General features: G+C 36.4%; 50 protein-coding genes, 2 rRNA genes and 5 pseudogenes (2 of these 57 only partly in view). 49 read left to right on the top strand and 8 right to left on the bottom strand.

Translation table 11 applies throughout. The features are described 5' to 3' along the window. From IGK91_RS11165 to IGK91_RS11135, 7 genes are all read left to right on the top strand, one after another. Window positions 1-28, top strand: partial view of a hypothetical protein gene (locus IGK91_RS11165; protein ID WP_010727923.1) — the end only. Its footprint begins 233 nt before the window's first position; 28 of the gene's 261 nt are visible here — the last part of the coding sequence; the start codon falls outside the window, past its left edge; its stop codon occupies window positions 26-28. Window positions 29-475: 447 nt separating this feature from the next. Next, window positions 476-682 (top strand): hypothetical protein, encoded by a 207-nt coding sequence (locus tag IGK91_RS11160; RefSeq protein WP_002296239.1) that lies wholly within the window; start codon window positions 476-478, stop codon window positions 680-682. Beyond that, window positions 682-933 carry a hypothetical protein gene (locus tag IGK91_RS11155; RefSeq protein WP_002321890.1) on the top strand — a complete coding sequence of 84 codons (252 nt, stop codon included), beginning with the start codon at window positions 682-684 and terminating at the stop codon, window positions 931-933. The genes IGK91_RS11160 and IGK91_RS11155 overlap by 1 nt, the downstream gene beginning before the upstream one ends. A gap of 14 nt (window positions 934-947) precedes the next feature. After that, window positions 948-1,385, top strand: a complete 438-nt coding sequence (locus tag IGK91_RS11150; RefSeq protein WP_081123822.1) for a hypothetical protein — start codon at window positions 948-950, stop codon at window positions 1,383-1,385. Beyond that, window positions 1,378-2,085, top strand: coding sequence for a hypothetical protein (locus IGK91_RS11145; RefSeq protein ID WP_128479194.1), 708 nt, complete (start codon window positions 1,378-1,380; stop codon window positions 2,083-2,085). Before IGK91_RS11150 ends, IGK91_RS11145 begins: the two co-directional genes overlap by 8 nt. A 164-nt stretch (window positions 2,086-2,249) precedes the next feature. Then, window positions 2,250-2,450, top strand: a complete 201-nt coding sequence (locus IGK91_RS11140) for a hypothetical protein (protein ID WP_081123833.1) — start codon at window positions 2,250-2,252, stop codon at window positions 2,448-2,450. A 15-nt stretch (window positions 2,451-2,465) separates the two neighbouring features. Further along, complete coding sequence (locus IGK91_RS11135) at window positions 2,466-2,645, top strand: hypothetical protein (protein ID WP_081123834.1); 180 nt, start codon at window positions 2,466-2,468, stop codon at window positions 2,643-2,645. A 158-nt stretch (window positions 2,646-2,803) separates the two neighbouring features. Here the strand turns inward: IGK91_RS11135 and IGK91_RS11130 are convergent. Further along, window positions 2,804-3,046: pseudogene (locus IGK91_RS11130) on the bottom strand (AAA family ATPase); the annotation flags it as partial. A 1-nt stretch (window position 3,047) separates the two neighbouring features. Between IGK91_RS11130 and IGK91_RS11125 the strand changes: the two are divergent. The 12 genes and pseudogenes from IGK91_RS11125 to IGK91_RS11070 all read left to right on the top strand — a co-directional run. Further along, window positions 3,048-3,557 (top strand): annotated as a pseudogene (locus tag IGK91_RS11125) (transposase); the annotation flags it as partial. Between the two features lie 398 nt (window positions 3,558-3,955). Further along, window positions 3,956-4,735, top strand: coding sequence for a hypothetical protein (locus tag IGK91_RS11120; protein WP_113803781.1), 780 nt, complete (start codon window positions 3,956-3,958; stop codon window positions 4,733-4,735). Window positions 4,736-4,780: 45 nt separating this feature from the next. Continuing rightward, window positions 4,781-5,725: an LCP family protein gene (locus IGK91_RS11115; protein WP_002294932.1), complete on the top strand. Its 945-nt coding sequence runs from the start codon at window positions 4,781-4,783 to the stop codon at window positions 5,723-5,725. Window positions 5,726-5,740: 15 nt separating this feature from the next. Beyond that, a complete protein-coding gene (locus IGK91_RS11110; RefSeq protein ID WP_002326287.1) occupies window positions 5,741-6,520 on the top strand; it encodes a YveK family protein in 780 nt (259 codons plus the stop codon). A gap of 11 nt (window positions 6,521-6,531) precedes the next feature. Then, window positions 6,532-7,230, top strand: a complete 699-nt coding sequence (locus IGK91_RS11105) for a CpsD/CapB family tyrosine-protein kinase (RefSeq protein WP_113803780.1) — start codon at window positions 6,532-6,534, stop codon at window positions 7,228-7,230. 27 nt (window positions 7,231-7,257) lie between these two features. Then, window positions 7,258-8,022 (top strand): tyrosine-protein phosphatase, encoded by a 765-nt coding sequence (locus IGK91_RS11100; protein WP_430605300.1) that lies wholly within the window; start codon window positions 7,258-7,260, stop codon window positions 8,020-8,022. Window positions 8,023-8,085: 63 nt separating this feature from the next. Further along, complete coding sequence (locus IGK91_RS11095; RefSeq protein ID WP_025478625.1) at window positions 8,086-8,775, top strand: sugar transferase; 690 nt, start codon at window positions 8,086-8,088, stop codon at window positions 8,773-8,775. A gap of 15 nt (window positions 8,776-8,790) precedes the next feature. Then, the gene (gene cps2T / locus IGK91_RS11090; RefSeq protein WP_113803778.1) at window positions 8,791-9,996 is read left to right on the top strand and encodes a beta 1-4 rhamnosyltransferase Cps2T; all 1,206 of its coding nucleotides are present in this window, start codon (window positions 8,791-8,793) and stop codon (window positions 9,994-9,996) included. A gap of 2 nt (window positions 9,997-9,998) precedes the next feature. Further along, entirely contained in the window at window positions 9,999-11,180 is a 1,182-nt protein-coding gene (locus tag IGK91_RS11085; RefSeq protein WP_113803777.1) for a hypothetical protein, read from the top strand. 16 nt (window positions 11,181-11,196) lie between these two features. Then, on the top strand, window positions 11,197-12,390 hold the full coding sequence (locus tag IGK91_RS11080) for a hypothetical protein (RefSeq protein ID WP_279280932.1): 1,194 nt from the start codon (window positions 11,197-11,199) through the stop codon (window positions 12,388-12,390). Further along, complete coding sequence (locus IGK91_RS11075) at window positions 12,380-13,216, top strand: glycosyltransferase (protein ID WP_430605299.1); 837 nt, start codon at window positions 12,380-12,382, stop codon at window positions 13,214-13,216. The genes IGK91_RS11080 and IGK91_RS11075 overlap by 11 nt, the downstream gene beginning before the upstream one ends. Window position 13,217: 1 nt before the next feature. After that, window positions 13,218-14,531, top strand: a complete 1,314-nt coding sequence (locus IGK91_RS11070) for a nucleotide sugar dehydrogenase (RefSeq protein ID WP_113803773.1) — start codon at window positions 13,218-13,220, stop codon at window positions 14,529-14,531. Window positions 14,532-14,897: 366 nt separating this feature from the next. Here IGK91_RS11070 and IGK91_RS11065 read toward each other — a convergent pair whose 3' ends face one another. From IGK91_RS11065 to IGK91_RS11050, 4 genes and pseudogenes are all read right to left on the bottom strand, one after another. Beyond that, window positions 14,898-15,602 (bottom strand): MurR/RpiR family transcriptional regulator, encoded by a 705-nt coding sequence (locus IGK91_RS11065; protein ID WP_240187627.1) that lies wholly within the window; start codon window positions 15,600-15,602, stop codon window positions 14,898-14,900. 164 nt (window positions 15,603-15,766) lie between these two features. Then, window positions 15,767-16,225 (bottom strand): annotated as a pseudogene (locus IGK91_RS11060) (transposase); the annotation flags it as partial. A 74-nt stretch (window positions 16,226-16,299) separates the two neighbouring features. Next, window positions 16,300-17,103, bottom strand: coding sequence for an AAA family ATPase (locus tag IGK91_RS11055; RefSeq protein ID WP_081123835.1), 804 nt, complete (start codon window positions 17,101-17,103; stop codon window positions 16,300-16,302). After that, on the bottom strand, window positions 17,096-18,157 hold the full coding sequence (locus IGK91_RS11050) for a Mu transposase C-terminal domain-containing protein (protein WP_374220198.1): 1,062 nt from the start codon (window positions 18,155-18,157) through the stop codon (window positions 17,096-17,098). Before IGK91_RS11050 ends, IGK91_RS11055 begins: the two co-directional genes overlap by 8 nt. Window positions 18,158-18,301: 144 nt before the next feature. Here IGK91_RS11050 and IGK91_RS11045 point away from each other — a divergent pair, with 144 nt between their 5' ends. From IGK91_RS11045 to IGK91_RS10940, 22 genes and pseudogenes are all read left to right on the top strand, one after another. Continuing rightward, window positions 18,302-18,982, top strand: coding sequence for an IS6-like element IS1216 family transposase (locus IGK91_RS11045; protein ID WP_193792016.1), 681 nt, complete (start codon window positions 18,302-18,304; stop codon window positions 18,980-18,982). Between the two features lie 24 nt (window positions 18,983-19,006). Next, window positions 19,007-19,516, top strand: coding sequence for a DUF1456 family protein (locus tag IGK91_RS11040; protein ID WP_081123635.1), 510 nt, complete (start codon window positions 19,007-19,009; stop codon window positions 19,514-19,516). 99 nt (window positions 19,517-19,615) lie between these two features. Beyond that, on the top strand, window positions 19,616-20,266 hold the full coding sequence (locus IGK91_RS11035; RefSeq protein WP_002312640.1) for a hypothetical protein: 651 nt from the start codon (window positions 19,616-19,618) through the stop codon (window positions 20,264-20,266). Window positions 20,267-20,716: 450 nt separating this feature from the next. Beyond that, the gene (locus IGK91_RS11030) at window positions 20,717-21,655 is read left to right on the top strand and encodes a 2-dehydropantoate 2-reductase (protein ID WP_002291914.1); all 939 of its coding nucleotides are present in this window, start codon (window positions 20,717-20,719) and stop codon (window positions 21,653-21,655) included. 12 nt (window positions 21,656-21,667) lie between these two features. Next, the gene (locus tag IGK91_RS11025; protein WP_002291912.1) at window positions 21,668-22,720 is read left to right on the top strand and encodes a PTS sugar transporter subunit IIC; all 1,053 of its coding nucleotides are present in this window, start codon (window positions 21,668-21,670) and stop codon (window positions 22,718-22,720) included. A gap of 265 nt (window positions 22,721-22,985) precedes the next feature. Then, a complete protein-coding gene (locus IGK91_RS11020) occupies window positions 22,986-23,621 on the top strand; it encodes a DUF998 domain-containing protein (protein ID WP_002330002.1) in 636 nt (211 codons plus the stop codon). A 232-nt stretch (window positions 23,622-23,853) separates the two neighbouring features. Further along, complete coding sequence (locus IGK91_RS11015; RefSeq protein ID WP_081123633.1) at window positions 23,854-24,258, top strand: organic hydroperoxide resistance protein; 405 nt, start codon at window positions 23,854-23,856, stop codon at window positions 24,256-24,258. Between the two features lie 132 nt (window positions 24,259-24,390). Beyond that, the gene (locus IGK91_RS11010; protein WP_002292292.1) at window positions 24,391-25,434 is read left to right on the top strand and encodes a hypothetical protein; all 1,044 of its coding nucleotides are present in this window, start codon (window positions 24,391-24,393) and stop codon (window positions 25,432-25,434) included. Between the two features lie 14 nt (window positions 25,435-25,448). Further along, window positions 25,449-26,012 (top strand): restriction endonuclease subunit S, encoded by a 564-nt coding sequence (locus IGK91_RS11005; RefSeq protein WP_002330004.1) that lies wholly within the window; start codon window positions 25,449-25,451, stop codon window positions 26,010-26,012. Between the two features lie 281 nt (window positions 26,013-26,293). Further along, window positions 26,294-27,142, top strand: coding sequence for an LEM-3-like GIY-YIG domain-containing protein (locus IGK91_RS11000; RefSeq protein WP_010737046.1), 849 nt, complete (start codon window positions 26,294-26,296; stop codon window positions 27,140-27,142). An 893-nt stretch (window positions 27,143-28,035) separates the two neighbouring features. Next, window positions 28,036-29,469, top strand: a complete 1,434-nt coding sequence (locus IGK91_RS10995) for a hypothetical protein (protein WP_309597271.1) — start codon at window positions 28,036-28,038, stop codon at window positions 29,467-29,469. A 313-nt stretch (window positions 29,470-29,782) separates the two neighbouring features. After that, window positions 29,783-31,423: a membrane protein gene (locus IGK91_RS10990; protein ID WP_010737049.1), complete on the top strand. Its 1,641-nt coding sequence runs from the start codon at window positions 29,783-29,785 to the stop codon at window positions 31,421-31,423. Between the two features lie 457 nt (window positions 31,424-31,880). Continuing rightward, window positions 31,881-32,624 (top strand): annotated as a pseudogene (locus IGK91_RS10985) (hypothetical protein). Between the two features lie 361 nt (window positions 32,625-32,985). Beyond that, on the top strand, window positions 32,986-33,303 hold the full coding sequence (locus tag IGK91_RS10980) for a PTS sugar transporter subunit IIB (protein WP_196763502.1): 318 nt from the start codon (window positions 32,986-32,988) through the stop codon (window positions 33,301-33,303). A 6-nt stretch (window positions 33,304-33,309) separates the two neighbouring features. After that, window positions 33,310-34,593, top strand: a pseudogene (locus tag IGK91_RS10975) (PTS sugar transporter subunit IIC). 14 nt (window positions 34,594-34,607) lie between these two features. Continuing rightward, the gene (locus IGK91_RS10970; protein ID WP_010720932.1) at window positions 34,608-34,955 is read left to right on the top strand and encodes a PTS lactose/cellobiose transporter subunit IIA; all 348 of its coding nucleotides are present in this window, start codon (window positions 34,608-34,610) and stop codon (window positions 34,953-34,955) included. Window positions 34,956-34,965: 10 nt separating this feature from the next. Then, window positions 34,966-36,411, top strand: a complete 1,446-nt coding sequence (locus tag IGK91_RS10965) for a glycoside hydrolase family 1 protein (RefSeq protein WP_181934402.1) — start codon at window positions 34,966-34,968, stop codon at window positions 36,409-36,411. 113 nt (window positions 36,412-36,524) lie between these two features. Continuing rightward, a complete protein-coding gene (locus IGK91_RS10960) occupies window positions 36,525-38,423 on the top strand; it encodes a BglG family transcription antiterminator (RefSeq protein ID WP_181934401.1) in 1,899 nt (632 codons plus the stop codon). Between the two features lie 337 nt (window positions 38,424-38,760). Next, the gene (locus IGK91_RS10955; RefSeq protein WP_010720928.1) at window positions 38,761-39,699 is read left to right on the top strand and encodes a 2-dehydropantoate 2-reductase; all 939 of its coding nucleotides are present in this window, start codon (window positions 38,761-38,763) and stop codon (window positions 39,697-39,699) included. Window positions 39,700-39,712: 13 nt separating this feature from the next. Beyond that, entirely contained in the window at window positions 39,713-40,765 is a 1,053-nt protein-coding gene (locus IGK91_RS10950; RefSeq protein WP_010720927.1) for a PTS sugar transporter subunit IIC, read from the top strand. A 262-nt stretch (window positions 40,766-41,027) separates the two neighbouring features. Beyond that, window positions 41,028-41,945 carry a hypothetical protein gene (locus IGK91_RS10945; protein WP_181934400.1) on the top strand — a complete coding sequence of 306 codons (918 nt, stop codon included), beginning with the start codon at window positions 41,028-41,030 and terminating at the stop codon, window positions 41,943-41,945. 13 nt (window positions 41,946-41,958) lie between these two features. Next, window positions 41,959-42,282 (top strand): hypothetical protein, encoded by a 324-nt coding sequence (locus tag IGK91_RS10940; protein WP_010737055.1) that lies wholly within the window; start codon window positions 41,959-41,961, stop codon window positions 42,280-42,282. A 105-nt stretch (window positions 42,283-42,387) separates the two neighbouring features. On the opposite strand, the gene IGK91_RS10935 is transcribed toward IGK91_RS10940, so the two are convergent. Together IGK91_RS10935 and IGK91_RS10930 are read right to left on the bottom strand one after the other, a co-directional pair. Next, window positions 42,388-44,592, bottom strand: coding sequence for a GH92 family glycosyl hydrolase (locus IGK91_RS10935; RefSeq protein ID WP_071859334.1), 2,205 nt, complete (start codon window positions 44,590-44,592; stop codon window positions 42,388-42,390). Next, a complete protein-coding gene (locus IGK91_RS10930) occupies window positions 44,540-45,586 on the bottom strand; it encodes a GntR family transcriptional regulator (protein WP_010737057.1) in 1,047 nt (348 codons plus the stop codon). Before IGK91_RS10930 ends, IGK91_RS10935 begins: the two co-directional genes overlap by 53 nt. Window positions 45,587-45,740: 154 nt before the next feature. Here IGK91_RS10930 and IGK91_RS10925 point away from each other — a divergent pair, with 154 nt between their 5' ends. Genes IGK91_RS10925 through IGK91_RS10915 form a run of 3 tightly spaced genes read left to right on the top strand, consistent with a single transcriptional unit; the run spans window position 45,741 to window position 50,598 of the window. Further along, complete coding sequence (locus IGK91_RS10925; protein ID WP_010737058.1) at window positions 45,741-47,042, top strand: glycoside hydrolase family 125 protein; 1,302 nt, start codon at window positions 45,741-45,743, stop codon at window positions 47,040-47,042. 10 nt (window positions 47,043-47,052) lie between these two features. Beyond that, a complete protein-coding gene (locus IGK91_RS10920; protein ID WP_010737059.1) occupies window positions 47,053-49,734 on the top strand; it encodes an alpha-mannosidase in 2,682 nt (893 codons plus the stop codon). Between the two features lie 3 nt (window positions 49,735-49,737). Further along, on the top strand, window positions 49,738-50,598 hold the full coding sequence (locus tag IGK91_RS10915; RefSeq protein ID WP_034700407.1) for an ROK family protein: 861 nt from the start codon (window positions 49,738-49,740) through the stop codon (window positions 50,596-50,598). Window positions 50,599-50,700: 102 nt separating this feature from the next. Here IGK91_RS10915 and IGK91_RS10910 read toward each other — a convergent pair whose 3' ends face one another. Next, entirely contained in the window at window positions 50,701-51,555 is an 855-nt protein-coding gene (locus IGK91_RS10910; RefSeq protein ID WP_010737061.1) for an RluA family pseudouridine synthase, read from the bottom strand. Between the two features lie 207 nt (window positions 51,556-51,762). Here IGK91_RS10910 and IGK91_RS10905 point away from each other — a divergent pair, with 207 nt between their 5' ends. The 5 genes from IGK91_RS10905 to IGK91_RS10885 form a co-directional block, all read left to right on the top strand. Further along, window positions 51,763-53,934, top strand: a complete 2,172-nt coding sequence (locus IGK91_RS10905; RefSeq protein ID WP_081123626.1) for a PBP1A family penicillin-binding protein — start codon at window positions 51,763-51,765, stop codon at window positions 53,932-53,934. Window positions 53,935-53,999: 65 nt separating this feature from the next. Further along, window positions 54,000-54,341 (top strand): YlbF family regulator, encoded by a 342-nt coding sequence (locus IGK91_RS10900; protein ID WP_010720913.1) that lies wholly within the window; start codon window positions 54,000-54,002, stop codon window positions 54,339-54,341. A gap of 246 nt (window positions 54,342-54,587) precedes the next feature. Further along, entirely contained in the window at window positions 54,588-54,800 is a 213-nt protein-coding gene (locus IGK91_RS10895; protein WP_010720912.1) for a hypothetical protein, read from the top strand. A gap of 638 nt (window positions 54,801-55,438) precedes the next feature. After that, window positions 55,439-56,998, top strand: a 16S ribosomal RNA gene (locus IGK91_RS10890). Between the two features lie 232 nt (window positions 56,999-57,230). Further along, window positions 57,231-57,671, top strand: a 23S ribosomal RNA gene (locus tag IGK91_RS10885) (it continues 2,473 nt past the right edge of the window). The 16S and 23S rRNA genes sit together here, the layout of an rRNA operon.

Genomic DNA, 57,671 nt, shown 5'->3' with positions numbered 1-57,671 from the left:
TCATTTTACGAGATTAATGGGCATATAAATAAAAGAAGAGCTGCAGTCCTAAATGAGGATTGCAGCTCTTTTTGTTTTACATAGAAACAAGAAAAATGAAAAGGCCTTTTTAGGAAGGCGCAAGCGCCTTCTCAATTGAAAAACCTCTCTCTAACTCCAACCGCCACCGCCGTTCGAGAAGAAAGGAAGTGAACGTTGCACGTTCACTAAGATAAGGGGTCTTGCAAAGCAAGACAAAATAGAAAAAACTTCCTCTCACCAACAGGTTCGTTCCTGTTCGCTATCTCTTTATTGATTTGCCAGACCGGCAACAAGTTGCCTTTTATCACCAAAAAGCGACAAGGACAAGGGTAAATGGCACGCTGCGCGCCCTTGTCCTTGTCGCTTTTTGGTGATTCATTCTGGCCAACAAATCAATAAAGAAAGAACTAACGAAAGGAAGTAAAACCTTTCCTAAGAGGAGGCAGAATCTAACATGCGAAAGAAATTTGATTATTGGGGTGTTCCCTTCAGCGAATTATTCCCAAACTATCATGCACCACATACTGTCGAATGCGATTGTGGAGAAAGAGCGAAATGTATCAAAAGCTATCGTTTGTATCAATGTCCAACATGCGGGAAAAAATATACCTTGTCTTATGGCGATTATATTTTGATTGATGAGAAAGGAAAGAAACGCTGATGAAAACACAGCACAAATTATTGACTGTAAAAGAAGTCGTTCAAATTTTGGTGGACAAAGAAGTCATTTCTGAAAAAGTAGCAGAAGCTTTACTTATTCCGCGGTACTGGACGATAGAAACCCCTTTAGTAGAGGATGCACCGACTATGCTATTTGAAGACCTAGTGAAGATTGCAGGATATGAACTGCATTATCAAGAAAACTTGGAAACTTATGAAAACGAATATTGGTTAACCGAATTAGAGAACTAAAAAGGAGAAAAAATATGGCTCAAAATTACTATGACGAATTTGTCAAATTACCTTTGGATAAAATGGCACAAAAAATGGAGGATATGACATTCCTATACAATGAGACACGTGTTCCAAAAAAACATTATAAGGAAAGATTGTCGGTAGCTGTGGAAGAAATAATTGAATCAGGTGTCGAAATGAATCTCATTGCGACGTACTATCGAACACTGGAAGAACTGAAAAAGCAAAATGCAAAATGGTTTTTCCAAGCCTTACTATGCTTGGAAGTAGGCGTCAAACCAAGCACAATCAAACCTTCTGAATACCAAGCTTTAGAACTAACGTATGCGAAATTTATCGAAACGAAAAAAGCTAAGACTGTTTCAAGTGAATGGTTAGATTATTTTGAAAATATCAATAAGTATGGCGCCTATTACACCATGAAAAAGGAGGACAACGAAAATGAATAAGGTGATTTATCAACTAACAATGGAAGATGTGTCACACTTTTTAACAAACAAAGAACATTTGAATGAAGTAATCAGACGGATTCAAAAAGACTTTAGTTGTATGGAAGAAATGAAGTACTTTATTCAAAGAGTGGAAGAACAATTGTATTTGGAAAGTGAAACGAGTCAAACGAAGGTTACAGTCAGCCATAATCGTTTAGACATGTATAAACGTCGTCCTGACACATTAAAAAAAGGAGCGGAGCTTCTACGACTAGAAACAGAAAAATATATCATGAATGTTTACCTAGAAAGGAGTGAACTGGTCGAAAACTTTGTCAGCTACACGATTTGCAGGAAACACTATTACTCAGAATCAGAATATTATTCAATTTTTGAGAGCATGGAATTAATGGAAGAAGAAATGGAAGAGCTAAACAGCAAAGATGCGACGGTAGACGATTATTACCTTGTATTTACTAGATTTTTGACGTGTGGGACGGAATCTATCGTGTTAATGGGAATGGATTATGAACTCGCTGTACCCGAAGCATTTTTGAGGGAATATGTAGAAGAAGTAGATAACCCAGGCGACGACTGGTACACGACTTTAACTGATTTTTTAGACACCTACACTTACGACGATACAGAAGAAATCCAAAATGAACTTGACCATAAACGAATGCCATATCAACGATTTGAAAGGAAAAAAGGTCAATAACCATTTATACCGAAAAGTGAGGATGTGTGAAATAAGACCAAAAAACCTTGAAATTAAGGGAATGGTTCTTATTTCGCACCAATCGCTCCAACCGCCCCCGCCGCTTAGGTGGTGCGAAATAAGCGGGCAAAGCCCGATAACCTAAGAGAAAGAAGGAGATCCATATGAATAAAATCATTCCTCTATTGTTCGTACTGTTTGTTGGCGAGATACTTATGCGTCATGGGGCAGCTCTACATTTAAACTTCGTAGTATTCTTAGGAATACTGGTATTTTGTTTGATCTTTTGGCGCTTTGTGTTAACCCTTTTGAGTCTAATATTCAAGTTGATTGCAGCCGTATTCTTCATAAGATTATTTCGATGAAAGGAGAGGGTACCAATGCCAATTGCAGTAGGGAATAAACGGTTACCCGTTACATTGGATGAAAAGAGACAAAAAGAATTGCAGCAACTAAAGCAGAAGTACGGGAAAAGTGAATCTAAGATTATGTGTATTGCGTTAGATCTACTGATCGCGCAAGAAAAAGCAGGATTTGATGTACCAGCACTAAAAAAGTGACGTCACTTTTTAATTTGATTTATATAAGTGATATCACTTTTAGCAAGGAGGGAAATAAGTGGCGAGTAGTTCACAAAAACAGAATTGTCACTTTTCTATTTAAATGGCAAAAATTTTTAGTAATAAATGACAAAAGCTACCAATTTTTTGGTAGCTTTTTATATACCTACCACTAAACTATCTCTTGCTGCTTCGACAACTTCTACAGTAATCTTATCCATTTGATTGATTCTTAAAATACGATCAATCTGTGCAAATAAACGATGAATAAGCCTAAAATTTCCTTTTGTAATTTTAATGATAGTTGTGATAGCCTCATAATCAGAAAAATCTTCTAACTTAATATCAATTCCTAAGTCTGACCATTTGTATTCCAAAATATGATGTGTTTCATCCTTACTAGTGAAGGAAACCAATGCACGACTTAAAAGTACTTCTCAATACCAACGTGGGCTTGGTAAAAAAATGAAACGTTATTGGAAACTCCTACAAAAAGAAGAAGCAAAGTTGAACGATGAAAAACGGGTTTGGCGTGCCAGTTTCAGAGATTACTTAACTGAAAGTGAGATTGTCGACCGATTGTTAGCTACTTGTCCCAATCTACGACAAGGCTATCAGTTATACCAAGATGTTCTTTATGCAGTAAAGAAAAGAGATCATTCTCTATTTGAGGACTGTTTATCCAGAGAAGTCAGCCAGTTACCTGAAACTTATGCGACAACTTTGCTAACATTTAAAAAGTTTCTGCCACAGATCCTAAATGACCTCCGCTACAGTTATTCAAATGGACCACTAGAATGTTTAAACAACCATATTAAAGTATTAAAACGCAATGCTTATGGGTTTCGAAATTTTTATCATTTCAAACGACGGATCATGATTCGACACGGTAAAACTATTTTAACCAAATAAAAAGAACAGAAAGAAGTTTTTCTTCTTTCTGCCCAAATTATTCTAAGATTTCTCTTTACCAACATCATTTGACAAAGAGCCGGCTTCGACTTAGACTTATTACAAATATTATTAAATTAATACTATTTTACGTTATTTTATTTTTTGTGTAACTTTTAAAAATACCTATGAAAATGAAAACGATTAATTATTATCTTAATTTATGTTTTATTTACTTTTGAATTGTGAATTACCCTAGTCAAGAAAACAATTTATGATATGATTATGTAGGGGAAACTTGTTTACAAATATTTCTGTGAATATATTAGTCTAATTATGTTTTTTTGTAAAGAGCTGTCATTTTTATGTAAGTGAATTATATCTTAATTTATCTATCATCCATACTTAGGAGTGAATCTATGGAAAAGCCATTCATCAAGTCATTGACTACTGTGGTGGTAGGTGCAGGTGCTATTGCGATCTGTTTGTTTGGATACCATATCAATAATCAGCGGCAACATCAGCAACGGATCAATTATGCAGAATCTGCCATCACCAATCAAAAAGACACCTTGACTTCTTTATCAAAAGAAGTAGACAAGCTGTATAGTACAAAAGAAAAAAATTTTCTAAACCCTGAAATAACAGAAGAAACAATCACAAGTTTGTCAAATAAGCTATCCTCTGTCAAACTTTCAGCAGATGATTACGACATCAAAGAATCAGAATTGCCTAAAGAAGCTGTTGCAATCCAAGATGAGAAGAAAGCAATCGTGACACAGTTAGATAGTGCAGAATCAAAACTGAAGATCCAGACAGCTGTCAACGATTTATTTACTAAAAATGTATCAAACTGGCAGCAAGCTGTAGACGATGTCGTCATCAAAGAAAAGGTGACAAGTGCAGATGTCGCTCGTGTACGTGAAAATATGAGCTTTTTTAAAGATAGTCCTTGGAAAACGGTTGTTATGCAATATCTAGGATTCGCTGATACCCAGATCGCGCAAGTCACGCAACTAGATCAGTTATTCGATACGATGTTAAAGGATGGTCAAGTGACTGCCACCGCTACTTACGATCAATATTTGACGGCGCTCAGTCAAATAGAGCAGATCCGGAATGAAAAAATAAGCGTAGCATACGCAACAAAAGCACAAACTGTTGCTCAGCAAATGGGCTATAGCAATATAAGCTATTGACAGTTAAAGCGTTGATTCAAGCAAGGTTAGCAAACGGAGGAAACTATGGCAAGACGAAGAAGAAAATCAAGAGGGAAAAAAATATTTCTGATTATTTTAGCAGTTCTTATCGTATTAGTATTAGCAATTGTAGGAGTAGGAGCAAAATTATATCTGGATCTCTCACATTCTATTGAGAAAACTTACGAATCAGTGGAACGAACCCAAGGAGAACGAACGAAACCAGTTGATCTGGACAAACAAGAATCTTTCTCTGTTCTATTGATGGGGATTGATACTGGAGATTTAGGTCGGGTCGATCAAGGAAGATCAGATACGATGATGGTTGCCACAGTCAGTCCTGAAGACAAACAGACAACGATCGTCAGCATTCCTCGAGATACGTATGTCGACATCGTAGGTCGTGACACAAAAGACAAGATCAACCACGCTTACGCATTCGGCGGAGCTGCCATGGCGATGGATACCGTACAAAAATATGTAGACATCCCAATCGATCACTATGTCTCTATCAATATGAAAGGGCTAAAAGAACTTGTTGATGCAGTTGGTGGTATCGAAGTCAATAATGACCTCACTTTCTCACAAGATGGCTATGACTTTACAATCGGTAAAATCACATTGAACGGAGATCAGGCATTATCTTATTCTCGTATGCGTTATGAAGATCCAAATGGTGACTATGGTAGACAAGAGCGTCAAAGAAAGATCGTAGAAGGTGTAGCGAAAAAAGTATTGAGTTTAAACGGTGTCAGCAACTATCAATCCGTTTTGAATGCTCTAGAGTCGAATATGAAAACAGACATGAGCTTTGATGAAATGAAAAAAATCGCTTTAGATTATCGGGAGGCATTTGGTACGATCAAGCAAGATCAGCTGCAAGGAGAAGGCTTCATGCAAGATAACATCTCCTATCAAAAAGTCAGCGATCAAGAACTTGATCGTGTGAAAAAAGAATTAAAAGATCAAATGAATCTAGAGAATAAATAGGAAAGTGGAGAAAAAATGGAAGAGACAATCAGCTTGAAAGAAATTTTTGAAACATTACGCAAACACTTGGTAACAATCATCATCTCAATGTTTGCTGGCTTGGCCATCTCAGGAATCGTAACATTTTTCATCTTGACCCCAAAATACAGTTCACAAGCACAATTGATCGTGACACTGCCACAATCAGACACTGCAAATGTCAATGATGTCAATACGAACCTGCAAATGATCAATACGTATAAAGATATGATCGTCAGTGATTTAGTACTAAATGAAGTCAAAGATCGTTTAGAAACAGAAGACAATGTGAAAATGACTGCTGGACAAATCAAAGATGCGATCTCCGTCAATCAGTCACAAAATTCACAAATGTTCTCGATCCAGGCAATAAGCACGAATGCAGTGACTGCTCAACAGATCGCTAATACAACTTCACAAGTTTTCCAAGAAAACGCCAAAGACGTGATGAATGTCGATAAAATCTCGATTATTTCAGGTGCAGTTGCCAATACGACACCTGTTTCGCCAAATAATAAATTGAATCTAGTGATTGGCTTAGTGTTAGGAATGATGGTAGGCGTAGGTCTGGCATTCTTATTCGAATTACTTGATCGGACAGTGAAAGATGAAAAATATGTGACGGATACATTAGGATTCCCAATCTTAGGAACAGTTCCAGAAATGTCAGCGAAAGAATTGAATGCTGGTATCCGTAAAAAAGGAACAGCTCCTGCACGACCAAAAGCTACAAACGATAAAACAGCCCCATCACGCAGAAGCCGCTCAAGAGTCTAGGAGGAAGAAAAATGGCACGAACACAGAAACAAAAAGCAACACAAACTCATGCAGTCAGTTTGATCACATTAACAAACCCATCTTCACCAATCGCCGAACAATATCGTACGATTCGGACGAATATCCAGTTTGCCTCCGCAGCTGGTCAGCAAATTAAGACGATTGTCGTGACTTCATCAGGTCCTGGAGAAGGAAAATCTACCACTGCAGCAAATATTGCAGTCGTTTTTGCTAAATCTGGTCAACGAGTACTGCTAGTAGATGCAGATTTACGTAAGCCAGTTATCCATAAAACATTTCAACTTGATAATGCAAGCGGACTAAGTACAGTCCTTAGTTCATCAGAAAGTTTAGCAGAATCGATCCAACGAACGCCAGTCGAGAACTTGTCGATTTTGCCTAGTGGGCCTAAGCCACCCAACCCATCCGAATTGTTAAGCTCGCCAAGAATGGATCAGATCCTAGCCGAAGCAAGACAGTTATTTGACGTGGTGATATTCGATATGCCACCAGTAGTAGCCGTAACAGATGCACAGATCATGTCTTCAAAAACGGATGGCACTTTATTGGTTGTACGTGAAAATACGTCACGTAAAGAATCCTTGACTAAAGCAAAAGAACTGCTGGAGATGGTACAAGCACGAGTTTTAGGTGTTGTATACAACGGAGCAGAACATAGCAAAGATGCTGGTTATTACTACGGAAATTAAGGACTAAGAAGAGAGGAGACAAGAGAAATGATCGATCTACATTGCCATATCCTACCAGGAATCGATGACGGGGCAGAAAACTTAGAAGCAAGTATTGCAATGGCTGAAAAAGCGATTCAGCAAGGCATTACGCATATTTTATGCACACCACACCACAATAATGGAAAATACAGCAATGAAAAATCACAAGTCATTTCTCTAGTCGCTTCGTTACAAGCCGAATTAGAGAAAAGACAGTTGCCTTTGACGTTATTGGAAGGACAAGAAGTACGTATTACCGGAACGCTCATCGAAGACATCCACCGAGATGAAATTTTATTTACAGATTTAGATGATACATATCTTCTGATCGAATTTCCGACACTGGAAGTGCCGTTATATGCAGAACGGATTTTTTTTGAGTTATTAGAACTAGGAAAGACACCAGTGATCGTCCATCCAGAACGCAACGCGCATTTTCGCAAAGACCCAAATCATTTGCTTCCGTTCCTAGATATGGGATGTTTGGCCCAACTCACTGCGCCAAGTTATGTTGGGGTATTTGGCAAAGACATCCAGAAAACAGCCAAAACGATGGTCAAACATAATCTCGTGCAGATGGCTGCTTCTGATGCCCATGGGGTCTCTAAGCGCACCTTTTACTTAAAAGAGTGCTATGAGCAGATTGCCAAGGACTTTGGTAAGGAAAAAGTAGTACAGATGAAACAAGTCGCAAAGGATCTGATCAACGGGGATGAAATCAGTTATCCAATCTATGAAGAGGTAAAAAAGAAGAAGTTTGGTTTATTTTAGTTCTTTATTCGTAGATAAAAAGGAAATGAGGAGAGAGTGAAAATAGTGAAAGGGACTGAAAGTATGGAAAGTGAAGATTTATTATCTCGTATTAGTGAAGTACATCCTAATCAAGTTTGGTTGGATAAAGAAAAAGTTGAAAAACGATATATCTATTTATTTTTTAAAAGAATGATTGATATTGTAGGAAGCATTATTGGTTTGATTTTAGCTTCTCCTTTGATGTTCTATGTAGCTTATCGAATCAGAAAAGAAGAGCCAGGAAGTCCGATATTTTTTAGCCATACACGTGTTGGTAAAAATGGAAAAACATTCAAAATGCATAAATTCCGTTCGATGTGTTTAGATGCTGAAGAAAAATTGGAAGAGTTACTGGATCAAAATGAAATAGAAGGCGCAATGTTCAAGATGAAAGAAGATCCACGTGTTACCAAAATAGGTAAATTTATCCGTGCTAAAAGTATTGATGAATTGCCACAGCTATGGAATGTTTTAAAAGGAGATATGAGTCTAATTGGCCCACGTCCACCTTTGGAAAGGGAAGTAGCTGAGTACACGAGATATGATCTTCAACGCTTGTATGTAAAACCTGGATGTTCAGGTTTGTGGCAAGTTAGTGGTAGAAATGATGTTAGTTTTCATGCAATGGTTGATTTAGATTTAGAATATATAACTAATCAAAGCCTATTGAATGATTTTAAACTAATTATCAAGACAATTTGGGTTGTTATAAAACCGAATGGGGCATATTAGTAAGGGGAATATAAGTTGGAAAAAACAAAGATTAAACATGTATATATAATAGGTTCAAAGGGTATTCCTGCAAAGTATGGTGGATTTGAATCATTTGTAGAAAATCTAACTAAAAGACAGACTGATAAAACGATTCAGTACCATATTGCGTGTATGGCTGAAAATTCTTTGAAATCGGATATTAAAGAAAAAGAGTTTATTTATAATGGAGCTAAATGTTTTAATGTAGATGTGCCAAACATTGGTCCTGCAAGAGCTATTTATTATGATTTAAAAGCTTTAGAAATGTCTATTAAAAAGGCAGAAAAAAATAAAGATATAGATCCTATTTTTTATGTTTTGGCTTGTCGTATCGGTCCCTTTATCAGTCGTTTTAAAAATAGAATAAATAAAATAAACGGAAAACTTTTTGTTAACCCTGATGGACACGAGTGGTTAAGAGCAAAATGGAGTTACCCAGTAAGAAAATATTGGAAACTTTCAGAAAGGCTTATGGTTAAACATGCAGATCTATTGATATGTGATAGCCAAAACATTGAGAAATATATTCATAAACAGTATAGCAAATACAAACCAAAAACAACATATATAGCTTATGGAACAGATTTAGAAAAATCAAAGTTGACAGATAATAGTCCAGAAGTAATCGAATGGTATAAGGATAAAATGATTCAAATAGATCAATATTATCTTGTAGTAGGTAGATTTGTCCCAGAAAATAATTATGAAACAATGATTCGTGAATTCATGAAATCTGATACAAAAAAAGATTTTGTTTTGATTACAAATGTTGAAAAAAATAAATTCTATGAAAAACTGAAAGAAAAAACAAAGTTTGACAAAGATCGAAGAATAAAATTTGTTGGGACAGTTTATGATCAGGAGTTGTTAAAGTATATAAGGGAACATGCTTTTGCTTATATACATGGACACGAAGTTGGTGGAACAAACCCGTCGTTGTTAGAAGCACTAGCTACAACTAAATTAAATCTTCTTTTAGACGTTGGATTTAATAGAGAAGTTGGATTAAAAGGGGCAAAATATTGGAAAAAAGAAAAAAATGATTTGAAGAATGTTATTGATGAAGTTGAATTATTTAACGAAGATAAAATCTTATCGTTATCATTCCAATCTAATAGAACTATATCTACTAATTTTACATGGGGGAAAATAGTAGATTTATATAATGAAATTTTTTTAAACGATGAGGAGGAAGCATAACTTTGAATAAATTAATTTTTATTCCTTATCATGATATTAACTATTTTAAAAATTCAAAAATTATGACGAGAGAATACGCATTATTAAAATTAATAATGGATACTAAACTTTTTGATTTGTATACTGTTTCTAAACCTAGAACGTTTTTAGACAAAAAAACAGTTATTGGAAATAGCAATAATTTTCCTGAAGAAACGATTGAAAAAAGTATAATGAAGTATATAGACAGTGCTAATGAAATTAACACATATACTTTCTTTGATTGGAGAATCATTACTCAAAGAAGAGGATGGTGGGTTAAAGGATATAAAGATGCTATTCCGAAGATCCCAATAGAAATTGATAATGATACCTATGTGTATAGCAATAATCCTTTCGCATATGAATTAATATTAGAGTGTAAGAGGAAAGGTGCAAAAGTAATTTTTGATATGATGGATAATTTTGCTATACATCCATCCTTAAATGATTTTGAGAAAAAAAGTGCTTATCAAGGGTATCTTCAGATTATTAAAATTAGCGACTTTTACTGCTGTAATTCCACAGAAACACAAAAATTCTGTAAAGAAAACTTTTCTATTATTCCTAAGTTAATAAAGAATGGTGTATTTCCAATTACTATTAATAAGAAAAACATAGAGAAAAAACAACAATTGAAAAAAAAATTAAGCAATTATGAAAAGAGTGTTGGATATATAGGAAAATTAGGAACCAGAATTGATGAGGATTTAGTTAATATTTTATCTCAAAGATTGCCTAAGGTTTTATTTGTCTATATTGGCCCTCATTTAAAAGGACAAAAAAATAAGAAGTTGGCTGATATTATTAAAAATAAACATAATATCATTGAATTTGGGCCAATAAGTTCTTATGAAATATATTCATATTTAGAATTATTCGATATCCTAATTATACCGCATTCTGTTGGGAAAAATGAAAACGGCGGCGATCCATTAAAATTATATCAATACTTAAATGCCAGAAAAAAAATAATTTCTACTGGAATATTAGGTGTGGATGAATTTAAAGAGATTATTACGATTACAAATAATTATGAGGAATGGATAAATGAAATAGAAGAATATGATACCAATGAATCACCAAAATATAAAACACCAAGCAGCATTTTTTGGGAAAATAGGGCACGAGATTTAATTAACTTTATTTTAATGGACTCTAAATAGTATGAGAGGGAAAAGGATGACCTTAGAAATTATAAAATTAAAAAATGATAAGCTTATAAAAATAGTTTTAATGGTGATATTTATATTAAATGCCCAAATATTTATGTTGCCTCTTTTTTCTTCAGTGTTCAAAAATATAAACACATATCACAATAAACTATTAATAACTATACTTAGTCTGTTATTATTTATATATTGGTTATTCGTTAGATATAAAGCTATAGAATTTGATAAGTCAGATTTAATAATATTAGGTTTATTATTATTGATGTGTATTCTACTTTTTACTCAACTGATATCTTCTGGAGAAAAAATCCAATTATTAATTAGTAACTTTTACTATAATTTAATTTTATTATTGTATTTTCCTCTGAAAAGTTTTTTTTATAATAAAAAAAACTTAGTGTGGTTTATAAAGATGTATGTATGCATAGGAATAATTTATGCAGTAAGTACGTGTGTGTTTTTTTATTTTTTTCAGGACTATATTACTCAAAACAATATAACTTTAGTACAATCAGTAAATAGTAACATTAGATTTCCTCAAACTTCTGATTTAATAGGCAGTACGATATTATTTATCTTAATTGGTATGGGAACAAGACTATATAGTACAAAAAAAGCAATAATATTTTTGGTGATTTGTATGTATTGTTTAGTTGAGATTTCTAATGTCAGGATGATAACATTAATCTCTGTAATACTAATATTGAGTTATTTTTATACAATTATATTATTAAATGAAGTAGCATATAAGAAAATCCTATTTCATTTAATAGTTATAGTGATAACGTGTATTACTTTATTAAAGACTAATTTTTTTGAAAAATTTATTGGAATTGGGCAACAACAAGCGAGCGTATTTTATAGATTTGAAGTAATTGATTATTACAAGAATCATTTTTTTGATAATATTATTTTTGGATTTGGATTTAGTGATTGTGTTAAAAATATCTATAACTATACGGATATTGGTTTAATGGGCTTTTTATTTAGGTATGGGATGGCTATATCAGTCTGGATAATAGGGCTAATGTATTATTTTATGAAAAATCTGAATAGTAATATAGTTAATAAAATGATTTTTATTTACTTTATAGGGATGTCTATTTCGCTTAGTTTATTTGATTCTCAGAGAATTATTTATTTTCCTATAATTTTTTCAATTTTTTCAAGCTCCATCAAGAGAGGTGAAATGTATGAATTATAGTTTTATAATTTTAAATTATAATACATTTGACGAGACAAGAAAATGCATCAATCATATAAAAAAGATAGATGATGCTCAAAATAAATTAAACATTATTGTTATTGATAATTCTTCTAGTGATAATAGTTTAGAAAAACTTTTTGAAGAATATTCCAATGATAATATGGTAGAAATAATAAGCATGGAATATAACGTAGGATTTGCTAAAGGAAACAACTTAGGTTATACGATAGCAAAATATAAATATAACTCTGACTATATAATCATATTAAATAGTGATGTTTATATCCAAAGTTTAAATTTCATAAATCAGATAAATCAACTGTATATAAAATATTCCTATGATATTTTAGGACCTAAAATTTCTAACTTGGATGGATGTGATCAAAACCCAATTGAATATGTTCATGACTCCAGTAGAAAAATTAATAATACGTTGATATTAAATTTGTTTAGATTTCTATATTATTTTTCAAATTTATATAAAGAAAAAGATAAAACTGAAAAGAAAACAGTAGCAATAGATATGGTAAATGTACCACTTCATGGTTCATGTTTAATATATTCTAGAAATTATATTAAACAACAGGAGTTTGCATTTTATCCAGATACGTTTTTATACGGAGAAGAAGATTTTTTATTTTACTTAGCAAAAAGGAAAAAATGGAAATTACTTTATTCGCCAACTATAAATGTAGTACATGCTGAAGATGCTTCAAGTAACTCTGTAAGTAAAAACATTAGAGAGAAAAAATTGTTTATATTAAAAAATTCTACGAACTCTTTGAAAAAATTAAAAAAGTTGATTAAAAGTATGGGGGATTAAAATGTTTAATCTGTATGAAAAATTGGTTAGTAAGAAGGAAAATTTATCATTAATAGGTTTAGGATATGTTGGTATGCCAATTGCAATTTCCTTTTCAAAAGAGGTTAATGTCATAGGATTCGATACTAACGAGCAAAAAATTGACTTATATAAAAGAGGTATTGATCCAACCTTAGAAGTTGGTGATGATGCTATAGCATCTAGTGATATGTTATTCACAAGTGATCCTTCTCAATTAAGGAGGGCAAAGTTTCATATTGTTGCTGTTCCCACACCAATAAACCAAGACAAAACCCCAGATTTATCTCCTATAGAAGGAGCTAGCAAAGTTTTAGGCGAAAATTTAACTAGAGGTTCAATTATTGTTTATGAATCTACGGTTTATCCTGGTGCTACGGAAGAAATTTGTATACCTATTTTAGAAAAATACTCGGGGCTTAAATGTGGGGTAGACTTTAAAGTTGGTTATTCGCCAGAGAGAATCAATCCTGGTGATAAAATCCATACTTTAGAAAAAATAGTAAAAATAGTTTCAGGAATGGATGAAGAAACAAGAACAGAGATAGCTAAGGTTTATGAATTAGTTATATCGGCAGGAGTACATTTAGCAAGTTCAATAAAGGTTGCTGAAGCAGCAAAAGTCGTTGAAAATAGTCAGCGTGATATAAATATAGCTTTTATGAATGAACTAGCAATGGTGTTTGATAAAATGGGAATTAGCTCGATAGATGTTATTGAAGCTATGAATACTAAATGGAATGCATTGAAATTTTATCCTGGATTAGTCGGAGGACATTGTATAAGTGTAGATCCTTATTATTTTATTTCTGAAGCTGAAAAATTAGGTTATCATAGTCAAATTATTTCTGCAGGAAGGAAAATAAATGATTCTATGGGAGAATTTGTGGCTAGTGCCACAATTAAAGAACTAGTAAAAACAGGAAAAAAAGTTAAAGATGCAAAAGTAGGCATATTAGGGTTTACTTTTAAAGAAAATTGTCCAGATACTAGAAATACTAAAGTAATTGATATCTATAGAGGATTAAGAGAATATGATATTAATGCTTTAGTTTCTGATCCGTATGCGGATAAAGAAGAAGTGGAAAAGGAATACGGAATAGAGTTAACAGATTATGAAAAATTAAATGATTTAGATTGTTTGATTTTTGCTGTTAATCATAAAGAGTATAATAAGGACTTCAAAGAATATGAACCATTATTTATTAGTAATGAAAAGAATGTAGTTATTGATGTGAAAAGTATATTGAGTAAAGATGAAGTTGTTAATAAAAACTTTAGATACTGGAGTTTATAAGATTAACCATATCATGAAAAATTACTTTATTTTAGATAATTGAAATTTTTTTGAATTTTAAATTATTACTTTAAGTAATGGTCTTTTTCAGTAAGAAAGTGATTTAAATAGCTTATAAGAATTGAAAAATGCGAATTTTCATCAACCCAAATCTGGAACAGAATGCGTAGGCTTCTGTTCCAGATTTTTTATTATCCCATTTGTTTATTTATTTTGTAGTATTTTTAGTCATAAAGTATATATAACTTTTATCTAAGATGGAAAAAGGGATTAATAAATTATAATATCAAAATTCTTACAAACATTTTTAGATAGTTTTGCTAAGTATACGGTGGACAATCGTTATCAATTGCAAATCAAATACCCTCAATTCTCCCCCATACGCAATACATAGGCATCAAGCAGAATTCTCGCGATGATCTGGAGAGGCAAGCGTGAACGTACTTCATAATCAGGGAAATACGAACCTTCTGATTTGAAACCTACGAGATTTATCTCGCAATAATCTTTGAGTGTAGAGGAATGATTGGCTGTAACTAGAATCGAACCAATCTCTGCATCATAGCAATTCTTTGCGGCGGTGACGAGTTCTTTTGTCTCGCCGTTCAAAGAAACAAAAATAACGCTGTCTTTCTTAGTCAGTTTCTGACTGATGCTTTTGATAATTTCTGGATCAGTATGCATTTGACAATTTTTTCCTGTTAATTGAAGTTTTACCAGCATTTCTTGGCCAATCATTTCTGAAAATCCTCGGGTAAAGACAAAAACCCGGTCAGCAAATTTGATTCTTTGTATCGCATCCTCAATATTTCCGATTTCCAACATATTGATCGTACGTACCACTTCTTGTTCATTTTTTAGAATGGCTCGGCGGATGCCTTTGTCTACTTTATCTAAGAAAGAAAAATTGATGTTCTTGTTTTCTCCTTCTTTTAGATGATACTTAAACGAAGTAAACCCTTCATAGCCTTTCTTTTTCATTGTCCGCACAATGGTGGCTGTTGAGACATTTGCTTGTTCACTTAGTTTCACAATGGAGTAGTTAGGGATCTCTAGGATATGGTGTTCGATAAAGTTTCAGAGGTACTGTTCTGTTTCACTTAATTTGTGATCCATATTCTTTCCTTCTTTCACCAAAAGTTAGTTAAAAAATAGGCTCTTTGTCAAATGATGTTGGTAAAGAGAAATCTTAGAATAATTTGGGCAGAAAGAAGAAAAACTTCTTTCTGTTCTTTTTATTTGGTTAAAATAGTTTTACCGTGTCGAATCATGATCCGTCGTTTGAAATGATAAAAATTTCGAAACCCATAAGCATTGCGTTTTAATACTTTAATATGGTTGTTTAAACATTCTAGTAGTCCATTTGAATAACTGTAGCGGAGGTCATTTAGGATCTGTGGCAGAAACTTTTTAAATGTTAGCAAAGTTGTCGCATAAGTTTCAGGTAACTGGCTGACTTCTCTGGATAAACAGTCCTCAAATAGAGAATGATCTCTTTTCTTTACTGCATAAAGAACATCTTGGTATAACTGATAGCCTTGTCGTAGATTGGGACAAGTAGCTAACAATCGGTCGACAATCTCACTTTCAGTTAAGTAATCTCTGAAACTGGCACGCCAAACCCGTTTTTCATCGTTCAACTTTGCTTATTCTTTTTGTAGGAGTTTCCAATAACGTTTCATTTTTTTACCAAGCTGTCACTTTTCTATTTAAATGGCAAAAATTTTTAGTAATAAATGACAAAAGCTACCAATTTTTTGGTAGCTTTTTATATACCTACCACTAAACTATCTCTTGCTGCTTCGACAACTTCTACAGTAATCTTATCCATTTGATTGATTCTTAAAATACGATCAATCTGTGCAAATAAACGATGAATAAGCCTAAAATTTCCTTTTGTAATTTTAATGATAGTTGTGATAGCCTCATAATCAGAAAAATCTTCTAACTTAATATCAATTCCTAAGTCTGACCATTTGTATTCCAAAATATGATGTGTTTCATCCTTACTAAGGTTATCAAATTCATGCGCAAATCCTATGCGAGAGTAAAGTTGCGGATAACGAGACAACCTTTTTTCAATACCAGGCATACCGATAAGAACCATTGCCAGATCATTTCTATCATAAATATCTCTTAGCTGTTCTAAATGCTGAAGCTTTAAACGATCAATTTCATCGACAATAATTAAATCAATTGCTTCATAGGTTTTAGGCACAGAAGGATATTCTTGATTGTATTTTAATACCATATGCATTGCTTTAGTCAGACCTATTCTACTAGTTATTGTGTTAATATCAGAACTGACACGAGACATCTTTTCAGCTGGTGCAGTATAAAAAACTTTATTTACACTTAATATTTCATCTGTTGCATTTTTTCCAATATCATCAGCACGATGATAGGCAATTTGCTTTTCTATATTATCCCAGTTACAGTAATACCTTGAAGATAATGTTTTACCTACGCCAGGAGCACCATAGCAAATTCCAATATACTTATATTTAATACATGCGTCACAAAATTCAGCAAATCGTTTATATTCTTTTGTTTCAATAAAGGTTTTATTCATTATAGTACCTCTTTAAAGCTGATTTCTTAGGTGGGTTAGTTATTTCTTCATACTTTTTCTCTTCAATTAATAATTCTACAGAACTTGGTACTTGTATCTTTTGTTTTAATAATTTTTTTCGTTTATTTCTAGCAAAAATTAAATCATCCATATTGATTTCATAATTTGAAATATCTGGAGAAATGGCATTACAAAGAAACTGATTCTTATAAAATACTCTAATTTCTGCCAAATCATTTGGCGTATAACGGATTAAAACAGGTTCTCCAACAAACGCAGATAAATTAGGATTAGTATATCGTAATCTTTGGAAATGAATTCCATCAGAGTGGACTTTTCGAGTTTTGGGAATTTCTAATAACAATAAATCTAACTCTTCTAAACTATTAGGCATATTCGGTAAAAATAAATGCTCACTCCATTTTTTTATCGGACTTACTTTAATAGAAGAATGATTTGTTTGATTATATTCATTGATAAGAAAACAGTGTAATTTCTCTTTAAATTCTTGAATAGTTAATAATTTTTCGTTGCAGTTATTTTCAATATAACCTGGTAATCCTTCTAAAAGCATTTGGTTAATCGTCTGGAAAAAACGCTCAATTTTCCCACGCCCTCTTGGAATTCCTATGGTAGAAAAAATGAGATTTATTCTTAAATCAACAGCGACTTGTTCCATAAAATTTGAAGTAAAATCACTTCCGTGATCCGTATAAAAATTTTCAGGAATACCACATATAGGCCACGAAGAATCTTTTTTTGTCCAAATAGCTTGATGTAAGGTTAATGATGTATTGATTGCTGAAGGGGCAGAAAAACTCAAATAATAACCAGCCACAGCTCGACTATAATCATCTAATATAATAGTCAACCAGGGACGATTTATATTTCCTTTTTCATCAAGTAAATTGATATTTAATAAGGTATGATCTGCTTGCCAAATTTCATTCGGTCTTGTTGCTTCCCTTATAGCAATTAAATCATAATTCTCTTTATATATTTTCTCTCCCTCATGGGCTAACTGAATGAGACTTTTGGGAATCCTTTTACGCAATTTATAAATTTGAGAATAACTTGGTATATCCAGTTTGTTCTCTTTACAATAGGAAGCAATTTTTCGAGATGGTTCTGTTGCAAAGTTTTAAATCTACTATCAGATAAGGTAGAATAATAGAAAAAGATAGCAGGAGGAATGACGATGAGTCATTTTAAAGGAAAGCAATTTCAGCAGGATGTGATTATTGTAGCCGTGGGCTACTATCTTCGTTATAACCTTAGCTATCGTGAAGTTCAAGAAATCTTATATGATCGTGGCATTAACGTTTCTCATATGACGATTTATCGTTGGGTGCAAGAATATGGCAAACTACTCTATCAAATTTGGAAAAAGAAAAATAAAAAATCCTTTTATTCATGGAAAATGGATGAAACGTACATCAAAATTAAAGGAAAATGGCATTATTTGTATCGAGCCATCGATGCAGATGGTTTAACCTTGGATATTTGGTTACGTAAAAAACGGGACACACAAGCAGCCTATGCTTTTCTTAAGCGGTTAGTGAAGCAGTTTGATGAACCGAAGGTTGTAGTCACAGATAAAGCCCCCTCTATTACAAGTGCCTTTAAGAAACTAAAAGAATACGGCTTTTATCAAGGGACAGAACATCGTACCATTAAATACCTGAATAATTTGATTGAACAAGACCATCGTCCAGTAAAGAGACGCAATAAATTCTATCGAAGTTTACGCACTGCCTCTACCACGATTAAAGGCATGGAAGCCATTCGAGGATTATATAAGAAAACCCGAAAAGAAGGCACTCTCTTCGGGTTTTCGGTCTGCACTGAAATCAAGGTATTATTGGGAATCCCAGCTTAAATCATAGATACCGTAAGGGATTTTATTCTTTATTTAAAACTTTGCAACAGAACCCGTTATGCGATTGATTTGAAAGATACGGATTTGATTAAAGCTTTTGAGCTAGGCGGTGTACCACTGACTAAAGAAGAAGCTCAGGCGGTACTGACCAAAGTACAGGATAAGAACAAAGATAATGCAGAAAATAATGTGTATGAAAAAACCATCAACAACCAAGTTTTTGACGCATTCCTAAATGGCCTGATTCTCTTGGCGCGTGGTCCGCAAAAAGATAAGCCGATAGTAGATACGCCGCAAAAAAGCAAGGAAATCAAATATATCAACAATGTGTTGCTAAAAAAATTAAAAATCGCCTTGTCTATGACCACTGATGATATTTTAGACGTTTTTGCTGAGGCAGAAATCTATCCATCAAAAGGCGAAATCGGGGCATTTTTGAGAAAAGAAGGCCAACGAAATTTTAAGCCTTGCGGAGATAAATATATGCGTAATTTTCTCAAGGGGTTAGGAATTTATAATCGGAGAAAAGTATAAAGAAATTTCATGAGAAATCAAAACAATGGTTGTTTTGATGAGAGCTAGTTTTTGTATGAGATTAAAATATTATCTTAATCGAGGAGCTGGATTGGTTTTATGAATGATGAATATAAGAATGATGAAGATAAGATGCTTTTTGAAGAGATAGAGAATCGATGTAGGCTCAATTTTGAGCTTCGGGGAAAGATGTCTTTAATACAACAAAAAAAGTATTTAGCGAATAAATCAGAGTTTACTCTGGGACATGTTGAAAAATTAATCTCGGATTGGATTAGTAGTAGAAGCGAATTTACAAAAATAAAACAGCCGATTAAATTTGACATGAAAAAACTTTTGTTAAATAAGAGTGAGATAGGTAATAGAGATCAATATATTAGAGCTAAAGGGCAAGAAATAATTGATTCATTAGGTGAAATGAGGTCATACAATTATTTGTATGTAACACATAGAGCTGATGGAATGGTCATTACTGTGGGGAAATCTTCTTCTAATGATATTTTTTTAGATGGAGATCTTTTTTATCAACTCAATATAAATCACTTGTCTGGCACTGAAAATATAATTTTAAGGACGGAATATGGCAATGAAATATTTGCAAAATATGATGAGATTTTAAAAAATTATTTAGACTGGGCTTGGATAATTCCGGTTGAGTCAGGAGATGCTAAGAAACTGGAGAGATTATTGGGCGATGAACTAATTAATAAAAAAGTACCAATTTTAAATTATTATTCCCATAGACAATAAAAGGCTATTTTTCATGATAATACTAGTTATAACTGTAAAAATGGAAGAAAATCTGGGAAAGAAGTTTTTAAATAAGTGTATTGTTCGATTTTAATAAATAATAAGTAATACCATCCGTCTGTGTTGCGCAACATTGTACTACAATGAATATTTTTTCACAAAAAGAAAATCATCCATCGAATGAATGGAAGGTTTTAGTATACACGAGGTTAATGCCCCCTCTTTTATAATCAGAGGAGTGAGATTTTTTCTATGAATGTTTCTATTTTCTTATTGCTAGTCTAGTTTCTCTTACGATGAAATTGGGATTCTATTCCAGTTTTTATTGATTTGCTGATAAAATAACTTGAATGGTGGATATAAACATGATAAATAAGAGAAGAATAACAAAACGAGGTTGTGAAAAGATTCTCAAATGAGTATAATAGAAAGAAAAAGGAGGAAGAATCAATGAAAATAGCAATTGCAGGCGCTGGCGCAATGGGAAGTCGCTTTGGGTTGATGCTTCACCAAAGTGGGAACGAAGTATTATTAATCGATGGCTGGGCAGAACATGTCCAACAAATCAAAGAACATGGATTACAAGCAAATTTTAATGGTAAAGAGGTAGAAGCAAAACTACCAATCGTTCTTCAATCCGAAGTAGAAAAAGAAGATCAAGTTGATCTGATTATTCTATTTACCAAAGCGATGCAGCTGGAAAAAATGCTGCAGGATATCCAATCATTAATCAAAAAAGATACAGAGGTCTTATGTCTATTAAATGGTATCGGGCATGAAGATATTATTGAGAAATTTGTACCAATGGAAAATATCTATATTGGAAATACCATGTGGACGGCAGGTCTTGAAGGTCCTGGTCAGGTCAAATTATTTGGAAGTGGTTCAGTAGAATTACAAAATTTAGGTGATGGAAAAGAAGCAGCTGCAAAAAAATTAGCAGACAAATTGTCTGAATCAGGATTAAATGCTCATTTTTCTGACAATATTCACTATTCTATTTATCGCAAAGCATGTGTGAACGGAACAATGAACGGACTATGCACAATCTTAGACGTTAATATGGCTGAGCTAGGAAAAACATCGACTGCTCATAAAATGGTGGCGACGATTGTCAATGAGTTTGCCAAAGTAGCAGCAGTAGAGAAGATTGAACTAGATGTCCCAGAAGTCATTGCACATTGTGAATCTTGTTTTGACCCGGAAACAATTGGGTTACATTATCCTTCAATGTATCAAGACTTGATTAAGAACCATCGATTAACAGAAATCGATTATATCAATGGCGCAATTTCTAGAAAAGGGAAGAAATATGGTGTTGCGACGCCTTATTGTGATTTCTTGACTGAGCTTGTCCATGCAAAAGAAGATAGTTTGAACGTAAAATAAAGGAGAGATTGAATGGAAACTTCACAAAAAATATCACCGAAAATTTTTCTGAATAAAGTCCTCGCTGGTACAGCAACAGGAATCATTATTGGATTGATTCCTAATGCAGTATTAGGTGCCATTTTAAAATATTTTAGTGCGTATCCCTTTGCGGTAACGATCGCACAGTTAGCAGTTATTTTTCAACTAGCAACACCTTTGATCATTGGTGGTTTGATTGCCTTACAATTTGGATTTGATCCGATGAGAATGATGGTTGTAGCCGGAGCTTCTTTTGTTGGTTCTGGTGTAGTCAAATTCACACCTGATTTGGGTGAAACGGGTGTTTACGTTGGTGCTGGTACAGGCGATATTATTAATACGATGCTGACAGCATCGATTGCTGTCGGGCTGATTTTACTGATTGGAAATAGTTTTGGGTCAGTGTCGATTGTGTTAACACCGATTGTTGTAGGTGTAGGTGCAGGTTTACTTGGTTTTTATTTATTCCCTTTTGTAACAGCAATTACTTCTGCAATTGGATCATTGATTAATAACTTCACTACCTTACAACCGCTGTTAATGTCTATCTTGATTGGTTGTTCCTTTGCCTTTTTGATTATCTCTCCTATTTCAACAGTAGCAATCGGAATGGCAATCCAACTAGATGGTGTTTCTGCTGGTGCGGCTGCGATGGGCGTAGCTGCAACCACTTTTGTTTTAGTAGTGAACTCTTGGAAGGTTAATAAGTCAGGTGTGACAATTGCGATTGCTTTAGGCGCTATGAAGATGATGATGCCTAATCTATTTAGAAAACCTGTGATTCTTATTCCTTGTTTAGTTAGTGCAGTGATTACAGCTATTCCTGTCGCTCTATTTTCTATTTCAGGTACGCCTGCTTCTGCTGGTTTCGGCGTGGTCGGACTTGTTGGTCCGTTGGCTTCTTTAGATGCAGGGCTAAATGGCTTTCTTGTTGTTCTTTGTTGGTTAGTCATCCCTGTTTTTGCGGCACTAATTACTCAATTTTTATGCGAGAAAGTATTTAAACTGTATGATCGAGAAGAAGTCTTCAAATTTTTAGGCTAGTAGATTTTACTAAGAAATTTTCAATCAATGGATGCGTAAGTGAGATGTCAACAACATCTGACTTACGTTTTTTTGCCTTTTTGAGTAGGAGATTGATGCTGACAACTGAACTCTTCAGTGCCATTCGATTTTTTAAAATGTAGAAGAAACTCACCTTTATGTTATTGATTGTTCAAAAGGCAACTAGAATAAAAATATGTGTTAAAATGAGAAAAAATTTGATTGTTGGATGTATCGAATAATCACTAAAAAGTAGGGGAAGAAAATGATTTTTTTGCAAAAATATGGTTTTTATTTTTTATTATTAGGTGTGATTAGTGATTTATCGACACCGTATATCCTTGGCCTTTTTTATCCCAAACTGAATCAAATGACTACCGTAATTAGTGTGTTTGGTGACGTAGATAGTCCAGTCAGACGTGCTTTCTTGGTCTGGTCAGTTGTATCTGGACTTTTTTTTGTTCTTTCGTTGCCTGCGTTGTATCACCTATTTGTTGGAACATCAAAAACACTTGCAATACTTGTTGTTGCAACAGTTGGTTTATATGGGATAGGTGATTGTATTTTTACTGGCTTATTCAGTATCAATACGAATGAAAGCTCTTGGAATCTATCGACTTGGATCCATAATATAGGTTCTGGGCTAGGCTATGCAGGCTTTCTACTTTTCCCATTGTTACTTGTTCTGCTTTATCGTCAAAGTGGTCAAGGTACGCTTAGCCATTTTTATCTTGTTTTAACAGTTATTAGTTTACTAATTGCAGGTCTTTACGGATTAGCACGGATTCCGTCGATTAGTCAGTTTGCCTTCTTTAAGCAATTGGGCTTCTTTCAACGATTAAGTTTTTTCTTTAACTATTTGCCGATGATTTGTTTAAGTTTTTTTCAACTACGAAAGTAGAAAAAGCAGTGTGAAGCTGATTAAGTGGTTCTATGATATTTGGTGTTGTTACTCAAGGCGAGTAAGGACACCAAATATCATAGAACCCTTCTTTTTTTGTATAGATAAACTGCTTCTATCACTGATCATCGATGTTGTCTAACTGATGTCGCCGAATGCAAGCATTACCTTTGTCAGATTAAAAAATACTCGTTACACTTAATATAGAACGACGAAAGAAAGGATGATCTCAATGAAAAAAATGTACGAAACAGCAATGATCAATCGTGGAGGCCGTGATGGCGAAGTTGAGGCACCAAACGGAAGTATGCACATGAAGATCGACCGCCCAGGAATCCATAGTGAAGGGACAAATCCGGAACAACTTTTTGCGGCTGGATACGCATCTTGCTTCAACGGCGCGGTTCAACACATGCTGGAAGAAAATAATCTTGAGTCTGATTCTGAAGTCAAAGCACGGGTATCTTTATTTCAATTAGAAGATGGGGGCTACCAAATCGGGGTCGTTTTAGAAGTTTCTTTGCCAGGACTTGATAAGGACCAAGCAGAGAAAATCGCAGAAGAAGCCCACGCATTTTGCCCATACTCTAAAGCAACAAGAGGCAATATTGATGTGGAAGTGACTATAGTAGAATAAGGGATTCTTAATGTTACTATAAATGAGATTATGAAAGATCCTATAAAGAAACGCTAGTAAAAGAAACATGTAGTTACGGTAATTAATAGCGGTATATGGACGATTGATCGAATAGAACAAGGAGGCAAAAAAATGACACAGCGGGTAGCAATAATGATTTTAGTGTTGCTGGTCATTGGCCTCCTTGTTTACTATGTCCTAAAGTTTAAGCATTGGAAGCAGCAACGGATACATCAGGATATTGAAAAAAAGTTAAAACGGTATCCTATTGTTCAAGCAGCTTGGGAAAAGGCTGAAGCAAAACAATATAACATTCCTGGATTAACAGAAACAAGAATGGTGGTGCCGGAAACCGGCGAAAATGAGGTTTGTCAATGGATGACGCCGCAAGGGTTGGCTTTTTCTCAAGATTTTGTGTTTATTTCTGCCTACTGCTATGACCATCAGCATCATTCTATTATTCATGTACTGGATAGAGAAACAGGACAGCCGATCAAACTGCTGATTTTACCTAAACGGCCACATGTAGGGGGCTTAGTATATGATACAAAACGGGAACTTTTATGGTTGACAATCACAGGATCTGCTACTGGACGAGTAGCCGCTTTACGTTTGATCGATATCTTAGCAGATACATCTGAAGAGACGGGACAGCCAATCGCTTATTGGCTGACAACTGATCTCTCAGAGATTCCACAAGCATCGTATTTGACTCAAAACAATGATCAACTGGTATCTGGCAACTTCACACTAAAAGGTGAAGGACAGTTGACTTTCTATCTATTGCCGACGATAGCTGAAATGAAAACAGCAATTCGCCGCAAAGACAAAATCCAACCAACCGTGACAATGAGCAGAAAAACATCTGATAAGATTCAAGGTGTGGCTTTTTATGGCCATTATCTCTTAGCCAGTCGTTCTTATGGTCCTTATACCTCGGAACTCTTAGTGTCCGAGCGGGACTCTCCTAGCCGGATCCTAAAACGAATCAAATTTCCACCGTATTTGGAACAAATCGTTGTTGTAGAAGATCGTCTAGCAGTATTGTTTGAAAGTGGCGCCGCAGCGTATCGCGAGAAAGCCAATCCTGTGTTAGCCAATGTTTTATTACTAGACTTAGCAACGTTGCTTCATGCAAATAAGCGTCCCAAAAAGATTGCTGCAACTAAAAAATAGTCGGACAACTCAAGATGATCACTGTTGTTCATAAAGAACGACAAGAAAAATCATCTAGCGATGTTCAACTATGGGTTTATTTAGGAAGTATTTCTACTAAGATTCAATATGGCTATACAGATTCGGCGAAAAAAAAAGGCAATGTTAAGTTTTTAAGAATCACAGATATACAAGAGGGACGTGTAAATTGGTCCAGTGTGCCTTACTGTGATATTAGTAATTCTAAACTAGTTGATTTAAGATTGGAAGAAAATGACATTTTGATAGCAAGGACAGGAGGAACTATGGGAAAAAGTTTCTTGGTTAAGGAAATAAGTGAGGAATCTGTTTTTGCTTCTTACTTGATTCGAATTAGGTTAGTTGAGAAATTATTATCAGAATACGTAGACTGCTTCTTAGACTCGCCATTATATTGGAAGTTATTAGAAAAAATTTCTTACGGAACTGGGCAACCAAATGTAAATGGTACAAATTTATCTAAACTACTTATACCATTACCACCTTTAGAAGAACAACAACGCATGACTACTAAAATAGAAATGATAAGAAGATCTATTCGTAGAATCAATTTTGAGTAAATATAACGGACCTAGCATCCATTTTATACCAGATGATGCTAGGTCTATTATTTATATTTTATGGAATTTAATTGATTTGTTCTAGTGTTTTAATATTATTACGACAGTAAAAAAATAGTTTGATTCTTCTAACATGAATAACCATCTAGAAGTGGAAATGTATAAAAGATTTATTTTATGAAGTTTTCCTAATATCATTCACTCATGATACGCAGCGCCTTATCATAAATAATGATATTTTTTCTGAGACAGGGAAAAAATAGTGAAACAGAGGAGTATAAATGAGTGAACTTAAAAAATTTTCTACATCTACTTTAGCTGAGTTGCAAAAAGATGAAAAACATCCTTACTATGTTTACTGTTTGGTTGATCCTAGAAACAACCAGACTTTTTATATTGGGAAAGGAAAAGGAAATCGTATTTTTGCCCATCGTCAAGCGGCACTGAATATGCTAAGAAAATCAGATTTACTTGAAGAAAATGAGACAGTTAGAACATTAAAAATAAAAACAATTCAAGAAATAAATGGGATGAAACTGAAAATATCGAGCTATATACTTAGCTATGGCTTAACGGAGAGTGAAGCTTATGCAAGCGAAAATGCATTGATCAATTATGCTCAATTGATCCAAGGTCTTTCGTTAACGAATTTAGTAAAAGGACATGGATCTAAGGCGATGTCAGTTGAAGAAATCGAAGACCGATATGGGTTTCAACCGATGTCTATAAATGAAATAGCGACGAATGAGTTGATTCTAGCAGTAAAAGTAAGAGATGCGTTCAATCTTTCTAAAGATGAGTCACAAGAATATCCAATCGATGACAGATTTCGTGATGATAATAATTTAAAATCCCGTACGCTAGGTAACTGGGTAATCGGTCGTGATAAGATACATCGGATTCGCTATGTTATAGCTGTTAATACAGGAGCAGATAATGCGGTTGTTGCAGCATATAAAGTTTCTTCTCAATATTCTGAATCGAAGAAATTTGAAAATGGTCGAACACGCTATGCGTTTCAGGCATTATCGAATAGAGAAGATACTTTGCGAGAACTTAATTTATATAAACGATCTTTACCAGATATCAAATTTGGTAGTGGGAGTGCAATTGCATATATTAACAATTAGAACGATGATTATTATAATCATTTCCAATGGTATTTTTGGTAGTAGTTACCTGAAATAAATATAATTTTAAATATATATTATATCCATGAAGAGAGTGGGACAATAGTCAGAAAAAATCTGATTATTGTCCCATTTTTTGATTTTAAGGTACACAAAAATCAAAAAAATTTGTATGATTATAAATCCGTTTTTTACTCATATTCCAACATCTTAATAAATGTTTTTTACGTTTTTTTGAAAGAAAGTACGTTACTTAATGAAATTTGGCACGATAAAGTCTATCAATGGATGTCTAGAGATAGGGATCTATTTTTTGTTGGTTTCGGCTTATTTCAAGGGGCTACTGCTTAAACAGCGCTTTAGAGTGAATGATAAGATTGAGGTTCCAAATAAATCTTTAAATAAAAATAACGATATTTTGAATCATCAACTCGATGAAGCCTTTTCATGTCTATGTTATAGGTTATTAAATGACAAAACTAGTTGTTTTTTGATAAAATCACATACGTTATAAATTGAAATCTGTCAGTTGTTTAGAAGGGAGAAGGGATCAATGAAACCATCTATTCGTCAATGGATAGCTTAGAATTTAATAATGGATCTTGAGGTAACTAACTCATATGTTGAAAATAATCACACCTTTTCATTATTCAAAAGATGAAAAAAATAATGAATGAGTGAGAGAATAGAAAAAATATTTTCTTGCTGATTAGGTATAGTGTATTTCATGTTAGTTAAGAAAAATAAGTATGTCATAAACATAACTAGCAAGCTCTTTTAATATGAAATGATAAAAATGAGAGTGATTCACCCAATGAATAATCACTGAGTCATTTCAAATAGAGTAACGTATGAAAGGAGAAATAAAAATTGTTATGAGATTCAATTGAAAAATCATTTTGTTTGTTCTGCTAATAGCTATTGCAAGCACTTATTCCTTTATCTTTTTTAATAATACAGAAAAGATCGCAACGACAGGAGATATTGCTTTTCATTTTTCCAGGATCAAAGGATTGGCTTCTGTATTTTCGGGTCCGATCAATTTTACTACATTCAATAGTTATGGTGGTGGGGTCAACTTTTTTTATCCTTATCTAACCCTGTTTCCAGCTGTAATCTTTTACTGGATTACCCATAATTTGATCTTAAGTTATATGTTATATGTTTGGGTACTGAATGTGTGTACAATCCTCATCACCTTCTATTACGGACGGAAATTTTTTAAACGTGTAGATGCGGCATTTTTATTTAGTTGTTTCTATACTTTTTACGGGTATCGAATGATCGATATTTACCAACGTTCAGCGATTTCAGAATCAATTGCTCTGACGATTATGCCAGTAGTCCTCTACTACACGTATAGACTTCTTTTTGAAAAGAAGAATTGTGTGATTCCTTTAGCTGTTAGTATGAGTTTGCTTATTTATACGTATGCTCTTTTTACGTTTATGAGCGTAATAGTTATTGGGCTTTTGTTTATCGGTTCACTTTTGGCTAAACGAAAAAAGAAAGAAAATGTTTTGGACTTGTTTGTTGGAATGGCAAAAGCTGTCGGCTGGACGACTCTTTTAACAGCGTATGTTTGGTACCCAATGCTGCAGCAAGTCCTGCATCAAAGCATCAATCGTCCTTTCCGCACAAACCTTCAGGAGCGGGGAGTGAACATTTTTGAAAGTTTGTTTGGTGCGATGACTAATGATTTGACGACATTTACAATGGGAACGATTGGTGTCGTGTCATTAGTCCTCCCGCTTTTCTTTTTGAAAAGATTTGAACGAAGAGAAAGAGTCATTTATTTTTGTGCAGTAGCTACGTGGTTTTTATCGACGAATGTTTTTCCATGGTTTCTTTTACAAAATACACCTATCCAATTGATTCAATTTCCTTGGAGAATCTTAGGGTTTCAAGTGCTTTTCGGATCATTGATCTTGGTGATGGTCTTTTTGAAATGCAGACCAGATCAGAAAAAAAGTATATGGTGGATTGGCGGAATCGTCCTCCTGCTTTTGACACTAACAGTAGTAACGAAAATAAATTATACGCAAAAGATCCAATCCTATAACGCTCGTCTGATTATGACAAAAAAAGAGATTAAGCATTACACGACTTCAGGGACAGGGGGACTTTATGATTATGCACCGTCTGATGCGCTGAAATACAAAAATCAGTTGAAAAAACATGAAGTAAAAGTTGGGAATGAATGGAAAAGTAGTTCTCATAAAGCGTATGATTCAAAAATCATTTATACAGTGGAAGATGCGCAAGGGCAAAAAATCACGTTACCTGTGTTTGATTATTGGGGAACCGTTGCGAAAGTAAATGGTTAAACGACTAGCATAGAAAATGATGACGGGTTAGTAGCGGTTAAAGGAAAAGAAGTTGTGAAAGCATTGGTTAGCTCCGATAATAAGAAGAAAAAATTTTTAGAAACAGCTTCTCGTGTTTTTGAAAAATTTAGGCTTATTGCAAGGAGCTGATGCTTGAACACCATTTATCTGTTTCCAGAGCAAAGAGTGAGATGGATGTCTCAGTCTTTTTTTCTGTTTCTAAAAGGATAGTTTACTAAATAAAACAGAAAAATTTATGAAAAATTCCAAGAATTACGTTATACTTATTATGATTTTTTGAAAGGAGTTACTAATGAAAACAAAGAAAAAATTGCTCTTATTTGTTATATTAATACTTATTGCGGGTCTTTATTCTGTGAATTATTTTAGGCATGCACAAACGATTTCTACGACAGGAGATATCGCATTTCATCTTTCCAGAATTAAAGGATTATCCTCTATATTATCAGGACCAATCAATTTTACGACTTTTAATAGTTATGGCAGCGGTGTGAACTATTTTTACCCCTACTTGACCCTTTTTCCATCGGTAATTTTTTATTGGATTACCAATAATTTGATCGTAAGTTATATTTTATACGTATGGGTGTTGAATGTTTGTACCATCCTATTGATGTTTTATTATGGTCAAAAATTTTTAAAGCGAGTAGATGCTGCCTTTTTATTTAGCTGTCTGTATACATTTTATAGTTATCGAACGATTGATATTTACCATCGTTCAGCGATTGCAGAAGCGATTGCACTGACGATTATGCCTGTAGTTTTGTATTATGCTTACAAAATGATCTATGAGAAAGCAACGGCTGCGATCCCGTTAGCAATCAGTATGAGTTTGCTTGTTTATACGCATGTTCTCTCTACTTTCATGTGTGCGTTTTTCATTGGAATGATGATCATAGGCAAACTGATTGTGAATAAACTAAATAAGGAAGAAACCATTCGCTTGGTGTTGGAGATGTCAAAAGCTGTGGGAATGACGATTCTTTTAACGGCCTATTTTTGGTATCCTATGTTCAAGCAAACCATGTATCAATCCATCAATCAGCCAGGAAAAACAGATCTGCAAAATCAAGCGATCAATGTATCTGATAGTTTGATTGGGGCCATGAATAATGATTTGGCCTCCTTTACAATCGGGATTATCGGGATTGTTTCTTTGATTCTTCCGCTTGTGTATTTTAAAAAGCTAACGAGCAAGGAAAAAGTGATTTACCTGATTGCAGTAGCTACTTGGTTATTATCAACTAAGCTGGTCCCATGGGCACTATTGCAAAATACACCCGTTCGATTGCTTCAATTTCCTTGGCGGATATTAGGATTTCAGGTACTTTTTGGCTCATTAATTTTATCCATTGTTTTTAATAGGATGGTATTTGGACAGAAAAAAAGAATACTTGGTATTGCAGCGATTGTTTGTTTTATGTTTGTTGTTTCGGCAGCCACTAAAGCCAATTATAATCACAAAGTGCCAACACTAGGTGACCATTTAGAGGTGAATAAAGACACTCTAGGTAGTTACATCACTGTAGGTGTTGGAGGGGTCTTTGACTATGCACCACTAGAAGCCATGAAATATAAGGAGCATGTGCAAAAGCATGAAATAAGAGTAGACAATGAATGGCAAACAGCAGCATATAAAGCTTCTGATTCCAAAATAGTCTATACAGTCAAAGGTGCTAAAGATAAAAAAATCACGTTACCCGTGTTTGATTACTGGGGAACTACAGCAAAAGTGAATGGGCAAAATACCAAGATTGAAAACAATGAAGGATTAGCAACATTTGAAGGAAAAGCAGGAACAACGGTAATTGAAGTTTCTTCTAAGTATCCCTTTACAATGATTCTTGCTTTTATTGTCAGTCTAGGAAGCTATCTTTTTGTTTTTATTCGTTTCTTGATCGGCAAATGTTTCGTTTCGAAAAAAATTGCGTAACATAAATATTCGTACTAGGAAAAAAACTGAAAGATTCGTTAACATCTAGTGAGATCACTAGGTGTTTTTTTATTCTTATTTAGTTCATGATGAATTTCATCAATGATTATTGGATAAGGCAATCTTTCAGATTCGACAGAGATCCTACGCTTATAAGCATTCTTTTTCACCCAGTCAATAGTTAATACAGAATTTGAATAGATCATTATCTAGCAGTCTTGCTTTTAATGCATTGATTAACACTTAACAAGCAGAACCCCAGATTCAACATTCATTTGTTCGTTTATTAATTTTTTTTCATAACTAAGTTATTGCTAGTCAATTTATTGTAAAGTAACGTATGAAATAAATGGACTGATAACGTAGCTTCTGAAATTGCTGTTTGAGCTAGTAGTGTAGCAATGAGGGATTTCAGCGTTAGATTGTTGCTAACAGAAGATGAATGGGGTGGGGGAACATGAAGAAACATTATTTGGCTTGTTTGTTGTGTCTGTTCTTTTTATTTGCTTTGCCAGTACAGGGCTTTGCAGTAGCGGGTGGACATGGAGGTGGCTCAACGAGAAGCGGTGGATCTGGCGGAAGTTTTGGTGGTAGTTCGGTCGGACATCATTTTTATGACGATCGGCCAATTATCGGAAGATCACGAGGGTATTATCGATCAAGTTCATACGGTGACGTAGAGGACTATGTATTAATGGGGGCGTCTGTTGGTGGTTTTGCGGCGTTTGCTTTATTTAAAAGGAAGAAAGAACAGCACAGTGTGACCAGAGAGCTATTTTCTCGTATGCCTGGGAAAAAGAAAGCGAAGAAAAGATTGCTTTCAGAGATCGAAACCAGCTTCTTTGCGATTCAAAACGCTTGGGAACATGAAAAAATGGAAAAAGCCTCGCGCTATTATACGAAAAAATTATTTTTGGAGCATCAACAAGTCTTACAAAAGAATCAAGCAGAAGGTATTAAAAATCATACTAAAAAAATCGTACTGCAACAGTTGGGGAACTATCGTCAAATAGAGGAAGACAGTTTCTCGATCTGAATTGATTTTAGTTGCTATGATTATACGATTGATCGAAAAAATAACCTGCTCTTATCAGGGTACAAGCATCAGCGACAATATTTTTCTCAGATCTGGTATTTCAATTATTCAGACAAAGAACAAAAATGGCAGGTAGATTATATTCAACCGATTTCATTGGGGTAAGGTAACGGTAGGAATGATTAGTGGATACTGAGTTTATTGATAACAAAGCATAAATCAAAAAATGGCATAGAGGGGGGAGCCGTGATCAGAATGAATCTGGTCGGCTCTCTTTTTTTGTGGGAATGTTTTTCTTTTTTAGTGAAGTACGGGGATATTCACAGGAATGTTAGCCAGCTGATGATATGAGCCTAACTATCAGGATTCGTTTTTCAACAGAACTGGTGGAGTAACTAAGAGGAGTATACCCTATAATAGCTAAAAGAGAACCTCACGTTAATTAATTTCCGCTACCTAGGAAAAAAGTAAGTTTGAAAGCGCATACCTCGGTAGCTAAACTAAACGTGTAAGAAAAAAAGGGGAGATGGTAAAGATGGCAAAAAATATTTTGTTGATTTGTGGTTCGGGTGCTTCTAGTGGATTTATGGCGGCTGCTATTCGAAAAGCAGCGAAAAAAAGAGGGGAAGAAGTAACTGTGAAAGCGGCTAGTGAGTCGCAATTGGATGAACGGATCAATGAGATCAATTATCTGTTGATTGGTCCGCATTTGTCTTATATGTTGGCAGATCTCAAAGCACAAATTGAAGGAAAGAACGTGAAAGTAGCAGTCATTCCACAAGCAACCTATGGCACTTTAAATGGAGATAAGGCACTAGATCTGATTTTAAGTATGGAGGGCTAACGAATGATGAATAAAATTATGGACTTCATGACGAACAAATTTGCGCCAAAAGTAAATAAAATTGTCAAGAATCCTTGGGTCTCGGCGATCCAAGATTCGATCATGGCGGCTTTACCGTTAGTTTTTGTTGGTTCTTTAGTTACAGTGGTTTCTCTGCTAAAAAATATTTTTGCAGGTTTACCTGATTTTTCAATGATTAGTAATTTTTCTTTTGGGATGTTTGGTTTGATTGTTTCTTTTTTGATTCTTTATTATCTCATGGAAAAAAAGGGAAACAGCGGTCAAAAGCTGATTTCAGGTGCTACCGGATTAGTGTTATTCATGATGTTACTATTTCCCACAGTATCTGCTGAAGGAAATGCTACGTTTATTCTTTCTCGGTTTGGCGCTACAGGCATGTTTCTTGCGATTATTTCTGGTCTTTTTGTTGCCTGTGTGATGAATTTTGCTGCTAAAAGATCATTTTTCGATGAAGATACACCGATCCCTGATTTCGTGGTGGGGTGGTTTAATAGTTTATTGCCGATTACGTTTATCTTGATCGTTGGTTGGTTTATCACGGTACAAATGAATGTTGATTTCTTTGAAGTGGTCGTTTGGGCATTCAGTCCATTGGCAAAAATCGTGCAATCTTACCCAGGTTTTGTCTTATCCGTTTTTATCCCAGTCTTTTTATATACGTTCGGTATTTCAGGTTGGGTGATGATGCCGGCTATCTATCCTGTATATATGGCTGGATTAGCTGCTAATGCTGAGGCTGTTGCAAATGGTGGACAAGCAATGAACATTGCTACTCAAGAAACTTGTTATGCTTTTTCATCAATGGGTGGTGTGGGGACTACCTTGGCCTTGTCTGTGATGATGTAGCTGCTAAGTAAATCAGCACAATTAAAAGCGATTGGTAAAGCGGTCTTTATTCCTTCGATCTTTAATATTAATGAACCGTTGGTTTTTGGGGCACCGATTGCTTTTAATCCTTACTTGATGATTCCTATGTGGATCAACGCACTGATCGTACCAACGATTTCTTATGTTGTGATGAATATGGGCTTCGTGAATATTCCTAGTCAATCATTCTTGTTGTGGTACATGCCATATCCATTTACATCTTATTTAGCCACTCAAGATTTCCGTGCGGTCATCGTCTGTCTGTTGATCTTTGTTATCACATGGTTTATCTTCTTACCATTTTTTAAAGCATATGATATTTCATTATTAAAACAAGAAAAAATTGCTGAAGAACAAGTAGCGGCGCAAGCAAAAGCAATGCAAGCTTCAACGGCTCAATAATTGGAGGTAGTAGTATGTCACAACAGTTTGTGGAAGAAACAGATAGCCTAAACGAATTATCGATGAATATTTTGATCCATGCAGGTAATGCTCGTGAATTACTGGTAAAAGGTCTGAATGCACTGGAGGAAATGGCGTTCGATGAAGCAGAAGAATTGATTCAATCGGCACATAAAGAAGTGGTGATTGCTCACGGCTTGCAAACAGATACGTTACAAATGGAAGCTTCAGGAGAGCAGATCCGCTATTCTACGTTGTTCTGTCATGCGCAAGATACGTTGATGACAGCACAAAGTGAGATATTGATTGGTGAACATATGGTTCGGTTATTTCGGAACTTTTCAAAAAAATTAACTAAATAGGAGGTATTTCATGTTTAAAGAATACAAAATGCCAAAAGATTTTCTTTGGGGAGGGGCGATTGCTGCCAACCAAGCAGAAGGGGCTTATCAAGTTGATGGTAAGGGCATCAGCCTCGCTGATTTACATGTTTTCCATGCGGATAAAACAAATGCAGAAATTGCGGAAGAGCAACATAAAGGAATGTCTTTGGCTCAGTTGAAGGCGAATATGACAGATGAACAAGGCTATTATCCTAAACGCCATGGGATCGATTTTTATCATACCTATCCTGAAGATTTAGCGCTATTAGCAGAGATGGGCTTTAAAACGTTTCGGACGTCGATTGATTGGTCGAGGATTTTTCCTACGGGCGATGAAACGGAACCGAATGAAGCGGGTTTGGCTTATTATGATGCGTTGATTGATAAGATCCGTGAGTTAGGGATGGAGCCGATTATTACGATGCTTCATTATGAAACACCGGTAGACATTACTTTAAACTACGGGGGTTGGCATAATCGGAAAGTGATCGATCTATTTGTAAAATATGGAAAAACAATTTTAGATCGTTACAAAGATAAAGTGAAGTATTGGATCGTCATCAATCAGATCAACTTGATCCAATTTGAACCATTCAATTCAACTGCTATTCCTTATGATACGGTGGATCATTACGAAGAAGCTAGCTATCAAGCGATCCATAATCAGTTCGTTGCCAGTGCTAAAATCTATGAATATGGGAAAAAGCTCAACCCTGAAATGCAAATTGGAACGATGGTTGCAGATTGCACCGCCTATCCATTTTCTTGCGATCCAGATGATATCATTTTGGCTTTACGTCGTAATCGGATGGAGTATTTCTATACAGATGTGCAATTTCGAGGGGAATATCCTCAGTATGCGTTGAATTATTTTGCTGAAAATAATATCCATCTCGAGATCACTGAAGAAGACAAAGCCATTTTACAAGCGAATACGATGGATTATCTGGCTATTTCTTATTATTATTCGCAAATGGTCGACTCCAAGAAAAACGATATGAACCCTGCATCGGTGACACCTAACCCGAACTTGAAAGCTAATCCATGGGGGTGGGCAGTGGATCCTAAAGGGTTGTATCATTCACTGTCGCAATATTGGGATCGTTATGGTAAAGCGATTATTATTGCAGAAAATGGCTTTGGAATGTACGACCAGTTGGAAAACGGCAAGATTCATGATGATTATCGGATCGATTATCTGGCTAGTCACATTGAAGAAATGAAACGTGCGATGTATGATGGAGTCAATGTGATTGCTTATTGTGCATGGGGGCCGATTGACATTATCAGCTGTTCATCTGCTCAAATGGAAAAACGTTATGGATTTATCTATGTGGATCTGGAGAATGAAGGAAAAGGTAGTGGTGATCGGATCAAAAAAGATAGTTTTTACTGGTACAAAAATGTGATTGAATCGAATGGAGAAAATTTGTAAAGTCGCCAGTTTAAAGAATAGGTGTGATGCGAGACATGGATTTCGTATCCACCTTTTTTTGAGATAGTGTGGCAAATCAATGGATAGCAACACATGTGTGGGGGAGATAGAAAGTGGCAACGAAAAGGCAAAGAGAGATTATCGCATATCTTGCAAAACGACAGCAGCATTGGGTCACTGCGACGGAACTAGCAACATTTTGTAACTGTACGACTCGAACCATTCGTAATCAAATCACAAAGATCAATGAGACGGAGCAACAAATTATTTCTAGTAATCAAGGGTATCGGATCAAACAACCTACCCAGGATAATCAAGTGATCCAAGCAACGAATGACCGGCAATCACAGTTGTTTCTGACGTTGTTAAAAAGCAATCATGGCATTGATCTCTATGATCTGGCAGACACGATGTTTCTCTCTGAGTCAACGTTAAAAAATGACATCCAGCTTTTGCGTAACGAGATTCAAAACAAACAATTGAAATTAACGATCAAAGCCAATCAAATTTATTTAGAAGGATCAGAAAGTGATAAAAGGCGTTACATGATTTCGCTATTGTATGAGGAAGGCGATTATCAGGAAAAACTAAAGTATCATGTCCAAGATATGATTGGCACGCTTTCGCTTATTGATCTAGAGCGAACCATCCATGATGTCTTGGCTTCACACAAAATCAAAATCAATCGTTATTCGATGAACAATATTGTGCTTCATTTTGCGATTAGTATTGAACGGATTCGCCAAGGAAATGATCTGAAAAGCGTGAAGGACTTTCCATTAAGAAATGATGCAACGGAATTTCAATTGTGTGTGGAGATTACTGAACTTCTTTCAAATACTTATCACATTCATTTTTCTGATGCTGAAGTCAAACAGTTATCCTTACTTTTTATTGGATTACAAAATGAATATCTTACGAATCGCAAAGAGCTATCCTTGTCCAAAATTGTTGAAGCTCGAGTGATCGAAACACTAAATGAAGTTTTAGAGAAAGTCAAAGAAACCTATTTGATTGATTTACAAGATGAAGCTTTTTTCAATAAATTAGCTATCCATCTGCAAAATCTTTATGACCGCTCTCAATATGAACGGTTCACTCGGAATAGCAGCCTTTTAGATATTAAAACAGCCTATCCGTTAACGTATGACATTGCGGTTTACTTGTCGATGTTGGTACAGGAAAAATTAGCGATTTGGTTTAATGAGGATGAGATTTCTTTTATCGCTTTACACATCGGGGCTTACTTAGAAAGCAAAAAAGAAAAAAGACCAAAGTTGCGAGTGCTAGTTGATCACAACAATTACCATGATTTTGAAGAAACAAACGTTCAAAATATTCGTAGTATGCTAGGGGAAGATGTGGAGATCGTGGCGGTTGATCATCATGAGGTAAGCGTACAAGAAAATGACGTGTATGTCTCTTCTGACCGTGACAGAGTGACTGAAATCAATGGCGCAGTATATGTCCATCCTATTTTGACACGTAAAGATTTTGCAAAGATCCAAAAACGGGTGACTGCCAAGCGAAAAAGTAATTGGCGAAAACAGATGTTTCATTTGATTGATCGGTTTATTATTGAAGATCTCTATTTTAATCAATTTGATCCGACCGATCAGACACCTAAAATGATTCGGGAAAAATTGATTGATCGATTGTTAGTGACAGGGTATGTGGAGGAAGAATTTTCCCAGAGGATGGAAAAACGAGAAGCGATGTCATCGACCAGTTTCCCATCAGGTATCGCAGTACCCCACTCGCTGGAACAACAGGCGAAAAAAAGTGCCCTTTCGATTATGACCTTGCAAGAAACCCTAAAATGGGACGAATATCCTGTTCAAATCGTAGCTTTAGTTGCCATCTCACAAGATGAAGCCAAAGAATTTAATGATTTTTTTGAAATGTTTATCGAAATCGTTTCTGATCTGATCAATGTGCGATTGTTAGCGGGTGCAGAAAATTTTACAGAATTCATCTTAAAAATGAAAATGTTGGTCGAAACGGAAGAATGATCCGTGAATGTTGAGGGCGTTGGTTTTATTCTTGTATGAGAGGAACGCTCGCTTTTGTCTTAGGGATCACTGCTAATCGATCATTGTCAAAGTAGCCGAAAGCTTTCTAGTGATTTTTGGTTACTTTGTTTTTTTGTGCTTGCAGTGATGGAAGGAAGTAATTTAAAACATCTTTCTGCTAACTTCCAATTGAACGGAGAAGTTTAGGATTGCCCGTTTTTCTCTTAGGCAAGCTGATTTCACGTAAAGTGGTGGAAAAAGAAGAGCAACCTATAGAATAAAATTGTGTAATAAATCTTAGATAGGTATAATGTAAGGCAAAAGGGAGGAATAAAACATGAAAATTGCAATTGCAGGAGCTGGAGCGATGGGAAGTCGTTTCGGTCTGATGTTACATCAAGGTGGAAACGAAGTACTATTGATCGACGGTTGGGCAGATCATGTTCAACAAATCAAAGAGCATGGGTTAAAAGCAGATTTTAATGGCGAAGAAGTAGTTGAGAAGTTACCAGTCGTTCTTCAATCAGAAGTAGGCGAAGAAGATCAGGTAGATTTGATCATTTTATTTACTAAAGCGATGCAATTAGAAAAAATGCTAACAGATATCCGTCCATTGATCAAAGAAGAAACGGAAGTATTATGCTTATTGAATGGTATCGGACATGAAGATATCATTGAAAAATTTGTTCCAATGGCAAACATTTATATTGGTAACACCATGTGGACGGCGGGCTTAGAAGGACCTGGAAAAGTCAAACTGTTTGGAAGTGGTTCAATTGAGCTGCAAAATCTTGGAGAAGGCAAAGAAGAACAAGCGAAAGCACTAGCTGAAAAATTATCAGAATCAGGCTTACATGCGAAATTCTCTGATAACATCCATTATTCCATTTACCGTAAAGCTTGTGTGAATGGCACGATGAATGGGTTATGCACGATTTTGGATGTGAACATGGCAGGGTTAGGTCAAACTTCGACTGCGCATAAGATGGTGGAAACGATTGTTCGTGAATTTGCGGCAGTGGCAGAAGCTGAAAATATCCACTTAGATATCCCAGAAGTGATCGCTCATTGTGAATCTTGTTTCGATCCAGAAACGATCGGATTACATTATCCATCCATGTATCAAGATTTGATCAAGAATCACCGCTTGACGGAAATCGACTACATCAACGGTGCGGTTTCAAGAAAAGGGAAGAAATATGGTATTGCAACACCTTATTGTGACTTCTTAACAGAATTGATCCATGCGAAAGAAGATAGCTTGCAGGTAAAATAAAGGGGGATAATTGATGGAACAGACACAAAGCATGTCACCAAAGATTTTTCTGAACAAAGTACTAGCTGGTACAGCAACGGGGATTATCATCGGATTGATTCCTAACGCAGTATTAGGGGCGATTTTAAGATACTTTAGTGGTTCTTCTTTTGCGATGGCTGTTGCTCAAATGGCGGTCATCTTCCAATTAGCGACACCGTTGATTATCGGTGGATTGATAGCTTTGCAATTTGGTTTTGCACCGATGAAGATGATGGTGGTGGCTGGTGCCGCATTTGTCGGGTCAGGGGTGGTGAAGTTTACTCCTGAGCTTGGTGAAACAGGTGTGTATGTTGGTGCTGGCACAGGCGATATCATCAATACGATGATCACTGCTTCTATCGCAGTTGGGTTGATTTATCTGATTGGTGAACGGTTTGGTTCGGTAGCGATTGTGTTGACTCCGATCGTTGTTGGTGTCGGCGCAGGGGTGATCGGGTTTTATCTCTATCCTTATGTGGCAGATATTACCTCAGCTATCGGGACGGTCATCAATAACTTCACGACACTACAACCTTTACTGATGTCGATCTTGATTGGCTGTTCTTTTGCCTTCTTGATCATTTCACCGATTTCCACCGTAGCAATCGGAGTGGCGATCCAACTAGATGGTGTTTCAGCAGGAGCGGCAGCAATGGGTGTCGCAGCAACGACTTTCGTTTTGATCGTGAACTCGTGGAAAGTCAATAAATCAGGAGTGACGATCGCCATTACGTTAGGAGCGATGAAGATGATGATGCCTAATCTGTTTCGCAGACCGGTTATTCTCGTTCCTTGTCTGATCAGTGCAGTGATTACAGCTATTCCAGTTGCTTTGTTGTCTATTTCAGGAACCCCTGCCTCGGCTGGTTTTGGGATCGTTGGTTTAGTTGGTCCTTTAGCTTCTTTAGATGCAGGTCTAAATCCGGCTCTTGTTGTTTTGAGCTGGTTAGTCGTCCCAGTTGCGGCAGCATTGTTCACTCAGTTTTTATGTGAGAAAGTATTGAAACTATATGATCGAGCAGATGTGTTTGAATTCTTAGGCTAGTGAAACGGCTGATTTTTTGGCTGAGTCTGCTCCTTTGATAGTGAGACAAATCATGTCAAATAAAAAAAGCTTGAATTTTTAATTCCTTTTTTCGAAGGAGATTAAAAGTTCAGGCTTTTTTAATATAAAAAACGAAATTTTTTGTGGATATAGATCAGTGTAGGTATTTTTTTGCTTCTTAGTAGCATTATTTAGTAATATTGATAGTATTTATTTTTCATTAAGCGGTATAATGTTTTTGAATATAATGGAGGGGCGTAATATGGAGATAATGCAAGCGGGTATCAGAGTTCCAAAAAACCAATTGGTAGAAAAAGTGAAGGAATTACATTTTTCAGAAAAGATTGTTAAACATTTAAATGGGGCAATAGTGACGAGTGGTACCGTCATGGAAATTATAAATAAAGGAGAATACGTATTAGATATTCCACCGGAAATATTAAAGGGACTAAAAAATGGAACGTATCGTTTTGTCTCTGGGAAAGATGGAGTATATGCACAGATTGCTGATAAAAAAAGTGGCGAATTTGTTAAAAATTTGACATTAAAAAATGGAACAAGCGTTTGTTCAGCTTTAGGTCCTGCGGCAATAGTAGTAGGAGTCATGTTAGAACTTAAAAAAATCGAAGACAAATTAGATGATCTTAATTTGAAAATAGACGAAGTAATCAAAAATTTTGAAAATGATCGTTACGCAGGTGTAGTTTCTGCTAAAGATAAATATGAACAATCAGTGTTAATAAAAGATCCTCAAATAAAAAAACAGTTATTAGTTAATGTGCTAAATGATATCACTACTGTGAAATATCAATTGTTAAAACAGTTAGAAGGAAAGGTAATCAGTTACCGAAAAAACCGTATGAAATTTGGTGATAAAGAAAAGTCAGCAAATGATATTTTGCAAAATATTTTATTTATAAATGAGAGTTTTAATATCCAAGTAAATTGCCTTTCAGATTTAGATGAATATGTTGCTTTGAACTATAGCTTAAATCTCCATAAAAAAGATTTGGAAAGCATTTTGACTAGAGAAATGGCGTTAAAATTAGATGAGTATTTTCAAAAATCAACCAATCCAATAACAGAAGCAATTGATGATATTCATACGTTGATTCATACTATCTCTGATATGATCGAAGCGGATCCTGAGTATATTTTAAGTGGATATGTAACGGACTAATGGGGGGAAAGCAATGTATAAATGTACAAATTGTGGACGAGAAATATCTGAACCTAAAAAACTATGTGCATATTGTAAAAAAGAAAAAAATAGGATAACGAATGTGAGTAAACGAGCGTTAAAAAAGACAGTAGAATTTACGAATGAAAAGACAGAAGTAATCGGCAACAAGTTCTCTTCTTTGAAAATAAAACAATTGAAGTCATCAATAAAAATAAATACAAGCATGAAAGAAACAGGTACTAAAGTCAAAACAGAGGTCACTGATACACTAGCCAAAGTTACTGAACAACTAGTAAAAAAAGGAAATAGCCAAAAGAAAAAAAATAAAAAATAATCTTATCGAAAAATTCATTCTAAATCTATCAAAACACCTTCTTTGAGACTAAGAAATTCAAAGAAGGTGTTTTGTCTTATAGAATAACCAAATAAGTCAGCTTGTTTATTTGGTCAAAGAAAAAGGGAAGTCTTCAGCGTCGTGTTTTGTAGGATTAGGAACAATCCCCAACTGATAAGCAATCGTGCCACCAGTCAACAAGTCTTCATGTGTAAAGAAGAGTTTGCGATAGCTAGTTTCATTTCTTGTGATCTCATGGATAAATTGTTGTTGTGGGTGATTAGGGCTTGTTTCGATTGTTAAATGTTCACCATTAGACAACGTAAGCACAGCTTTGTCGATTAAAGGCATCCCGATGACATATTCACCTGTTCCTGGCGTGACAGGATAAAAGCCTAAACTATTAAAGATATACCAACCTGCCATGCTCCCATTGTCTTCATCTCCTGGATAACCGGTCGGGGTATCATCAAATGTTTGTGTCAGCAATTGTTTGATCAATGGTTGTGCCATTTCGGGTTTACCAATATAACTGAATAAATAAGGATAGTGGAAGCTTGGTTGATTGGAGATGGCAACTTGTCCAAACTCGATCGCTGCCATTTCACTCATTTCATGGATCTCAAAACCATAACCGCCAACTTCAAAAGTCGGTGCTTGGTTACATAATTCAATCAGTTTTTCTTCAAATTGATCTGGTCCACCGTGAGCATTGATCAAACCAGCAAAATCATGGTAAACAGCAAAACTACTTTGCCAAGCGCTACCTTCTGCATAATCCTGACCCCAACGTGTGGAAGAAAACGGAGTACGGAATCTTCCTTCGGGATCTTTGGAACGCATGAAGCCAGTTTCCGGATCAAAGACATTTTGATAATTGAAAGATTGCTTTTGATAGTGTTGTGCGGTTGCTGCTTCATTCAAACCGGTGGCTACTTGGCTGATACAAAAGTCACTATAAGCGTAATCAAGGGTGTGGTTGATTGATTCGTGGTAAGTATTTGGTACATAACCATATTTTAGATAATCAGTCGTTCCTTGACGTCCGTAATTTTGTTTTTCACTTTGGATCGTAGCACCTTTTTTCATTGCTTTGAGAAATTCAGCCATTAAATCTTTACGGATTCCCTTAACCGAGGCATCAGCGATCACTGCATCAATCAATGTTCCTGGCATGAGTCCACGCTCATCTGGCGAAAGCCATTTTGGTAAAAAGCCAGTTTCACGATAGCTGTTCAAAAAGCCTTCAAGCATCTCTTCATATTTTTCGACAGCAATCAAAGAGTAAAGTGGATACACTGTTTTATAAGTATCCCAAAAACCATTATTGGTATAAAGTACACCTGGTTTTACACTTCGACTAGTGGTATCATAATGGATTTTTTGTCCGGTCGAGTCGATTTCATAGAACGTTTGTGGGAATAAAAATACACGGTAGAGATTGTGGTAAAACGTCCGTAACTGTTGCGGATCATGATGCTCGACTTTGATTCGGTCAAAATAGTTTTGCCATTGTTGTGAACTATTCAGCAAATAGTCATCAGGTGTTTGATGTAACTCTTGTTCTAGATTAAATAAAGCTTGTTCAGAACTGATGAAGGAAGTACCGAAACGAATGACTTGTTTTTTTACGTCGCCAAAATAAATCGGAATCGACCCAGCGTCATCGGCTGCTAACTGTGACAATTCCTTTGATTGGATTGGCTGTTCAAAATGTAAGACAAAATAGAACGTAAAATCAGGATCTTCGGCGCCTGCAAAATGAGTGACTTGTCCTTCAATCGTATAGGGATCTTTTAGAACTAATTGATGTTTACCAGGAAACGACAAAAGTAAACCGCTCTCATTTTTGTAGTAATCAATGGTTAGGACACCACCGTACATGCTAGGGATCAACGTGGAGCGAATACCATCACGTAATTGGTTGATCGTTAAATGAGTTGGACAGAATGTGCTTTCTTCTGGACGATACGAACTTTGTGCATGGAACAGGGTATTTTCAGGTAATAACCCATTGATCGGAGTGAAGACAAAATAGCTGAAGTCACCCATCCATGGACTTGGCTGATGAGTCAAACGGTAGCCTTGGAAGGTGTGATCGTCAGGATGGAACCACCAGCTACCTTTTTGATCAGTTGTCTGTGGGGCAAAGTAATTCATCCCAAAAGGAACACCAGTATAAGGCTGGCAGTTCCCATTTGAGAAGTTCGCTTGATTGGCTGTACCGTGACGAGTATCAATATGTTGAATGTTCATGTTAAATCTCCTTTGTTGAGTGTCGTTTAATAAATGAGACTGGTTGGCTCGTATCTTCGGGAATGTTATTTGTTTTGAGCCAAGTGATCAAAGCATTTCCTGCAAGTTCCCCTAGTTGGTGGAAATCTTGAGCAATCGTTGTTAATGGTGGATCAACTAAAGCGGCTGCTTGGATATCATCGAATCCAACGATCGAAAAATCATCTGGGATACGATAGCCTTGTTGTTTTAAATGATTCATCGTTTGAATAGCTACCAGATCGTTTTCGCAGACAAACGCAGTGACCTGATGTTCATTGATGTAGGTCAGTAACGTTTCAATCGTAGTGCCTTTTGCATCTAAAGTTGTATGAAACGGCAAATTGGCTTTGTCCAAAGCTTCCAGGTAACCCAAGTATCGTTGTCGGACAGATTGTGGATGCGCCTGTTCACCAAAAAGATAGGCAATCTTTTTATGCCCTTTTGAAATCAAATGAGCCGTAGCCAAAGAACCACCTTGGAAATTATCTGAAAGGACAGTTGGAAAAGGAAGTTCATAGATTTTTTTATCTAAAACAACAACTGGGAATTGTTTCAATGATAATTCAAAGAGCAGATCCAGATGTTGATCGGTCGCAAACGCATAATAAATCATTCCGTCAAATTCTTGCATGATTTCCTTCGCCGTTTTGTTTGCAAGAAAATCAACAGTCGTCATCATGACTTCTAACTGATTTTCTTGCATCACTGGATTTAGTCCTTTTGTAAAATCTCCGACAGAAAGGTCAGATAAAAAGGGAAGTAGGAACAGGATGCGACTATTTTTAATCACATCGTTTCTATTAAGATCACTAGTCGTTGCTTTGACAAAACTGCCTTTTCCTCTGACACGATAAATCAGACCTAATTGTTCTAATTCAGTTAATGCACGTTTAGAAGTGATTCGACTCACTTGATACTTGGCGGACAATTCCTTTTCGGTAGGTACCTGGCTGTCAACAGGTAACGATCCATCAGCAATTGCTTGTTGTAAGTCATGAAAGATTTGTTGGTATAGTGGTTGATTCATAAAAGCACCTTCTTATAAGATATATCATATAAAGATCATAGCATAAAACCACTAAAAGTAAATAAGAAAAATCTCATTTTGAAAGCGTAGACAATTGCAAAGCGACGAGGTATAATCCTCTTATGATATATCAATAAAGAAAAGGGGAAAATAAATGGCATATAAAGATATACCAAAGTCAGTTCAACAGTTTATGGATGAAATTACTGCAAAATGTGGGGAAGAGCATGCAGATTGGGCAACGAATTTCTCTGCTGCCTTTGCTAATACATTGTTAACGACAGTCAAAAGACATGAAGACGGGACGACTTTCTTATTAACTGGTGATATTCCAGCGATGTGGTTGCGTGACTCCACCGCTCAAGTCCGTCCATATTTAGTCATTGCAAAAGAAGATGAAGACTTAGCTTCGATGATTAGTGGGCTTGTCAAAAAACAATTTGAATATATCAACATCGATCCATATGCAAACGCATTCAATGAAGAAGCAAATGGAGCGGGGCATCAAAGTGACCATACTGAAATGAATGATTGGATCTGGGAGCGTAAATATGAAATCGATTCCTTATGTTATCCTATCCAATTAGCTTACTTATTATATAAGAACACTGGTCGAACGGACCAATTGAATGATTCGTTTGTTGAAGGAATCAAAAAAGCCTTACATGTCTTCAAAACCGAACAAGATCACAATCAATCTCCTTATACTTTCGAAAGAGATACGACGAGGAAAGAAGATACCTTAGTCAACGACGGGCGTGGAAGTACAGTTGCACCAACTGGAATGACTTGGTCTGGTTTTCGTCCAAGCGATGATGCGTGTCAATATGGCTACCTCGTTCCTTCAAATATGTTTGCTGTAGTAGTGCTGGGTTATATTGAAGAAATCTTTACGAACATTCTCACGGAAGAAACAAGTAGTAAAGCAATCCTTGAAGAAGCCAAACGTTTAAAAGAAGATATCCAAAAAGGAATCGAAGACCATGCGTTGACTAAAAACCAACAAGGAGAAACCATCTATGCTTATGAAGTTGATGGATTAGGAAACGCTTCTATTATGGATGACAGTAATGTACCTAATTTGATTGCTGCTCCGTATTTAGGTTACTGTTCTACCACAGATGAACAATATTTGGCAACGAGAAAAACGTTACTAAGTAAAGAGAACCCTTACTTCTATGAAGGGAAATATGCAAAAGGGATCGGATCATCTCACACTCCAGAAAATTACATCTGGCCGATTGCATTAGCGATGGAAGGGATGACCACTGAAGATAAAGAAGAGAAAAAGCGGATTTTAGATTTATTAGTTGCGACAGATGCTGGTACACATTTGATGCACGAGGGGTTTGATGTCGATGATCCAAACAACTACACCAGAGAATGGTTCTCTTGGGCGAACATGATGTTTTGTGAATTAGTGATGGATTACTTTGATATTCGAGTAGCGAAATAGGAGGAATAAAATGAAAAAGAAAGTATATATCATTTCACACAGTCATTGGGATCGTGAATGGTACATGGCTTATGAACAGCATCATATGCGTTTAGTCGAATTGATGGATGATCTTTTGGAATTATTTGAAACCGATCCAGATTTCAATAGTTTCCATTTAGATGGACAAACGATTATCTTAGATGATTATTTACAAGTACGTCCAGAAAAGAAAGAAGCGGTGCAACGAGCAATTGATGCGGGTAAATTAAGGATCGGTCCTTTTTATATTTTACAAGATGATTTCTTGATCAGTTCAGAAGCGAATGTCCGTAATATGTTGATTGGAATGGAAGAAAGTAAGAAGTGGGGAACGCCTGTGATGCTCGGTTATTTCCCGGATACTTTTGGAAATATGGGGCAAACACCACAAATGATGAAACAAGCAGGACTTTCAGCTGCTGCTTTTGGACGAGGCGTAAAACCAATTGGCTTTGATAATCAAGTCTTGGAAGCAGAAAATTATTCTTCTCAATATTCTGAAATGTGGTGGAAAGGACCAGATAGCACAGAAATCTTTGGGTTACTGTTTGCCAATTGGTACAGTAATGGAAATGAGATCCCGGCTGAAAAAGAGAAAGCAAGAGCCTTTTGGGACCAAAAGCTGGCAGATGCAGAGCAATACGCATCAACCGATCATCTGTTGATGATGAATGGAGTGGATCATCAACCGGTTCAAAAGGATGTAACAGCAGCAATCAAATTAGCGAATGAATTATATCCAGAGTATGAATTTATCCATTCCAATTTTGTCGATTATCTTGCAGCGGTGCAAAAGGACTTGCCAGAAGAACTTGGTTCCGTTGAGGGAGAGTTGACCAGTCAGGAAACAGATGGCTGGTATACGTTAGCGAATACTGCTTCAGCACGTGTCTATTTAAAACAATGGAATACTAAAGTTCAAAGACAAATTGAAAATATTGCTGAGCCATTAGCAACGATGGCGTATGAAGTTACTGGTAAATACCCCCATGATCAATTAGATTATGCGTGGAAAACGTTGATGCAAAATCATCCACATGACAGTATTTGCGGGTGTTCGGTTGATTCTGTCCATCGAGAAATGATGACACGTTTTGAAAAAGCAGATGAAGTAGGGAAGTATTTAGCAGAAGAAGCGATCAAACAACTTGCCCAAGCGATCGACACTAGCAGCTTACCAGCAAAAAGCTATCCTTTCTTAGTTATGAACACGGCTGGATCAGCAAAGACTGGTGAAGCAGAAATAACGATTGAGTTAGAAAGAAAATGTTTTGCAGAAGGAATACCTGAGAAATTATATGAAGAATTAGAAAAGCAACCACCAAAAAGCTATCATGTAGAAACATCCAATGGTGAAGAAGTCCCTGCATCACTATCAGAAACATTTGTGACGTTTGATTATGATCTGCCAAAAGATCGGTTTAGGATTCCTTACATGGCGAGAAAAATCACGGTCACTTTACCAGTGAGCGAAATGCCAGCTTTTTCTTGGAACACGTATGTATTAATAGAAGGAAAAGCTAAAGAAGAAAAAGAGACGATGATCCAAAACGATGGACGAGTATTAGAAAATCAACAAGTTCGGCTAGAGATCAAATCGAATGGCACCTTGACGTTGAAAGACAAATCAACGGGCAAACAACTAGATGAATTATTGACATTCGAAGATGTTGGGGATATTGGAAATGAATATATCTTCAAACAGCCTGAAAATGACCAACCTATTTTATCAAAGGAAATTGATCAAAGTACCGTAGAAGTCGTAACTGATACGAGTGAATTAGCACAAGTAAAAGTTACCCAGGAATTATTGATCCCAGTAGCTGCGGATGAACGTTTAGCAAAAGAACAACAGATGGTCATTGAGTTTCGTCACCGTAAAGCAGGTCGTTCAAAAGAAAAGCGTGTGTTAGAAGTAACAACTGTTATCACTTTAAGAAAAGACAGCAAAAAAATCGACTTTGAAACAAAAGTGAATAATCAAATGGATGATCATCGCTTACGTGTGTTGTTCCCAACAAAGTTACATGTGAAACAACATCAAGCTGATAGTATTTTTGAAGTGGTTACCCGTCCCAATGATGTATCAAGTAGTTGGGAAAATCCAACAAATCCACAGCATCAACAGGCGTTCGTTCATTTAGAAGGAAACGATTATGGCGTAACAGTTGGCAATTATGGATTAAATGAATATGAAGTGATCGATGACAGTGTGATTGCGGTGACTTTACTACGTTGTGTAGGGGAATTAGGAGATTGGGGATATTTTCCAACACCAGAAGCCCAATGTCATGGGGTACATTGCTTTAACTACAGTATCGAAGTGCATCAGCCAGAAGAAAAATTTGCTAGTTACCATCATGCTTATAGCGCACAGATTCCTTTTTCTACCACGCAAATGGCGATTCAAACAGGAACCTTGCCAGCTGAAAACAGCTATTTAACTTGCGAAGGGGAAACGTTTGCAATTACTGCTTTGAAACGAAGTAAATTTAGTGATAAAGTAGTGGTGCGTGGGTTTAATCTGTCCGGTCTTGATTCACCATTACAAATCACTAAAAATGGGAAACAAGGGGAATTATTGAATCTGCTAGAAGAAACAGTTGAGCAAACGATTGCTCCGACCGTTAGACCTTATGAAATTCGGACAATCGGATTCGAGGAGGAATAAGCAATGTATGGTGGAATAGAAGCAGGGGGAACAAAATTCATCTGTGCCGTTTCAAATGAAGGCGTTATCGTAGAAAGAGTAAGTATTCCTACAACTACACCTGAAGAAACACTAAAGCAAGTATTTGATTTTTTTGATCAATATGAACTAGAGGCGTTAGGGATCGGTTCGTTTGGTCCGATCGGTATTGATAAAAATGCCGATAATTATGGGTATGTTTTGGCAACACCTAAACCTGGATGGGGAAACTACAATTTTTTAGGCAGCATCCAAGAACGTTACGGGATTCCGATGGCTTGGACGACAGATGTGAATGCAGCAGCTTACGGCGAATTGCTAAAAGGAGCCGCACAAGGGAAAAAGAGTTGTATTTATTTGACTGTCGGTACAGGGATCGGTGCCGGTGTGGTCCTTGAAGGAGATATTTTTTCTGGACTTGCCCACCCAGAAATGGGGCATATATGGGTAAAACGTCATCCAGAGGATACCTATGAAGGAACATGTCCTTACCACAAAGATTGTTTGGAGGGGTTAGCGGCTGGACCTTCAATTGAGGCACGAACTGGAATCAAAGGCCAAGAACTTCCTCAAGATCATCCAATATGGGACATCCAAGCCTATTATATTGCTCAAGCATTGATCAATTATACGTTGACGTTAGCTCCTGAAAAAATCATTTTAGGTGGCGGAGTGATGAATCAAGACCATTTGTTGCATAAAATTCGACAACAATTCGTTGAGTTAATGGGTGGGTACATGGAAACGCCACAAGTAGATGAGTACATTGTACGCTGGGGTCTGCCGAATGAGAGTGGAATTATTGGCAGCTTGCTTTTAGCAGAAAAAGAACATGGTAAGCAATAAGGTGTATATATTCTATATATAGTAATAAAAAACGGCTAGAGGTGTATCCCTAGCCGTTTTTTGATTGTGATCAGTAGTGGATCGCTCCTCACAATAGTGTCTTTACCATAAACCAGGGAGGGCTTTTGCTACAATGGTTTCTTGCGTGAAAGGATGAGACATGTGTAATTCTAACGCATGGAGCATGAGACGGTTCGCAGGCCGTGTTTGGTAAAGTGGATCCCCGACGATGGGATGACCAATGTGAGAGAGATGGACCCTGATTTGATGGGTACGTCCGGTTTCCAAGACACAGTAAACCTGAGTCTGACCATTCAATACTTGATCAACGGAAACATGTGTGAGAGCCGTTTGACCTTTATAAGGATCTACCACCCGTTTTCTGCGATCGTGCCGATCACGACCGATTTTATCTTTTAAAATCAAATCCTCTTTGATTGTTCCCCAGACAAGTGCTTGGTATCGTCGATAAATCTTCTTTTGTTCCAACATTCTGCCTAGGATAGGTAAAACAAAGGGATTTTTAGCAAATAAAATTGCACCACTTGTTTCTTTGTCCAATCGATGCACGACATAAGGGCGTTGCTCTTTTTTCTTTAAATACGCAGCTAAGTGATTCAATAAAGTATCATTTTCGGTTGGTTCATTCGGATGAGTTTTCATGCCGGCGGGTTTATTGACAATGAGTAAATGATCGTCTTCATATAATGGTTGGACAAAGGAAGCTTTACCCAATTGGACTTCTTGGTATTGATAATCAGTTTCTTCAAAACGTAACGTAATATGATCACCAGCGTGGACTTCAAAATGAAACAAGGCAGGTTCTTGATTGATCCACACATTTTTTCTTATACGTAAAAAGTGGCGGACTTTTCTTGGAACGAGCCATTCTTGTTCTAATAATTCTCGAATGGTGGTTGTTGGCTGAGTGTCAGGTAACGTGATCGTGATTTCCATAAAAATACTCCTTTTAGCAAAAATGCAGCTCTATTGTACCATTTTTAAAACTTATTTAAGAAAAAAGTGACTAATTTCTGATACTTCTTATGCTAAACTATCGTCAAAACTTAAAAAAACAGTTTGCCTACATCTCAAGCAGGAAGAATGAAGAACGTACCTGTGGTAGAATAAGGCGATTCAATCAAATAGACAGGAGAAGAATAAATGGATTTTCAAAGCATTTTAAGTAAAATAAAAGCTGCTTTGATCAGTTTTTGGCATTGGATTAAACCTTATTTAGGGCGATTCCATCGATGGCGAAAACGTATATGGAAAAAGTATCATATCAATAAACTGATCCTATTGATTGGCTTGATCTGTGTATTGATCGTCAGTATCTATCTTTTTATTTTAGCAAAACAGGCAAATGTCTCCACATTAAAATCGGGGCTAAGTCAGTCTACCGTTATCTATGATAAAAAGAATGAAGAAGCAGGCACCCTTTATGCTCAAAAAGGGACTTATGTGGAATTGAATGCAATCTCTCCAGATATCCAAAATGCGGTTATCTCAACTGAAGATCGCAATTTTTATCAGCATCATGGATTTGATATCAAAGGGATCGCTCGGGCAGCAGTTCGGATGGTCCTTTCAGGTGGCACTTCTGGTGGAGGTGGGAGTACAATTACCCAACAATTAGCTAAAAATGCTTATTTGACACTTGATCAAACTTTTGACCGTAAAGCAAAAGAATTATTTTTAGCCATTGAAATTGAAAAGAAATACAGCAAAGAAGAGATTTTGACCATGTATCTCAACAATGCTTATTTTGGAAATGGGGTATGGGGCGTACAAGATGCTTCAAGGAAATACTTTGGGGTAGATGCTAATCAGGTTAATTTAGCAGAAGCGGCAACGTTAGCTGGGATGCTTAAAGGTCCGGGTATCTATAATCCGATCGATCATCCAGAAAATGCAAACAATCGAAAAAACACCGTATTGAGTGTCATGGAAGAAAACGGCAAGATCACGAAACAACAATACCAAACGGAAAGCAAAGTGGATATCAAACAATACGTGAAAGATACGTATGATAATTCGGAATCAGGCTATCGCTATCCTTATTACTTTGATGCCGTGATTGATGAAGCAGTCAATGATTATGGTTTAGATGAAGAAGATGTGATGAACAAAGGATACAAAATCTATACATCACTTGATCAAAATTATCAAAAACAATTAGAAACAACGTATCAAAACAATGCACTATTTCCGGCAAATGCTGCGGATGGGGCGATGGTTCAATCCGCATCAGTCGCATTAGATCCTAAAACTGGTGGAGTTGAGGCGCTGGTAGGGCGACGTGGGGAACATGTTTTCCGAGGATTTAGTTTTGCAACACAAATGAAACGTTCTCCTGGCTCAACGATCAAACCATTGAGTGTGTATGCACCAGCGTTAGAAGCGGGATACACCCCAGCAAGTATTTTGAAAGATGAACCATTATCTTATTATAAAGCTCATAATTACGACGGAACGTACCGTGGTGAAGTACCGATGTATCAGGCGGTTGCTGAAAGTTTGAATCTTCCTGCTGTATGGTTGCTTCATGAAATCGGTCTTCAAAAAGGTTATGATAAAGCAGAAGAATTTGGATTGCCTCTATCGAAATCAGATAAGTATTATGGTTTAGCATTAGGTGGTTTAGCTAAGGGAGTTTCGCCGTTAACGATGGCTGGAGCTTACAGTGCATTTGCTAACGCTGGTAAAATGTACAAACCACATCTGATTACTAAAATCGTGGATTCAACGGGTGCAGTAATTGTTGATAAGACCAATGAAAAACCTAAACAAGTCATTTCAGAAGAAACAGCTAATCAAATGACTTCAATGCTGCTTGGGACTTTTTCTAATGGGACGGCCGTTGCAGCTAAACCGGCTGGTTACACAGTCGCAGGGAAAACAGGAACGACTGAAACCAATTTTGATCCTACCAAAGCTAACGATCAATGGATTGTTGGCTATACACCTAATGTCGTGATTTCAACTTGGATGGGATATGAAGAGTCTAGTGAATTGCATTATTTAGCAGGAACAAGTGGGAATGTGGTTGGTAAAGTCTTCAAATCGGCCGCAGAAGGCATTCTTCCTTATACCGAGCAAAAGCCTTTCCCAGTAGCAGATGCATATGCGACTGGCGGAAAAGTAGTCCCTGCTGATCAAGTCAATAATAATACGCAAACCAATGAGAACTCAGAACAATGGAAAGAAAATCTGAATAAATACGGGGAACAAGCTAAAGATGGGCTGAAAAATATCGGTGATATGGTAAAAGAAGGCGTAAGAGGTTTAGGTGAAGCTGCGAAAGATCTCTGGCGGAAATATCAAGGACAGTAATCCTATGAAAAACGATAAACAAATGGTACAATAAAACTAAACGATCTATAGAAAAGAGGCTAACTATGTCAAATATTTATGATAGCGCAAATCAAATCGAACGCGAGATTCGCGAATTGCAAGAATTCAAAGCTTTAGAAGAAGCCTATGCAAAAGTTAAAGCAAATGAAGAAGCACATCGTCTATTCAAAGATTTCCAAGCGATGCAAATCGAATTGCAAGAAAAACAAATGAGCGGGCAAGAATTTAGCGATGAAGATGCAATGAAAGCGCAAGAAATGGCAATGAAAATTCAATCAGAAGAAGTGATCAATGATTTGATGCAAAAAGAACAACAATTTAGCACGATCATCAATGACTTGAATCGCATCATCATGACACCAGTTAGAGATTTATACAGCGAATAATTAACGTTGTAGAAAATAATTTAGCCAGAACAAGCAAAAGCAACGTAAAACAAAATTGTTTTGCGTTGCTTTTTTAGTATGAAGAAATCAGACGGGGATAACTCATAGAAAATTAGCTTATTTTTCATTGTTTAATAAATAATTATTGTTAACCTAGCTATAATAGCTGATTTTGTCTATTATAGAAGCGTAGAAATGTCTATTCAAGTAGTGAATTTCTCTCATATAAAGCAAGGAGGTGGAGCGATGAAACACAAAAAATTTTCTTGGAAAGATTTTTGGGAAATCAGTGGCTCGTATCTTTTCACGATTATTTTGCTACCCGCATTTTATTCTTTAACTACAAATCAGCCATTAACAAATGTTTTTAGCGACCAATATCTGATCGATATTCTTCTCTTGTTTCTTTTTGTGATCTTGCCATTAGCTATTTATAAAGGTGTGCGGTATCGAAAGTAAGATATGAGAGATATTTGATGATTGAGCATGAAAATAGCTAGCCATTGCAGTAATCGTCTGAAGTACCGATGAGTCTAAATAAGAAGATAGGCAACTAAAGTAGGTTAGACCAATAGAGAGAAATAAAGTAAGGTGCTGCTAAAATTAATTTTTAGCTTGACCATTCTTTTTTTTAATGGTAAAGTAATTGACGTTGCTGAAAAAGAGAAAAAGATCGTGAAATTTATTTAGAAAAATTCATTGACATTTACTTTTTAAGGTGATAAGATAACTGAGTCGTAAAAAAACGACAGCTTACGAAGCTTGATTCTATCGAAAAAAACTTCAAAAAAGTTGTTGACAAATAACAAACGACGAGTTATGATAAATGAGTTGCTGAAACACTTCTAAAAAACGAAGTCAAAAAAACTTTTAAAAAAAGAGTTGACAAACAAACGTCGCTCTGATATGATATAAAAGTTGCTACGGCAATCTCAAATGATTAGCTTTTAATCAAGTAGACCTTTGAAAACTGAACAAAGCAAAGACAAACCAAATGTGTAGGGCGTCTTGATTGATTCAAGACAACAAACATTTTTAACAAGCAAGCAATATGCTAGCAAACAATTGAGCTTAACAATCGCAAGATTGTTCGAACTTTTTATGAGAGTTTGATCCTGGCTCAGGACGAACGCTGGCGGCGTGCCTAATACATGCAAGTCGAACGCTTCTTTTTCCACCGGAGCTTGCTCCACCGGAAAAAGAGGAGTGGCGAACGGGTGAGTAACACGTGGGTAACCTGCCCATCAGAAGGGGATAACACTTGGAAACAGGTGCTAATACCGTATAACAATCGAAACCGCATGGTTTTGATTTGAAAGGCGCTTTCGGGTGTCGCTGATGGATGGACCCGCGGTGCATTAGCTAGTTGGTGAGGTAACGGCTCACCAAGGCGACGATGCATAGCCGACCTGAGAGGGTGATCGGCCACATTGGGACTGAGACACGGCCCAAACTCCTACGGGAGGCAGCAGTAGGGAATCTTCGGCAATGGACGAAAGTCTGACCGAGCAACGCCGCGTGAGTGAAGAAGGTTTTCGGATCGTAAAACTCTGTTGTTAGAGAAGAACAAGGATGAGAGTAACTGTTCATCCCTTGACGGTATCTAACCAGAAAGCCACGGCTAACTACGTGCCAGCAGCCGCGGTAATACGTAGGTGGCAAGCGTTGTCCGGATTTATTGGGCGTAAAGCGAGCGCAGGCGGTTTCTTAAGTCTGATGTGAAAGCCCCCGGCTCAACCGGGGAGGGTCATTGGAAACTGGGAGACTTGAGTGCAGAAGAGGAGAGTGGAATTCCATGTGTAGCGGTGAAATGCGTAGATATATGGAGGAACACCAGTGGCGAAGGCGGCTCTCTGGTCTGTAACTGACGCTGAGGCTCGAAAGCGTGGGGAGCAAACAGGATTAGATACCCTGGTAGTCCACGCCGTAAACGATGAGTGCTAAGTGTTGGAGGGTTTCCGCCCTTCAGTGCTGCAGCTAACGCATTAAGCACTCCGCCTGGGGAGTACGACCGCAAGGTTGAAACTCAAAGGAATTGACGGGGGCCCGCACAAGCGGTGGAGCATGTGGTTTAATTCGAAGCAACGCGAAGAACCTTACCAGGTCTTGACATCCTTTGACCACTCTAGAGATAGAGCTTCCCCTTCGGGGGCAAAGTGACAGGTGGTGCATGGTTGTCGTCAGCTCGTGTCGTGAGATGTTGGGTTAAGTCCCGCAACGAGCGCAACCCTTATTGTTAGTTGCCATCATTTAGTTGGGCACTCTAGCAAGACTGCCGGTGACAAACCGGAGGAAGGTGGGGATGACGTCAAATCATCATGCCCCTTATGACCTGGGCTACACACGTGCTACAATGGGAAGTACAACGAGTCGCAAAGTCGCGAGGCTAAGCTAATCTCTTAAAGCTTCTCTCAGTTCGGATTGTAGGCTGCAACTCGCCTACATGAAGCCGGAATCGCTAGTAATCGCGGATCAGCACGCCGCGGTGAATACGTTCCCGGGCCTTGTACACACCGCCCGTCACACCACGAGAGTTTGTAACACCCGAAGTCGGTGAGGTAACCTTTTGGAGCCAGCCGCCTAAGGTGGGATAGATGATTGGGGTGAAGTCGTAACAAGGTAGCCGTATCGGAAGGTGCGGCTGGATCACCTCCTTTCTAAGGAATATTACGGAGACTACACTGTTTGTTTTTCACTTTGTTCAGTTTTGAGAGGTTTACTCTCAAAGATATATTTTTGTTCATTGAAAACTGGATATTTGAAGTAAATTAGTAATACAAACCGAGAACACCGCGTTGAATGAGTTTTTTAATAAGTTCAATTGCTTATTTTCTTGATCGGACTTCTATCGCTAGAAGAAAGATCAAAACCCAACCGCAAGGTTGATAAGGTTAAGTGAATAAGGGCGCACGGTGGATGCCTTGGCACTAGGAGCCGATGAAGGACGGGACTAACACCGATATGCTTTGGGGAGCTGTACGTAAGCTATGATCCAGAGATTTCCGAATGGGGGAACCCAGCATCTTTTATAGGATGTTACGTTTGCGTGAATACATAGCGCATTCGAGGTAGACGCAGAGAACTGAAACATCTAAGTACCTGCAGGAAGAGAAAGAAAATTCGATTCCCTGAGTAGCGGCGAGCGAAACGGGAAAAGCCCAAACCAATGAGCTTGCTCATTGGGGTTGTAGGACTCCAATATGGTAGTTCTTTCAGATAGTCGAATGACTTGGAAAAGTCAGTCAAAGAGGGTAAAAACCCCGTAGATGAAATTTGGAAGGCACCTAGGAGGATCCTGAGTACGGCGGAACACGAGGAATTCCGTCGGAA

Origin of the sequence: Enterococcus sp. DIV1208 (assembly GCF_050530455.1) — a bacterium.
Classification (GTDB): Bacteria; Bacillota; Bacilli; order Lactobacillales; family Enterococcaceae; genus Enterococcus_B; species Enterococcus_B hirae.
The sequence above is the reverse complement of the archived record's forward strand: the minus strand, read 5'-3'. Positions and strand labels throughout refer to the sequence as shown.

What these genes read in the sequence shown, in the direction of transcription:
- IGK91_RS11120 (WP_113803781.1), top strand. Translation starts at nt 3,956, where the DNA reads ATGGAAAAGCCATTCATCAAGTCATTGACTACTGTGGTGGTAGGTGCA.
- IGK91_RS11000 (WP_010737046.1), top strand. Translation starts at nt 26,294, where the DNA reads ATGAGTGAACTTAAAAAATTTTCTACATCTACTTTAGCTGAGTTGCAA.
- IGK91_RS11140 (WP_081123833.1), top strand. Translation starts at nt 2,250, where the DNA reads ATGAATAAAATCATTCCTCTATTGTTCGTACTGTTTGTTGGCGAGATA.
- IGK91_RS11110 (WP_002326287.1), top strand. Translation starts at nt 5,741, where the DNA reads ATGGAAGAGACAATCAGCTTGAAAGAAATTTTTGAAACATTACGCAAA.
- IGK91_RS10955 (WP_010720928.1), top strand. Translation starts at nt 38,761, where the DNA reads ATGAAAATTGCAATTGCAGGAGCTGGAGCGATGGGAAGTCGTTTCGGT.
- IGK91_RS10950 (WP_010720927.1), top strand. Translation starts at nt 39,713, where the DNA reads ATGGAACAGACACAAAGCATGTCACCAAAGATTTTTCTGAACAAAGTA.
- IGK91_RS11135 (WP_081123834.1), top strand. Translation starts at nt 2,466, where the DNA reads ATGCCAATTGCAGTAGGGAATAAACGGTTACCCGTTACATTGGATGAA.
- IGK91_RS11095 (WP_025478625.1), top strand. Translation starts at nt 8,086, where the DNA reads ATGGAAAGTGAAGATTTATTATCTCGTATTAGTGAAGTACATCCTAAT.
- IGK91_RS11155 (WP_002321890.1), top strand. Translation starts at nt 682, where the DNA reads ATGAAAACACAGCACAAATTATTGACTGTAAAAGAAGTCGTTCAAATT.
- IGK91_RS10910 (WP_010737061.1), bottom strand. Translation starts at nt 51,555, where the DNA reads ATGGAAATCACGATCACGTTACCTGACACTCAGCCAACAACCACCATT.
- IGK91_RS10945 (WP_181934400.1), top strand. Translation starts at nt 41,028, where the DNA reads ATGGAGATAATGCAAGCGGGTATCAGAGTTCCAAAAAACCAATTGGTA.
- IGK91_RS11115 (WP_002294932.1), top strand. Translation starts at nt 4,781, where the DNA reads ATGGCAAGACGAAGAAGAAAATCAAGAGGGAAAAAAATATTTCTGATT.
- IGK91_RS10905 (WP_081123626.1), top strand. Translation starts at nt 51,763, where the DNA reads ATGGATTTTCAAAGCATTTTAAGTAAAATAAAAGCTGCTTTGATCAGT.
- IGK91_RS11105 (WP_113803780.1), top strand. Translation starts at nt 6,532, where the DNA reads ATGGCACGAACACAGAAACAAAAAGCAACACAAACTCATGCAGTCAGT.
- IGK91_RS11025 (WP_002291912.1), top strand. Translation starts at nt 21,668, where the DNA reads ATGGAAACTTCACAAAAAATATCACCGAAAATTTTTCTGAATAAAGTC.
- IGK91_RS11015 (WP_081123633.1), top strand. Translation starts at nt 23,854, where the DNA reads ATGAAAAAAATGTACGAAACAGCAATGATCAATCGTGGAGGCCGTGAT.
- IGK91_RS10930 (WP_010737057.1), bottom strand. Translation starts at nt 45,586, where the DNA reads ATGAATCAACCACTATACCAACAAATCTTTCATGACTTACAACAAGCA.
- IGK91_RS11005 (WP_002330004.1), top strand. Translation starts at nt 25,449, where the DNA reads ATGATCACTGTTGTTCATAAAGAACGACAAGAAAAATCATCTAGCGAT.
- IGK91_RS10990 (WP_010737049.1), top strand. Translation starts at nt 29,783, where the DNA reads ATGAAAACAAAGAAAAAATTGCTCTTATTTGTTATATTAATACTTATT.
- IGK91_RS11020 (WP_002330002.1), top strand. Translation starts at nt 22,986, where the DNA reads ATGATTTTTTTGCAAAAATATGGTTTTTATTTTTTATTATTAGGTGTG.
- IGK91_RS10895 (WP_010720912.1), top strand. Translation starts at nt 54,588, where the DNA reads ATGAAACACAAAAAATTTTCTTGGAAAGATTTTTGGGAAATCAGTGGC.
- IGK91_RS11075 (WP_430605299.1), top strand. Translation starts at nt 12,380, where the DNA reads ATGAATTATAGTTTTATAATTTTAAATTATAATACATTTGACGAGACA.
- IGK91_RS11055 (WP_081123835.1), bottom strand. Translation starts at nt 17,103, where the DNA reads ATGAATAAAACCTTTATTGAAACAAAAGAATATAAACGATTTGCTGAA.
- IGK91_RS11045 (WP_193792016.1), top strand. Translation starts at nt 18,302, where the DNA reads ATGAGTCATTTTAAAGGAAAGCAATTTCAGCAGGATGTGATTATTGTA.
- IGK91_RS10970 (WP_010720932.1), top strand. Translation starts at nt 34,608, where the DNA reads ATGTCACAACAGTTTGTGGAAGAAACAGATAGCCTAAACGAATTATCG.
- IGK91_RS11035 (WP_002312640.1), top strand. Translation starts at nt 19,616, where the DNA reads ATGAATGATGAATATAAGAATGATGAAGATAAGATGCTTTTTGAAGAG.
- IGK91_RS10940 (WP_010737055.1), top strand. Translation starts at nt 41,959, where the DNA reads ATGTATAAATGTACAAATTGTGGACGAGAAATATCTGAACCTAAAAAA.
- IGK91_RS11030 (WP_002291914.1), top strand. Translation starts at nt 20,717, where the DNA reads ATGAAAATAGCAATTGCAGGCGCTGGCGCAATGGGAAGTCGCTTTGGG.
- IGK91_RS10900 (WP_010720913.1), top strand. Translation starts at nt 54,000, where the DNA reads ATGTCAAATATTTATGATAGCGCAAATCAAATCGAACGCGAGATTCGC.
- IGK91_RS11150 (WP_081123822.1), top strand. Translation starts at nt 948, where the DNA reads ATGGCTCAAAATTACTATGACGAATTTGTCAAATTACCTTTGGATAAA.
- IGK91_RS10965 (WP_181934402.1), top strand. Translation starts at nt 34,966, where the DNA reads ATGTTTAAAGAATACAAAATGCCAAAAGATTTTCTTTGGGGAGGGGCG.
- IGK91_RS11070 (WP_113803773.1), top strand. Translation starts at nt 13,218, where the DNA reads ATGTTTAATCTGTATGAAAAATTGGTTAGTAAGAAGGAAAATTTATCA.
- IGK91_RS11100 (WP_430605300.1), top strand. Translation starts at nt 7,258, where the DNA reads ATGATCGATCTACATTGCCATATCCTACCAGGAATCGATGACGGGGCA.
- IGK91_RS11010 (WP_002292292.1), top strand. Translation starts at nt 24,391, where the DNA reads ATGACACAGCGGGTAGCAATAATGATTTTAGTGTTGCTGGTCATTGGC.
- IGK91_RS11160 (WP_002296239.1), top strand. Translation starts at nt 476, where the DNA reads ATGCGAAAGAAATTTGATTATTGGGGTGTTCCCTTCAGCGAATTATTC.
- IGK91_RS11145 (WP_128479194.1), top strand. Translation starts at nt 1,378, where the DNA reads ATGAATAAGGTGATTTATCAACTAACAATGGAAGATGTGTCACACTTT.
- IGK91_RS11080 (WP_279280932.1), top strand. Translation starts at nt 11,197, where the DNA reads ATGACCTTAGAAATTATAAAATTAAAAAATGATAAGCTTATAAAAATA.
- IGK91_RS10980 (WP_196763502.1), top strand. Translation starts at nt 32,986, where the DNA reads ATGGTAAAGATGGCAAAAAATATTTTGTTGATTTGTGGTTCGGGTGCT.
- IGK91_RS10925 (WP_010737058.1), top strand. Translation starts at nt 45,741, where the DNA reads ATGGCATATAAAGATATACCAAAGTCAGTTCAACAGTTTATGGATGAA.
- IGK91_RS10915 (WP_034700407.1), top strand. Translation starts at nt 49,738, where the DNA reads ATGTATGGTGGAATAGAAGCAGGGGGAACAAAATTCATCTGTGCCGTT.
- IGK91_RS10920 (WP_010737059.1), top strand. Translation starts at nt 47,053, where the DNA reads ATGAAAAAGAAAGTATATATCATTTCACACAGTCATTGGGATCGTGAA.